Source organism: Bacillus horti, from assembly GCF_030813115.1.
Taxonomy (GTDB): Bacteria; Bacillota; Bacilli; order Caldalkalibacillales; family JCM-10596; genus Bacillus_CH; species Bacillus_CH horti.
The window spans coordinates 1-57671 of record NZ_JAUSTY010000012.1 but is presented as its reverse complement, the minus strand read 5'-3'; the positions used below and the strand labels follow the sequence as shown (position 1 = coordinate 57671).

Below are 57671 nucleotides of genomic sequence, written 5' to 3'. Positions count from 1 at the left end.
AGTGTTTTTGTTTGTGTTTTTACAATATAATCCGAAGCTTCATTAAAAACGGTTTCAAAGCGTTGGTCACTCATTTCTCCTACTAAAGGAATGACAGCAACATCATTGACTAAGGGAACAATTGGACAAGCCAATGCTTTTACTTCTGCAACTGACTTCTTATATTTTTCCTCTACTAGCTTCCGTTCTGTAACATCTCTTTGCACACCAATAAAATAATGGCGATCTTCTTCCTCCATATACAATGGATCTACTGATAAACTATTCCAAAACTCTGTTCCATCTTTTTTATAGTTTAGGATTTCAACAAACACGGATTCTTTCTTTTGAATACCTGTTCTTAATTTATCTACGTCAGAAGCTGCGGTTTCAAGCCCTTGCAAAAACCTACAATTTTCCCCTAAGATTTCGTCTAAGGTATATCCGGTCATATCCACAAAGCCTTTATTGGCGTAGACAATTGGGTTATCTTCTAAATTTGGGTCAGTAATTAATACACCCGCTCTTGTATAGTTAAGAGCTTCTATCAGGACTTTATAGTTAGATAAAATTTGATTCATAGTAGCCTCCTGAAGTTCTAGATTAATCTCTCCTATACAGCCGTCCTCATTATTTTAACATATATATTGTGTAAGCTTACTTCCAGATTCCTACAAGCTAAACAAAATTCAATTCATCATTTGCCTCATATTTGAAGCTTGTCTAAATACCCACACATATACACACTCGCCCAGTTCTATGCATAGGCTAGAAAAAACAAGGGAAGGAACTTGTCCATGTCCTACAATTTATTTTATAGGGTTGACCCTATTCTAGACGATGTCGCTAAGGCAATCAACGGTGAGTACAGTGCTATTTCCTGTTATGAACAGCTTGCTAAGCTGGCCCCAAATGCGGAAGAAAGGGAGCAGATCCTCGAAATTAGAAACGATGAAATAAAGCATTTTCACACTTTTTCTCACATCTATACGTCTTTAAGTGGGAGACAGCCTACTCCTCACATTTCTGAACCATGTCCTTCCGAGTACGTAGCTGGACTTAACTTTGCGATAAAAGATGAACAAAATACAGTCGATTTCTACTTAGAAATCTCAGATAAAGCGACTGATCCTTTTGTAAAAGAGGCATTTAAACGAGCTGCAGCTGATGAGCAGAATCATGCGGTATGGTTTTTATATTTTTTAACAAGAGAGAAGAGATAGTAATAAATTTTTGTTTAGCTAAACCTTAAAAGTTGACTAATAAATCTGTGACCCATAGTCTTCGTTCTGCAAAAAGAAAGAAGGCTACAACCATTAAGGATATTTCGGGACGTAATAAGCGAGAAAGAGAGCTACAGAATCAGCCTATTGACTCTTAATTATTGATTTATCTGGCTTACATAGCATTCATTCTCTTGAGGAATTTGAAAGTATATCTATGGTTGCCGATCAGTTAGATGAACAAGCCCGAATACTCGGGGACAAGGATAGCTAATCCTATGGGAATGACTACAAATAGAAATTTATTATTAGAGGACCTTGACTCTGCTAAATTTGCTCGAGTTTAGGTTCTTTCTACTATTTCAAAACATTCTAGCATTATGACGTACCCCTCTATTTACATGCTCTCCAAATAACCCTGCCGATATTTTAGAAAGCCACACAGCTTTATATCAATTCACCCAAATGCGTTGTAATAAAGGGCGCTGTTCAGAGCTCTTCTCTTCAAATAAAAGCTCAAATACGTCTGGATTCGTCATCCTCTCCCACTCCTTAAATCCCATTTGAGGATCAAAATAATGAAGGAGGAGGGATATCAGGTTACCATGAGAAACGATTACAGCATTAGTATGGTTACTTTGGAGAATGTCATTAAGTACATGTAAAATGCGTTGTGTAGCTTCATGGCTAGACTCTCCACCCTCATAATGTAAATCTAAGTCGTCGAACGTCCTGCGCAGCATATCATACCAATCTGGATGATCCTTAGCTGTAAGAATTCTCTCAGTTAATCTATCATCTAGCTGAATTTCTAACTGTCGGTGTTGAGCTAGGGGCTTGATCGTTGCATGTGCTCTCTCATATGGACTTGAAACGATATAATCAATATTCCTATCTGTAAAAAAATCAGCTAATTCAATAGCTTGCTTTTCTCCCTGCTCCGTCAATTCAGCTGACGGTGCTTGCTCTTCTGCTTTACAGTGCCTCACAACGAATATACGTTTCATAGTCTGAAACTCCTCTCGCTTTATTGCTTCCTTCTATTTTTAAACGAGCTTATTTAGAATCTCAGCGTATTGCTCCTGCCAATGCTTCCACTCTATTTTTCGTTCAACCTCTTTGCCGTCATCCTGTATCGCTTCAATGAACTGCAAGCATACATGCCAGCCAGCAAGATCCTTGGAGCTGTGATCCGTAATGGATGTAATTGTTTCTTTTAAGATTAAGAGACAGCCTCCTGGCTCTTCGATTAATTCAAAGTGTACAATGTCTTCTCCCCAGGTGTACTTTAAAATGGACAAAGGCTCTCTCCTAAAGTTCATGTCACTATATTACTAAAAAGGAATATAACTCTCAAGTGATATTTAAGTAAATCTGTTTTCAAAATTTATAGTTTCCTCAACTCGTCTGCCCTTACTATACTCTCTTTTAACCAAGGTGGAGCGCTAAGATGTTCCAATACTTCGTCTGTCGTCAGCCAATGTACAGCATCTACCTCATCTGGACTTTTGTTATAAGCTGTACCTTTATCGTATTCACATAAAAGCACTACATTGATAACCTGTCTTCCATCATCTAATCCGAACAGTGAACTGTATATGTATGTTATCGTATCCTTCAGTTCAACACCTACCTCTTCATATACCTCTCTTCTAACTGTCTTCTCTAAAATATCCAACGTGTTTTCCTTTTCAGGATCGACCTTTCCCCCAACAAAGGATAGCGTTCCTCCGGCATGCTCTTCTTTCACACTCCTAGTAATTAATAGCCATTTATCACCTTTGTATACGGCACCTTCAACATTGACGATGAACATGGATCTTATTCTCCCTATAGATTATATTTTTGAAGCGCAACTATTTAGTATTATTCTTATCAATTGTAAATGAAATCGTTGTCCCTTGTTCCTTTGTGCTTTCAATCTGAAGACCCTTACCATACTTCCTAATTAACCGTAGGTTTGTGTTGTACAAACCAACCCCAAAACCTTCACTTGGACTTTTGTCCATAACTTGCTTTTGGACAGTCTCCTCTATTCCTACCCCATTATCCACAACAGAAAATCGTATATATTTGTTTTCCTCTACCACCCTTATCCAAATCTCTCCACCACGAGAACGCTTCATAATTCCATGTCTAACTGCGTTTTCTACTAAAGGCTGAATGGTAAGTAGCGGAATTTTGAAATAGCTATAATGATCGATTTCCCAATGCACTTGTAGCCTATCCTGAAACCTCTCTTGCTCAATAGTCAAATAGGAACGGACTATGCTAAGCTCTTCCTCTATAAAAATCATATCATCTATATTCCTGAAGTTAATCTTATGTCTAAGGAAGCTACTGAACGCATCAAGCATTTTTCGCATGCGCTTAGTATCTATTTCGCTTAATGCTGTAATTGCGTTTAACGTGTTGAATAGAAAATGAGGCTGGATCTGTGCCTGTAGCCACGAAGCTTCTAGCTTAATTCGATCACGTACCGATTTCCTAACCTCTGTTAAGGCCATTACCCGAGCTTTAATCTCCAGGGGCTCAACTGGTTTTGTAACATAATCATTAGCCCCAGATAGAAATCCAAGCTCAATATCTAGTGGTTGACTTCTTGCTGTTAAAAGCAAGATAGGAAGCTCTGTTAGCGTAAAACGCTCTCTAATTCTCCTGGTCAGTTCATACCCAGACATGTGTGGCATCATCACATCTGTAATAACAAGATCCCAATCCCCTTCTTCGAGGGCCACTAGTGCTTTTTTTCCACTAGTGACAGTCATCATATCGTAGTTTTCTGCTGATAGAATCGTTTCTAGGACATTTAGGTTAACGGGGTCATCATCTATCAGCAGCACTCGTGGGCGATCCTCCTTGAACGTAATCCTTTCAGTCGACACATCGTGATTAGTTGCCAATGTTTCATCTAGCCAAACGGAAGGATTAGCTCCTTCCTTCGGCATCTCCTGTATCTGTGAGCTCTCCGCTAAAGGCAGGCTAAAGATAAATGTTGTTCCTTTATCAGGCACAGACCTAGCCTGTAATTCTCCTCCCTGTAGCTCAACTAGCTTTTTACTAATGCTTAGCCCCAGCCCAAAGCCTCCCTCTATCATCGTCGTTTCTACAGATGCCTGCTCATAGGGCAGAAATACTCGATTTAAGGTTTCTGCGTCCATTCCTATTCCCGTATCAGAGATCGTAATAAAAGCCCGACCCTTTTTGACATATCCCTGTATAGTCACCTCTCCTTCATTTGTATACTTTAAGGCATTGTGAAGGAGATTAAACAGAATCTGAATAGTACGATTCTCATCCGCAAAAATGTATGGAAAATTTTCAGGAATCTTATTGATAAGCCTTACGGGCTTTCCTTTGGTCATGAAATAGAGCATATCAAAAACACCCATCACAATCGTTTGGAGTGAAAAACACTTGTACTGTAAGCGTGGCTTCTTTTCCTGGAGCCTTACTGAATCAAGCAAATCATCCAACATCACTGACATTCTGCGTCCCACAGAAATGACTGTTCCAATATCCCTCCTACTCCTTTCATTTAATGAGTGCCGTTCTCTCTCTAGCACCGCTTGCGACATATTCAGAATACCATGCAAAGGATTTCTTAATTCGTGAGATGTATTAGCCAAAAATTCATCCTTCACCTTGTCTGCTTCCATAAGCTTAGCCGCTAGCTTCTGTGTTTCATGATTAACCTGGAAGTATTTCTTAAACCAGATGGAGGCAAAGCACGCAGCAGCAATAATAAGGTCAAAAGGATAGTAAATGACCTTAATACCTGTGAAAAGAAAGTAAGTCCACCATGCAAAGCTACTTCCAAGAGCAGTTAGAGATAGAAAAAGGAGAAGATTATTTCTTAGATTTTTCATAGAGTCACGCAATAATGCTATTAAGGCCAGTACAATTGATGTAGTAATGAGAAGAATATACAATAACTGAAAGGAAACACCGTAACGTACTGGTAGCAGTATAGCTAAGATTACACTACAGACACATAGAATAGAGAAAATCGGATGAAAGATACGCCAAAAGCGAGAGTCTCTATGCGGTATGCATTGAAGAAGCGTATAGGCGACCCCTATCATGGAAAGAGCAACAAGCTTAAATCCCCACTCATAGCTTATCGGAAGCCAAAGATTAAGTATTTTTTCCTCGCTACCAAGAATGTTCATAAACATCGCACTAAGGGTTAATAAGGAAAAGTACAGGAGCCTTCGTTCCTTCGCACCTACAAAAAATAAAATAAACGCGTAAATAGCATGTATTAAAAATACAACAGCAACCATTTGCTGCATGAATATGGAGAGCTGTGTTTCGCTAGCAACGGCTCTCTCTGTTCCAAATTTTATAGAACGAATAATCCCACTATTGCGTGGATCCTTGAAGTTTGCTGCCTGTATAACAACCTCAATAATAGCTTCATCATTTGATGTAAATGTAGCAGAGTAAGGAACATTATTCGCCTTGTACTCCTCTAAGCTCTCTCCCAATTCTCCAGACTGTGCAAGAAGCCTTCCGTTCACATACAAGGCAGATGCGCTTCGAACGCTGGGTATTCGAAGGCTATAGTTTAGGTCCGTATCTGGATTAACTAGAATTTGTAACCGATAAGACCCGTATCCATAAGGTGTCCCTTGCCCTGAATCCATCTGAGCACTCCATGAACCAGGGACATCAATAAGCTGTCTATTTCCCACTTGTTCATCTAAATCTCCATGACTGGTTAGCCATGTATGACTATAAATTTCCCATTCTCCGTCCAAAGTGATAGGTCGGCTTTCAGCAGCCTCCCAATCGCGTAAATCTAGCACTCCATCGACAGCATACGGTTGGTTTACACTTTGAAAAGACATATTCCATAGAATACGTGCAGTAATAAGGATCGTTACAAATATGAAAAATATGATAATTATATTTCTTCTTACACGCAGGTTTTGCTGAATAGGCAATTCGTTTAACTCCTTAGACATACTAGGTAGTGGAAAATAATTGTAGTATGTGTTAATCTTTCAAACTATCAAGAGTATACCCTATAAAAATTACTAAGTTCAATGAAATATTCTATCTCTTTACTTATATCTCGGAATAAAGAAATACATATTTAATAGTTAAAAAGAAAGTACCCTTCAAAACAATAAGGATACTTTTTTGTATAAAATTATTTTCTCTTGTAAATACCTAAATATTCTCTCCAAGGCCCCACGTCCATCCGATACCTCTCAGCCATGACCCGAACCACTTGAGCGATGTGTGTTAAATCATGGACGACCCACGTTGAAAGTAACTCCCTTACCTTGACAGTACCAAATTCAGGATGCAAGCCTGTTTTTTCAAAATGCTCCTCAAGATCAGGGATTGCTGTTAGCTTTGCCATATTTGAAGCTCTGATCTCCTTAAACTCTAGTAGGCTCAGCTCGATCTTTCTTTCCGATTCTTTGTTTATGTGAGAGTAACGATCGAAAGGAGGAAAAGGTTTACTTTCTCCGGCGGTTAAAATATGCTCTAATCTTGGCAGCCAGTTGTATTTTTCCGCTTCAATAAGGTGTTCAATCACTTCACTGACGGTCCATGTCCCTTCCCCTTCGGAGATCTGTAACCAGCTAGGGGATAGCCCCGAAAGAAAAAGATCTAAGGATAGGGGTGTTCGCTCCAGAATTTCAATTGCTTCCTTCTTATTATAATTCATACACATTCTCCTCTCTTTTTTTGAATTTTTACTTCTGCTGATAAATATCTTTATTATACAATCTTACAATTTTTAGTGCTTGAGGAGCAACTGTGGAGTTGCTTATACTTGACATGCAATCTAGAGGTTGCCTATACTCAATATATGAATAGAGAGATAGACGTTATATTCAAAGCACTTGGCGACTCGACTAGACGACTTATATTAGACGAATTATCCGAACGCAACGAGCAAACTTTATATGAACTGACGGTGCGTCTTATTACGAAGCATAATCTTTCCATTACACGACAGGCGATAGCTAAACATCTTTCTGTATTGGAGGAGGCGGGGCTCGCAAAATCAGAGAAAAAAGGAAAGTATCGAGTGGTTATATTCAACAACGAACCACTTAAAAACTTGTTGAAAAAGTGGGTGAAGGAAGAGTAATTACCGTTTCTGCTGATTGTATGGCTTTTATGAATTAGGACAAGATTGTTTGTAAATCAGCACCACTATACCGTTTAATATCAAAGGAGGCAAATAATATGTTGAAAATCATTGTTACCAGTTTATTCGTCCAAGATCAAGATAAGGCATTGGAGTTTTATACAGAAAAGCTAGGCTTTGTAAAAAAGCATGACATACCCGTCGGAAAATTTAGGTGGATAGCCGTTGTACCTCCAGATGAGCAAGAAGGTACCGAGCTCTTACTCGAACCGAACGATCATCCTGCCGCCAGAGAGTATCAGAAGAAAATATTTGCCGATGGTATCCCAGCAACTATGTTTGGCGTTGCTGATATTCATTCGGAATATAAACGCTTACTGGAAAATGGCGTGAAGTTTACTATGGAGCCAACCAAAATGGGTGAGATCACTATAGCTGTCTTCGACGATACAGTAGGCAATCTTATTCAAATTGCGCAGAGGTAACTTCTTGACGAAGGATTGTATGCGTTTTATATTCAATATCATTAACGAAGCCTAATAAAATGCAGCGAACAGTTCAACATTTCCGGCTGTTCGCACAATCATTCCCTCACGCTCGAGTTCAGCAAAACTTTTCATACACTCAATCGCAGGAACAAAGTCATCCTTTTCCGCTAGGATAGCTAGAATAGGTGCTGCGATATTTTGTAAGGCTGGTAATGGGTCATAGGAAAGCTCTGCATCCCAAATATGCTTGGCAGCCAGCTCTATGACTTCAGGGGACAATCCCTTAAAGCGCGCTAAAGCTGTATCCTCAAACCAAGTGAAATTATTTAGTTGCTGTAAAAGGGACGCGAGTAAGTTTGCATCTCCATTTCTTAGTAACCCAAAAACAGCGAGCATGGAGCTCTTTGCTTCTTCTACGGTAGTAGGGTCATAGCCTCTTATCTGTAAAGTCCGTTCTGTTTCATATTGTAAGGCTCTCCAAAGCGGCACTCCCCCACCAACGACAGGAATAACGAAAGCAATAGTAGGATAAAGTCTTGCTGCTTCAATTACTACCCAAGCTCCATGACTAATCCCTAGAGCTCCCACACGATTGGATTCAATATCTTACTCCCCATTTACATGTGGTTTTCCTATTTTTTTCAGCCTCATTATTCTCTAAACTGGACACTTTACACCTCTATTCTCTTTGTTATCATTTTATGTAATTGAATCAATTTCATAATGCATCTTCTTAAAAATGCTCGCAAGAGCAGAATTTCCAAAAATTCTTTTTAAAAAGGTTATGCGACTGCTTGTACTTCCTGTAGCCTTAGGTTGATTCGATCAGAAGCTAATTTTGAAGCATTGTAAACAAGGGTAACTAGATCAACGTGAAACTTTGCTTTCTTTCCTGTTCTATGACGGATGTTATTTAACTGAAAGTAGGATTTTAAGTAAGCAATAACCCGTTCTACAGCGGATCGTTCCTTATATACATCCTTCCATTTCTGTGATCCTCGTGCTGGAGCTGTATAACGTCGTAAATCCGTTTTAATTCTTATCTTGTAAACACTTTGACACAGAGAATCATGGGCTAGCGGACAATCCTTGCACTCCTTTGGACGTGTATATTTCAAACTCATGTATTTGGGGTCAAAGCTATCATACTTATACGAGTGCTCGCGTACACAAGTAGGAGCAAAGTACTTGTCGAACCCGACGGGTTCCGATTCGTTCTTTTTGTTATACGCAATAACGGACTGTGCACCAATACGATAAACCTGTTTGTAAATCGCAGCATAGTCATACCCGGAGTCCATGATCGCATGCTTGACTAAAAGATCTAACAACCGTTCTTTAAGCCCTTTTAACAGAGGAATGGCGGCTTTGCCATCATTTAGACTCCCCGATGAAAGCATGGATTGCAGGATATATTGGCTCTTGGTACCTACAGCCAAATGACTTTTGTAGCCAAACCAGAATACATTTTTACCTGCACTATTTTTCTTTACTCCCCATTCGGGAGTAAGTGGAGTAGACGTTCTAAGTTCCTCAAGCGTTACGTCTAATTGGGATTCAATTGTTTTCTCATAGATGGTGGCATTCGCTTCTTGTTCGGCTTTCTCTAAAAGCCATTGTTCATGCTCCGCTTTTGTTTTACGACCACGTTTTTTGGGCTGGGGTTCTTCCTTTTCCTCCTTTGGAGGAGATTGATCTCTGGCTTCAACGTGTGTGGAGTCTATGGATACGTTATGGTCATCAATGAATCCTTCGGTTAGGGCTTGAATGAGAAGCTTTTCTTGAACTTTTTCTAAGATATGACTTTCACTTAATTTGTTGATCATTCTGGAATAAGAAGCTTCCGATGGAACGCCATCAGATAATAAAAATCCACAATCTAAGCGAAAGATAAAATCGTTTTTCAGACGCTTGATTAAGTCCTTTATCCTAGGAATTCTCTCCGTTATTCGGGCTACTAAAGAATAAATCATGGCAGGGTAGTTCAATTCAACAGGAGCACCATAGACTGATTTCTTAGAGACCACAGCTAAGATAGGATAGATGTCAATAGCAGAGAAAACCCCTTCAAATCGATGGGTAGGTTCTAAGTCAAATAATTCTTCTAGGCTAAACAGGCTTCCTTGTCTTATAATGGACATAGGGAGTTTCCCTCCAATCTCTATTTTTTGTGTGGTAACAATAAATTCGAGATTATGGGGAGGTACTCCTTTTTTTGCGCTTAAAAAGCCTTGAGCCCGTTGGGCTCAGATTTATGAAATTGATTCAATTGTATCTATTAATCAAGAAGTTTTTCATTAGCAAAATTAAAAGGCATAAGCCCGGAATAACCCCGAACTTATGCCCACATAGCAGCTTAATGAAATAACGGAGATAATTATGACTTTAGTTTCATAATCATGGTTCTTTAACTGTACCTGTTTGGCGCTCCGAAAAAACGGAATATTCCCCACCTGATGCTTCCTCAGACGCGAATACATTAGCAGACAAGCTCATAACTACCGCAACGACAAAAAGCAATGACAGCAGCTTTCTTCCCATTGTTAGACCTCCTTTCTTTCATTTGAGATTACTTCCACTTTCAAACATATTATCGTATATGGGATAAAAAATAAAGATAATTATTAGAATATTTTGATTAATATTATGTTTCTACCTTAATATAAGCTGTGTAGCCTCTTCGAGAGTCACACTATGTTCTGTAATATTTTTCATATCTTTCAAGCGCACTTTACCGCCCCTAGCTTCATCATTACCTATTAGAATGACAAAAGGTATTTCATTAGCAGAAGCAGCTGAAAGGGATTTTTTTAGTTTTCGTTTACTCAAATCTATTCTTGTACGAATCCCATTCCCGCGAAGCGTAGCTGTTAATTTAAGCGCTTCTGATATAGCTTCCTCACCAATAGGAATGACCACGACCTTAGGCTGAGGAAGGCTTAACGAGTTGATTTTACTCGATTTCATTATCTCCATGATGGATTCCATTCCAAATGATAGGCCTACGACTGGATAAGGAATATCCTCCCTAGTTATTAGCTTTCCAATAATTGAATCGTATCTCCCCCCTCCTCCTAAGCTTGAGGTGAAGCTACCTGTAGCATCTAAAATCTCATAAACTGTTCCAGTATAAAAGGAAAGACCTCTAGATAAAAAAGGATTAAATTTAGAGATACGTTCCATACCTAGACTATCAATAAGCTCTTGTAGAGCACATACCTCCAAAGTACCCTTCCTATTTTCAAGACCATATGCTTGCACTAAATCATTAATGGGCATATTTTCAGCATTCATAAACTTAGCTAGCTTTGCTGTTACCGACGGATGTATTCCCTTACTATCTAGCTCTTTCATCACTCCGTCACATCCTACTTTTTTGACTTTATCTAAGGTGAGCATCACAGATATCTTTTCTTTTGGTGGCACTCCAAGGCTTTCCAGAATATCCCCCATGAATTCTCTATTGTTCCATTCCACTATAATGGGTATATCTAACCTCTTAAAGACTTCAACCGCCGCTTGCAAAAGCTCTGCCTCAGCTTCTGCTCCTGCTATTCCAGCTATATCTACATCACATTGAAGAAACTCACGCAAACGCCCCTTCTTTACTGGACCATCTCGATACACCTTACCAATTTCATATCTTTTAAACGGTAGGGAAATTCCGGGATTCAAAGCAAGTACCTTAGCAAATGGAATAGTAAGATCATACCTAAGCCCAAGCCTTCTGCTCCCCTGATCCGTTAGTTGATACATTTCCTTCAAAATTTCATCACCGCCCGCATATTTGGATGTTAGGAGCTCAAGCTCATTTAAAACAGTTGATTCCATTCCATTAAAATCATAGAGCTCGAAAACCTCCTCTAACACATTTTGTATCCTTTTCCTAAGCGCTTGTTCTTTACCGAAAAAATCATACGTACCTTTTACATTTTGCATAAATTTCTTCCTTTCATTTGTTTTAGTTATCAGTTATAAGGAAAAATAAAAAACGCGCAAGACCTCTTGGTCCTACGCGCTTCGTATGCCGTAGGGAGGCTAACGCGAATAGCGCTAGCCCACCCTAGATACATTTAAGATGTGCTACCGCTGTTTAATATGATGAAGTTGATTTAAAACTGGATAATTCATAGCTTTAAACCCTCCAAAGTGTAAATTAAAATGATTATATCAGGAAAGGGAGAAGGTTGCAATCCAATATCTTTTCACTTCATTACCATCTTTCTCAAAGAAGCTGGTATCGGGTATTCCACCATTCTTAATAATAACGTTTCCATTTGATCCTCCTATCCCGACTCACGAATAACAAGCTCTGGATCAAGAATAATACGCTGCGGCTCACTGACAAGTCCGTTCAGTCTTTGATGCAGCAGATCAGCAGCTAATTTGCCCACCTTTCTTGGGAAGGAGGAAACGGTGGTAAGGCTTGGGTAGAAGCTTTCTGCATCGGGAATGTTATCAAAGCCGACAATATCAATATCCATTCCAGGCACTAAATTCCTGCGACGCAGGTAGAGCATCACCCCTAAAGCGACCACATCATTGTAGCAAAATACAGCAGTAGGAGGCTCTGTGACACCTAATAGCTGCTCGATCCCCTTGATTCCTTCTTCACGTGTAGCAGAAATGTTTAGTACTAAGTGTTCATCAATCTGAAGACCAGCCTGTTCTAAGGCAAGCTCGTAGCCTTTTTTTCTGTCCTGTGAAGCTGATGACGCTAGTGGCCCCCCTAGATAAGCAATTCTTTTGTGTCCCTTTTTGATTAAATGCTCTACAGCCAACTGACCTCCAAGAATATTATTTATTCCTATGTAATCACAATCAAAGCCGGGAAACTCTCTAGCGATTTGAATAATTGGAACATCCCATTCCCTGTACTGTTTAAATACTGCTTCAGAGATATCAGAAACTGGACTTAAGATAATTCCCCCAGCACGATTCTCTAGCATAGCTGAAAGAATACGATCCTGCCTAAGCCCATTCTCAAAGGTTGTTCCAAGTACAACAGAATAACCACCCTTGTCTAGCGATTCATGAACACCAGCTAATAGCTCTGAGAAAAAGGGGTTAGAAATTTCCGTAATAATCATACCTACCGTATTTGAGGACTTCGACCTTAGATTAGCGGCTACTCGATCATAGACATAGCCAAGCTCCTTCATAGATTGTATGACCTTCTTAGCTGTCTTCTCAGGGATAAGAGGGCTGTTTCGAGCCACTAAAGAGGCCGTCGCCCTAGAGACACCAGCATGCTTAGCGACATTTTCCAAAGTAACACGTGTTCTATTATTTTGTGCCATCTTCTATCACCTGCTTCGTATTAATATTTATACTATCAAGGATACCCAAAATAAGGGGTAATAGCTATGTTTTATGTAACATTTTTCCCAAGTGTATGACCTAATCTATTCCTTTTAGGATAGCAAATAAGCACCAATGAGCACATTAACTACAATAAAACAAAGAACATAAATCAGATTATACTTAAGAAAATACAAGGGACTTGCTTGTATCTGAAAGGCTAGTACAGAAGGTGTTACATTAAAAGGGCTGACCAATATCATCCCGATTGCTGCACTTAATACAGCTAGAGCCAAGCCAGGAGGAAAGGAGGTCATAAACGTTCCTAAAAACGGAAGCAAGACAGAAATGCTCACCAAGGAGTGCAGCCCAAAGATAGCAAGCACCGCTATTAGCAAGGCTAGGAGTAAATAAAATAAAAATAGAGGATAACCTATGTACACACTCTCCAGCAAAGCTGAAATTCTATCAAATAACTCAGTAAACCCAAGCATCTCAATAAAAAATCCAGCCGATAGAAAAAGAGAAAAAAGTCCTCTTAGGTTAGGAAGATTCTTCACATTCATAGACCAAGAGAGCTTTAAAAATCTTTTTACACGTTTCAGAGACCAAGCCCATACTAAGGAAAAAGGGAAAAGGACTAGCGTAATAGCTAGTAATAAGCCTACGTCTAATACAGTACTTACGGTAACAATACTAACGACTAATAGAGCAATTGCACTCAGAAAGCCAAAGTAAGACTTTTTCCTAGATGATAGTTTGCTAGGCTCTTCTCCTAGCTCACTGCCCTTATATCTAGTACGCTGTATCCACATATCACCGATTAGAAAAATAAAGCTCACTCCTAATAATACAGGCAAAAGGAGCAGATAGCTTTGGGAGGTGTAATCAATTACTACAGCCACCGTAACCTCTAGAGGGCTCCAGAATAAGACCATCGTATAGGGTCTTAGGACGACCTTGGAATAATATTTTCTTCTCCACTTCTCACTGAATGATTGAAGAAGACTTTTGGTAGATTGGACGACGATAGAAACAGAAGCGACATTTAGGAAAAAAGTGAATATGTACGTCATTAGAGATGTTTTTACGTACAGTGTACCTGCATTTTTCGTTTTAGAGCTCACAAATTGACGTAAATCAAGATCAAATTTCCCCACTCGAATGACCGCATGGATAAAGGTAAGCACAATAAATAAGGATAGAATGTTAAGCAATGAACCAAAATGGGTCAAGATATCGACCTTATTAGGGTGATACAGCCACCAGCAAATCAGTCCAATACCCATAAAAAACCAAGATAGATAGAAATAAAGCCCTCGCTTAGTTAGATTAGAAAGGAGGATAAAAATACACAATACGCCTATTAACCATTGAATAGAAGCATGTGATGTAAATTGACTAATGACGTATAGGAGTATAAGGGATATATACGTGTAAATAATGGCAGAATCCCCTCACTTAAGAAGAAAGTTTATCAAGTTTATTCATGTTCACTAGCTTATTTTTGCCTTGGCAATCAGCTGTCTTAAATCTTCAATAGGAACCTGACCTGGTGCTGAGCTTTGACTACCAATAGCGAAAGTAAAAACGGACCCAAATTGCCAGCCAACAACTCTAGAAACAACACCGATGTCCCCCATTGACATCGAGATAATAGGAACATCTAACTGCTGATTCGCCTCCTCTGTACATTGCAGTAAAGTAACTACATCAGAAAAGGATTGAGGCATGGCAGCTAGCTTCGCAAGATTAGCTCCGGCTTTTTGCATGTCAGCAAAGGTTTTAGTGATAAACTCCTTAGGCGGCGTTTGTTGAAAGTTATGATAGGAAACAATGAGCTGAGTACCTGATTGATCAGTGACTTCCTTAAGCTTCTGTAAGTTACTAGCTTTGTTGGAAAGCTCAAAGTCTACAAAATCTACCTTAGCGTCCCTACTAACCGAAATTAATAGTCTGACAACACCATCCTCATCCAAGCTAATTTCCTGTCCACCCTCTCGAACAGAGCGGATAGTAAAAATAATAGGAATCTCTTGTGCTATTAACTTAAGCTCACCAATGATATGTTTGACCTTTTCCACATCAGCTAAATCCGTGAAGAAGTCTGCTCTCCATTCAATGAGGTCTGGCTTTTTACTGACAATCTGCTCACATTCCTTGAGAATGGCTTCCTCCTGACTGCTGATAATCGGAACGACAATTTGCGGGCGTTCATTGATGATGTTTTTTCCATTGATCATAATAGATTTCTGTTGAAGGCTCATGCTTATCTCTCCATTTCCATTCATTTCTCTATGCTGTTTTCTTTTTCCTTCTAAATTTAGCTGTCAGGTTTCCAATTAGCTTCTTAAACAGTGGTGTGTTAGATACAAGCATAAAGATAATAAGTAATGCTAGAACAAGGCTGATCGGTTGTGTAAAGATCGTCTTGATCAGTTGAACAATATCACCTCGTTCAGAAATAACGGCTCTCCTAAAGGAGATATCAATAACCGGTCCAAGAATAATTCCTAGAACCATCGGGCCGACAGGGAATTTATAGACCTTCATAAGTAACCCAAGGATACCGAAGGCAAACATCCAATACACATCGATAATGTTGTGGTTGATCGCATAGGAACCAATCACTGTAATAACCACAATAATAGGAAGTAAAAGCTGCTTTGGTATTGTGACAATCTTAACAAAAATCGAAACGAGAGCCAAGCCAAAGATTAAAATGAAGATGTTGGCTAGAAAGGAGGAACCGACCATCACCCAAAACAGATCCGGCGTTTCCGTCATAAGCATAGGGCCCGGTCTAAGTCCATGAATAAATAAGGCACCAATAATAATCGCTGTAACCGCATCACCAGGAATACCTAAAGTAAGCATAGGAATCATCGCTCCACCAATAGCTGCACTATTTCCCGCCTCTGGGGCAACGGCTCCTTCATAGGCTCCTTTTCCAAAGGGACGCGATGGATTTTTTGTGCTTCGTTTGGCATGATCGTAGGATAATAAAGCGGCAATCTCTCCGCCAACACCCGGTAATGCACCCGTTAATACACCAATAACAGAAACACGTAAGGAAAGAGGGAGTAAATTAAAGAGTAGACGAAACGGCGGAATGATTTTAGAGATGACATTAATCATCTTTCCTTCATCCTTCAGCTTCTTTATCTGATAAAGAACCTCAGAAAGCCCAAATAAGCCTAGCAAAGCAATAATGAAGTTAATTCCACCCATGAGCTGAAGCTGCCCAAACGTAAAGCGGCCACTCCCAGTAACAGGGTCCATTCCCACTAAACCAATAATAACACCGATACCAGCGGCAAAAATCCCTTTAGACATAGAGCCTTTACTTAAGCTTCCAACCAGTAGCAAGCCGAGTGTGGCTAATAAAAAGTAATCCCTAGGAGCAAATTGAATGGCAAAGCTAGCAACAAAAGGGGCAGCTGTAGCAAGAACGATCACCCCTACTATTCCTCCAATAACAGATGCTATAGTAGTTAGCCCAATCGCTAAACCTGCCTCTCCACGCTGTGCCATTGGATATCCGTCAAAGGACGTAGCTAGTGAGGACGGACCTCCAGGAATGTTAACAAGAATCGCTGCTCTTGAGCCCCCGTAAACTCCTCCAAAATAAACACCTAGCATAAGGACAATAGCTGGTAACAGATCCCATGAATACGTAAGTGATAGAAGCAAGGCGGTAGCAAGCGTTACGGATAAGCCCGGAATCGCTCCTATAAAAATACCTGCAACTGTTCCGACAGCAACAAGTAGAAGTAAATCTAAATTGACAAACGGAATGAGCAAATATTCCCAATTCTCCATATATAAAATCTCCTAACTTGAATAAAAATTAATGAACATTTAGTTTGTAACCTTACATGTAGTAGTAATCCTACATTGTCCTTAAGGAAATACAATATGGAAAAGACGAACAAATAAGAAATACATGACCGTCAAACTGACAGCCGATGTAATAATAATGGTCAGCCATTTGACACCCTTAAGCAGCATCATTGTAGCTACAAGATAAAAAAAGGATGCTATGAAAAAAGGAACGAATTGAATTGAAATAATATATAGTAGCATAACTCCTGCAAAAAGAAGAAGCAGGTAGATATCCGATTTACTGAAGTATTCAACAGCTTCGTCATCATCCATTAGATCAGTTTGGCCGCTCTTTACAGGATCTACACTCTGATGGGCTCCCACCTCATGATAGGGTTGTCCTTCATGTTGTTGGTGTCCTTCATATTGTCCGTGTCCTTCATTTTGCGGCTGCTCTTCATGGTGGCTAGCCTGTTCACTGGATTGGCTTTGCGTAGCTTCATTAAGCTGCGAACGGTGCTTACGATAATCTCCAAGCATTGTACCAAAACCACAAATAAGCATAACAAAAGCAGTTAAGGCTGGAATAAAGCTTCCTTCACCAGGATTGGTGACGGAGTGACCTCTCATCGTAAAGGAAAGATAGAGAATAATCACGCTGACGATGATCATGATCAAACCTGTGACGGTGTTCGTTATGTTTTTCTTGAAATATCCTGTCATTGTGATCAGCTCCTAATCAGGTAATATCATCATCTTCCACACTGTGCATAGAGCACAGCCGACTACGCACAGTGGGAAAGGTGTTATAAGTAAAAGTCTACTTTTGGCTAACGATAGAGCTTTACTTATTCCCCAACACGAGGAATATTCAGCTCTTCAGGAGAAACGGTAGCTTCACCAGAATCTTGTAAAATCCAGGCGGTTACCGATTGCCATTGCTTCCAAAACTCTACAGCTTCATCTCCATGAATACCCATCGGGATTGCTCCTAATGAAGCTAATAGATCTTGATATTCTTGATCTTGGTGCGCTTTATCAAAGGCATCAACTAGGTGTTCTTTTACAGCATCAGGTGTATCCTGCTTCACCCAAACACCAAAGAATGGCCCCCAAGGCAAATACTGATTAAATTCTGGATAAATATCACCTAGTGCTGGAACATTTGGAATTTCTTCTAATGGCTCATTATTCACGGCAGCTAGAATCCTAACATCACCTGATCTTTCATATTCAGAAACAGCAGATAATACGGCTACACTAAAATCGATATGTCCACCTAAAAGGGCTGTTAAAGCTGGACCGTCTCCATCAAATGGAACCATGTTAAAGATTAAATCCTTTTCAGCAGAAATCATCGAGCTAATAACGTGTGGAACCCCACCTGGACCAGTAGAACCCATACTTAAATTACCAGGGTTTTCTTCAGCAAATTGAAAGAGATCTTCAACCGTTTCAAACACAGAGTTTGTTGGAACAACGATAACAGGAACCGCTCTTCCCATGATATTAATCGGGTAAAAATCCTCAAAGGATCTTTCAGATATATCTAGAACACCATAGATCGTTGGATTCTCAGCTGCAAATAAAAGAGTTTGCCCATCTGAAGGCTGGTTGTATACATGCTCTGTTGCAATTGCCCCTGTTGCTCCAGTCATATTCGTCACAACAATGGATGCTCCTTCTAAGTGATCTTCAGCTAGGTTGGCAATTCCTCTAGAAAGCGTATCCGTACTGCCTCCACTCCCCCATTGAATGACACCGTTAATGGTTCCTGAAGGCATCTTCGGCTCTCCACTCGCTTGTTCAGAATCTCCTCCATTCCCACAAGCCGCAATGATAGCGGTTACAACAAGTAATAACATGAATAAAGTCAGCTTCTTCTTCAACATCTTTCATTCCCCTTTACAATTTAATGGAAGTCTCTTAAATCACTTCTTGTTTAAAATCAATGACAATCTTCCCAAAATCACCAGTTAAGGCTCTTTCAAAGGCTTTTGTATACTCCTTAAAGGGAATGATGTCAGAAATAACAGGTCTTACATCAAATTCTGGATCTCGCAGATACTCAATGGCTGCTTGGAAATCCTCAGGTACGTCATAGATGATACTCCCATAGATTGTAATCTCACTGCGAACGACGTGGGCTACTGGCAAATTAGCCTCTTCTGTAATCCCGACTAATACTAAAGTTCCACCAGAATCTACGAGCTGGATGCCCTGCTCTACAGATTTTTTCGTACCTGCTGCCTCAATGACAATATCAAACGTTTCTCCCTCGATATCTTCATGCTGGACAGAGCGTACTGCACCAAGCTCTTCTACTAAGTCTAGTTTTTTCGTATTGATATCAATCGCTGTTACATTAGCTCCTAGATGCTTAGCTAAAATTGTAGCAAGCATTCCCTCTGTGCCACAGCCTACAACGGCTACAGACGATCCTTTTGTAACGTTAATCTTTCTAAAGGCATGAATAATCACAGAAAAAGGCTCGATAAGAATAGCTTCCTCATCACTAATGTCATCTGGTACGGGCATAACATATTTGGCTGGGATAATCATCTCCTCTGAAAATCCCCCATTGATGTTAATGCCAAAGGATTTTTTATGCTGACAGATATTTCTTTTTCCACCCAAGCAATACTTGCATTCTCGACAATACGTATTTGGGACGACAATGACCTTTGTCCCTACATCAAGTCCAGATTTTGATCCCGCTTCCGTAATTTTACCGAGAAGCTCATGCCCTGGTCTTATTGGATATATAGCATGCTTAATCTTTCCTTTTAATACACTTAAATCTGAACCACATATTCCACCATACATAATCTCTAGCTTGACTTCATCATCCATCAATGAAGGTACTGTCTCGACACTGCGCATAATCATACTATTTGGTTTTTCAATATGCAACTCTAGCACTATATCCCCACCCATTTATAAGCCTATAAACAGACGTTTCACTTATTATACACGACTGTCATGAAAGCTTGTTTAATAATTTTCTTCTTGTATTTCCCAGACATTCAATTATTCCAATTGTTGTATAATTTTTGCATATGGCTTAGCTCTATGCAAAGTAATTCTTTGCCGATTGTAGGCATCTCCTAGCAAATTCCTCGTAGCCTAGCTCTTTAGCTCTCTTCGAATTTGGAATTTCAAGTGATAACGGAATGTTTGGGAGCCTCTCTACTATCCTTTTTAGATCAATCCCCCCTTCACCAACATACAGTCTTTCCTCCCGTAGAATCCGTATCATCTCTTCCTTAGATTGCGGTGTACCACTTGGTGCGTCACATAGATGAAAATAACGGAACCATTCCTGAGGAACACTGTCTAAGTCCTCAACACTGTCTCCTGATCGATAGAAATGATGGGCATCAACCATTAAACCAGCGTTTTCTTTGTCTACGGCAACAAGAACCTTAAGGGTATCTGCAAGGGTTGTAATACTAGCAATAGGAACAAACTCTAGCTCTACCGTTAAACCGTAAGGCTTGGCTAAATCACAAATCTCTGCAAAACATTCTGTATAGAAGGATTCATCATCCGTCCATATACTGCTTAGCACATGTCGCCCTCCTAGCTCTGCAGCCACTTCAAAGGCAGGAACATATGTTTTCGGATCTAACCCATCATAGATTCTAGCTAATTCAATATCTAATAGTTTTAATTCTGTTTCGGCTAGGGCTGCTTTTGTTTGCTTAAGCAGCTCTTTGTTTTCATGTAAAGTATAGTTAGGTTCACCTGGAAGCCCCATACAAATTGTCCGTAAGCTCACAAAATCATAGCCAGCTTTTGAAGCCAAGTAGATCAGCTCAGGCGGTGAGCATTCTAGGACTGTTAGATGGGCCAGTGAAAATTGTTTGGTCATCTTTTTGCTTTCCTCCTAGGAGTTAATTTTCAAGCTCCGGCTCATAGAAGTCTCCAAAAAGCTCTTGATCGGAGGGCTTATCCTCTTTTATCGGGTGAGATACCCATGTTGTGTTCATGTAGTGCTTGAGATTAATATTTTCAGACACGATATTTCCGCCCCATGTTCCACAGCCAAGGCTTGATGTCATCGGCATTCCATTGTTAAACGCTCCAGCGTTGGCCTTTGATTGCGGCTGACGAACCATAATTCTGCTCACAGGAGCCGCTAACGCAAGACGATGAATATTCTCATCATTACGGGAGTTAATGCCACAGGAATGACCCCTCCCACCTACCTCATAAATGGCTCTCATCATATCTAATGCATTTTCAAATTCTCCTTCATACTTGTACAAGGCCATTAAGGTTGTTAGCTTTTCCCCTGAAAACGGGTATTCCTTGCCAATCTGGTCACCCTGCACCATGATAAACTTGCAATCAGCAGGGATACTGAACCCAGCAGCCTCGGCTAGCTTTTGCGGTGCTAACGCTACCGTTGTAGGTAATCTCTTACCTTCCTCGTCCCACATCACATGGCGAAGCTTTTCCTTTTCCTCTTCTGTTGCTAGGTATCCGCCCTCTTGGATCAATGCCCCTAGCAGCTTGTCATAGATTTTCTCACTAATAATCAGGTTTCCGTCTGCAGAACAGCCTGAGCCAAAGTCTGAGGTTTTGCTCAGCATTGAATTGCGTGCTGCTTCAGCTACATCTGCTGTATCATCAATGATCATGGTCGAGTTTCCTGCTCCTACTCCGTAGGCTGGTGTTCCAGAGCTATACGCACTTTTCACCATGTCCTTCCCACCTGTTGCTAAAACAAGATCTGCCCTTACCATTAGCTCCTTAGTCATCGGTATGTTGACATTGGTTAGGCACTGTAAAATATCGGCTGGTGCTCCCTCACGCTCAAGGGCGTCTCTCATCAGCTGAACCGTTTCAAACGATGTTTTTTTAGACCGTGGATGAGGAGAAAAGATGGCTACATTTCTTGCTTTAATCGCATAGATCGCTGTACCTGCTGGTGTTAAATCTGGATTAGTCGTTGGTACTATTGACCCTATTATTCCGACTGGCTTAGCGTATTTGACGATCCCTTTTTCAGGAAGCTCCTCAATAATTCCTACACTTTTCTGTCTTAAGGCGTCTCTTAAAATTCCTCTTATCTTGAAGCGTTTATTCATCCTGCTTTCTGGATCACCTAAACCGCTTTCTTCAATCCCCATGTCTGTAAGGCGCTTAAAGGTTTGCTTGTTCGCTACCGCCCATGCCACAGCCTGACATAATCGATCGACCTTCTCTTGGTCATACGTTTCAATAATGGCTAATGCCTTCTGAGCACGTTCAAACGCCGTGTCCAGCTCCTGCTTTTGCTCTAGTGTAATTTCCTTTGGTTTGACTGAGTTCTGTGACATATCGTTGCCTCCTTTTGTTGGTACCATTTATAGCTTCTCACTCTCCAACCTTTTCTTGCTTTTCTAGCTTTGGAGCTAACTGAGAAAGTGGACCTGCTCGCAAAATATAGCTGCCACCGTTAAAGCCTACAATCTGCTTAACCTCCTTAGCTACTTCAAGGAGCTTATCAAGGTCGATTCCCGTTTCAATTCCCATTTCATGTACACCATGAACTAGATCCTCTGTCCCGATGTTTCCGCTTGCTCCAGGTATATATGGGCAGCCACCTAACGCTGCTACGGAGCTGTCAAAATGGGTAATGCCCTGCTGCATAGCGGCTACTGCATTAGCAAACGCCAAGCCTCTTGTGTTATGAAAGTGCATAGAGAATGTTACTGTTGGAAAAATCTCGCTGAGTTCTCCAAGCATGTCATACACTAGCTTCGGGTTGGCAGCCCCTGACGAATCAGCCAGTGAAATTTCTTCTACTCCCATACTCACGTATCGCTGTACGATTTGACTGATACGGGAGGTAGGAACCTTTCCTTCAAAGGGACAGCCGAACGCTACCGAAATAGATCCCTTAATCGCTACTCCATGCTTCGTTGCTAGCTCTACGATGGAGAAAAAACCTTTTTGCGCATCCTCCGTTTTAGAGTTCGCGTTGGAGATGCTATGAGAATCTGTGGCAGATAGCATTAGCTTTATCTTCTTAAGTCCTGCATCTATTGCTCTTTGTGCCCCAATTAAGTTAGGAACCAGGGCTTGAAAGTGCATGTTCTCAAGCCCTTGACAAGCCTCAACCACCTCAGCAGCATCTCGAAGCTGCGGGATCGCTTTTGGATGGACGAATGACGTAATCTCCACATAGCGGATACCTGTTGTAGCTAGCTTTTTAACGATGGCGACCTTTTGCTCCGTAGGCAGCCATTGATCCAACGCTTGGAAGCCATCTCTTGGAGCCACCTCACAGATATGAATCGCTTTAGGTAGCTCTAGTTTTTTCAATGTATCTATAAACACATGCCAGGCCCCCTTTTAATTTGTAGCTGCATGGTGAACTTTTTTGTCTGGAGAATAAATGTCCATGATGTTCCAGTGGCCATCTGTCGGTACAGGGTTGTTCAACATAGCCACATCAATGACTACGGGCTTATTAGCCTGAATCGCTTTTTCTAATGCTGGCTTGAATTCAGCAGCACTCGTAATTTTGATCCCCTCTACACCAAAGCCCTTAGCGATGCTTGAAAATTCTGGAGAGTAAGGCTGACCATCCCTTTCAAAAAGCGTTCCTAAAGTAGTCCCATAATGTGCCTTCTGTAGCCCCGCAATCGTTCCATAGGCGTAATTGTTCATGATTACCCAAACCACAGGGATGTTTTCCTCAGCTGCTGTAGCAAGTACAGCTGGATTCTGCCCAAAGCCTCCATCTCCCACAAGAGATACGGCAACTCTATCTGGATAAGCTAGCTTTGCCCCCAGTGCCGCCGCAGGTCCGAAGCCCATAGTAGCTAGGCCCCCTGGTGTTAAAATAGAACCTGGTTCATAGATCGGGAATTGCTGTCCCACACCGTTTTTATTCCAGCCTACATCTGTGGTAATAAAGGCATCCCTCGGTAAAACTTGGCGAACCTCCTCTAGGATTCGCTGAGGCTGCATAGGGAAGGAGTTATCCTCAATATAGGTTTTGTTGTTTTCTTTAAACTGGCTGTGGAAGTCGGCAATCTCTGCTTTAGCTTTTTCATTCTGAATACCGTTAGGCAGTAGCTCCTTAGCCACTCTATTGAGGACAGTTAGCGCTTGCTTCAGATCAGCTACTATTCCAAGCTCAACGGGGTAATTGCGACCTATTTCCGTTGGGTCTATATCAATTTGAATGAGCTTCGTTTCAGGAGCAGTGAACGTAAATTCCTCCTCCCACGAGCTGTTGTCTGCCTCGGCAAATCGTGTTCCTAGAGCTAGAATGTAATCGGCTTCCTTCACCTTCTGATTAATAAACTTTCTGCCCCAGAATCCTGTCATACCTAGTACAAACGGGTTGTCGTCTGGCACAACGCCTTTACCCATTAAGGAGTGAGCTACAGGGATGCTTAGATGATTCACTAGTTCTTCTAGTTCCTTAGCTGCATCTGCTAAAATCACTCCACCACCCACATAGAACACCGGTCTTTCTGCCTCTGTTAGAGTCTGAATGATCTTTCTAGCTGTCTCATCGTCTATGGATGGCTTGTGGAGCTTCTTCGTATGATGCTTCTGTTTTTCAAAATAAGCTGGATCAACCTCTTTAGAAAAGATATCCATTGGCACGGATACTAAGACGGGGCCAGGGTTTCCACTTTCAGCTAGCTGAAAAGCCTTCTCCATAATTTCAGGAAGGAGGTGCGGGCTTTCTACTCGCCATGCTCGTTTCACAAATGGTCTATACACCTCAAATTGTGCACCATCAGCATGCAGATTAATTTCTTGGTGTGGGTGCTTGCCATAGTAATGACTAGGAATATCTCCAGCAATGACGACCATTGGAATGGAGTCTAATGCGGCATTAGCTACACCTGTCGCTGCGTTCGTTAAGCCTGGACCTAGGTGACTTAGTACGACTGCCGTTTCCTTTTTGGCTCTTGCATAGCCATCAGCCATATGAGCTGCGATCTGTTCATGTCTCGTGTTGATGAACTTAATTGAACTGCTTTCTAAAGCAGTGAGTACGGCAATGTTCGTATGGCCACATAAGCCGAAGATGTGCTTTACTCCTCTTTCCTCTAAGTACCTCACTAATTGATGGGAAACCAAGTTTTTCACTGTAAAAATCCTCCTTTACTGTTTCTGGTGATCATGGTAGTCGTAGTGGTGCAGAATGATGTGGTGTCACTTGTTGTATTATGGCGGTATGGTTAGATCGTTCTAATAGGTTTCAAATTTATTAGACACCTTTTCTAATTGCTGTGCCTAGCCTTTTTATTATTTACCTGCTTTTTATTAGATCGTTCCAATAAACTTAACCCCCTATTAAAACCTTTTAACAAGATGTGAAAGTTTAGTTAAGTTAGATCGTTCTAATAAACAATAAAGAATTTTATTAGATCGCTCTAATTAGTAAGGAATTTTGGTTCATTATACTCACAGGATGAAAGCGCTGTCAACAGATTTTTTAGAAAATGTTCAACATTTAAAACAGTTGAATTATAGGATTTGTAAGCTACTTCCCTACTACAAGACCTGACATAAAAGGATTCCCGAGCAACTAAATTAGAACTCAGTACCAGCATACTTTTCCCAAATAAAATATTTAAAATTACAACAAAAAGGATGCTTTTTATTCAGCACCCTTCTCTTTCTCATATTATTTCAATCAGACTAATTACTCTATTCGATCAGAATCGTAAAGCTCCCAGCTATACTTCAAGCTCTCCACAATATAGTCGGCAATGCTTTCTGGTGAGCTATTTTTGACATCAATGTTTGAGTTGCAGATATTATAAATTGGAAGTCGCTCATTGTACAGCTCTTTAATCTCGTCCAAGCTTTTGTTCATAAGAATAGGACGAGTCTTTTTCAGCTTTTCAAAACGCTCTAGCCAGCTCTCCCAATCTAGGTCAATACTCAGAACAATGCAATGCTCAAGGCAAAGCTCTCTAATTTCTTTTTGCAGAAAAGAACCACCGCCTAAGGAGATGACCTTAAGGCTTTGATTGAGGATAATATCACTGATCGTTTGTTTCTCAAGATCTCTAAAATATTTTTCTCCGTGGGTTTCAAATATCTTAGAAATACTCATGCCTTCCTTAGCCTCAATATGCTGGTCAATATCTATAAAATCTCGCATCAATTTCTTCGCTACAAGCTTGCCTACGGTTGTTTTTCCAACACCCATAAAGCCTATAAAAACAATATTTTTCAATCTAAATAAATCATTTTGAACGCTTCTCATTTTACTCACCCGTACTGTTCCATACTTTATTGTGAATTATACCACATTGTGAGTAAGAAAAGGATGTTTATGCTCCGAATACATCACTAGGAATTCCACCATCTGAGTAGTATCGAATAGGCTTCCCTTTTTCTTCTGCATACTTGATCTCTTTTCTTGTACTTTCACCTATGTAGCCATCTACATCAATGACGAAGATTTCATCAGAAAGATCTATTTTTCTGAAATGAATCTCTCCCAATAATTCAGCCTGTTCCTGTGTTATTTCAAATCCTTCACTCTGCTCGAAAAAGGCTACACTCATCACAACATTACCTTGCAGGGTTAGGAAAGCGTTTGTTCTCTCAAACGGCTCCTTAAACTTAGTTGAGCCGCATAATGTGATTACTTTCAATGTCATTCTCCTCCTTTGCCAAGCTATTTATTACCACGCAATCGGCTGCCGGTCTCGAAAGTAGCCACCATTTGGACCATTCTCACTTAGAGTGGCTAGCCACACAGCCGTATCTGCCCCTTCTTCCACCGTGCTTGGCGCGTCTGAGCCTCCCATATCTGTTTGCACACTCCCAGGACAAACTGCATTCACCTTTATATTTGTGCCAGCTACTTCGTGAGCAACTAGTGAAGTCAAAGCATTAAGCATCGTTTTGGAGATTCGATAGGCAGATGATGATCCTTTAATTTGACTTACCAGAGGGTGGTCTTTATAAGGCCCTTGACCACTCATCATTTCAAAGGCTCCCAAGCCTGACGAAAGATTAACAATTCTTCCATACCCCATGTGTTTCATTAACGGAACAACAGTATGAATCATGCGTAACACACCAAAAAAATTGGTTTCAAAAGTCTCCTTAATGATCGTTTCCTCTACATCTAATATGGACACTCCCCTATCAAGAATAATTCCAGCATTATTCACAAGCACATCCAAACGACCATGCTCCTTCTTTACTCGTTGAATCATCTGATCAATGCTTTCCACTTGATTTACATCAACCACTTGTAGATCTATATTTAGTCCATCATTGCTAAGCTCTTCAACAGTCTTCCTCCCTTTTTCCGCATCTCGACATCCAATCAATACATGATACCCTTTAAGAGCTAACTGACGTGAAATTTCTCTTCCAATACCACGATTTCCCCCTGTTACTAAAGCAACCCTTTTATTATCTAAGCTTTCAATTGATTTCATACAATCTCACTCTCCTTTTAGTAAATGACTCACAAATCTAATGATAAACCATCACATTATGTAAAGGTCAAGGTGAGATTAGCAATCTAAAAGAAACTGAAAAATAGTTAGTATGCTATAATATCCTTGCTTCCATATGGAAGCGTAATCCTATCGTAGGGGAACATTACAAAAGGAGGTACTAAAAAGATGGAGAACTATACAGCTGAGCACTTTATACATGAATTAAGCCAGCACAAAAATGAAGCTGATATAGAAAAAATGAAAAAGTTTTTCAAAGGATCGGATAAAAATACTAGGGCTTTAGGATTAAATATGCGAACTGTATTCCAAGTCGCCAAGGAATTCACGGATATGCCATTAGATGAAGTTGAAAAGCTCCTAGAGAGCGATTATTATGAAGTGAGAATGGGTGCCGTAAGTATTATGGATTTCCAGGCCAAGAAAAAAAAGATTACAGATGAGCATAGGAAAGCATTATTTGACTTATACATTCAAAGACATGACCGCATAAACAACTGGGATTTCGTAGATCGCTCTGCCCCTTCAGTCGTTGGAGCCTATCTGCTTGATAAGCCCAAAGATATCTTATATAGGCTGGCACATTCGGAAGATATTTGGGAACGCAGGACCGCTATGGTAAGTACCTACGGTTTTATTAAAAAAGGATTCACGCAAGCCACGTTTGAGATCGCAGAAATACTGGTCAACGATAAGGAAGATCTGATCAACAAAGCAGTGGGTAGTTTTATACGTGAGGCTGGTAAAACAGACGAAGAGGCTCTGAAGCAATTCTTAAATAAACATGCTGCCACTATGCCTAGGATTACATTACGATATGCTATAGAAAAATTTGATAAAAGCACCAAGGACTATTACTTATCCCTTGGTAAAAAATAATGGAAGAAAACTCAGCTAATAACATAAAGATCAAGCATGGTTCAGCAAATGGACCATGCTTCTTTATAGTTTTATAGTGCTGAGCTTACCCCTCCCAAGCGTAATAAACAAACGATACAGTTTCTCCATGCCTATCATACTGTTCTTCTCTTGTTTCTACATACTTAAAACCGCTTTTCTCTAAAACTTTTTGGGAGCCTATATTATTCGTTGTTGTCTTTGCTTCGATCTTTTTAAGTCCTAGCTCACTTGCGTTCTCTACTAATAGCTTTAAAGCATTCTTAGCCAGTCCTTTTCCCGTAAATACTTTTCCGACTCTGTAGCCAACATGTGCTGTACCTTGCGATGTATCAATATCTACTAGGTTCATCCTCCCTAGAATCTGACCTTCGTTATTCTTAATTAAATAAAAGTAGCATAGCCCTTGTTTTTGTTCATCCAGTAACTCCATATTCCTTTGCTTAAAGGTCTGAAAATGATAATAATCATCCCCGCGGCTTGGCACCATTTCCTCAAAATAATCTCTGTTTTCAAGCTCAAAATCATATAATTGTTCCATATCTGCTTCATGTAGCTTCTCTAGTAGAATTTCCATCCTATTTACCACCATTTCAAGATAATTGTTTTCATTAAATAACGAACAAAACTCTTGCATCGACTATTCTGGATTGTAAAGCGGAACGGTCAATAGATCAATGAAAATTAAGAAGATGTGATACTCTGTTTTGGATCTATCTTAGATTGATATGTAAGATCATTTCCCTTTGATACTGCCCTACCCCTGGAATAGCTGGTGTATAAAATTCAATCCAGAGATAATCACTCATATATTCCTTTGACACGATAAATATAGGTCTTCTTATTGTGGGTACAGTTGGACTAAACTCTTTCTTTATATCTCTTTTATCTAATACGTGAGAAGGACTGTTTAATTGTCCATCAACATATTCCTGAAAGGTATTATCCTCGTAGGAAGTAAACACATTGTAAGGAAGATAACCAAAATCACCATATTTTGTTCGATCCACGGAAACAGTGGATGATTCCAAGATAAACAAGAAGCTATTTCTGTAGTCTTTAATAGAATAGTTAGCTTTGTCAGCAGCATTCCATCGCCAGTTTTCCAAATCGACATTATACCTTTGAATAGCTTTATTATCTTCTAAATCCACTACGATAAGCTTATGCATTTCACCCGAGTAGAGTCCGTCTTTCGTTTCTAGTTTATGGGGTCCAGGAGATAGCCCACGTCTTGGATTCTCCACATCGAGATAATCACCCATAACGGTATACATATTCGTGTGATGCCAGGCAAACTCTGCATTCTCCTGAGTTAATTGATCCGCGGGTGTGAGTTGTTGTCCGTTTTTTATCGCAAGAATTCTCTCAATGACAGAAATCGCTTGTGCTCGTGTAGTTAAACCTTCAGGAGCTACACGCCCATTCCCCATTCCATTAACAAGCCCATTTTTTGTAGCCAAATACATGTAGCCAGCATCATTAAATTCCGTTCTTTTGTACAATTTGATACCTGCTGCTTTAACAGCAAGTCTTGCCATCTGCTCTCTTGGAATAGCTTTGCTATACTGTGCTTCTGTAAACTGATTCTCGTATATCCCTGCATCCGTTGCTGCTTTTATGAAGCCATCATACCAAACCTTATTTTGCTCAGGCGCCTCAATTCCTAACGCTCTAACAGCCATTGTTATAAATTCAGCTCTGCTTACACTTCGGTCAGGTTTAAAAGTACTGTCCGCATATCCTTCTACATATCCTTTCTTTACGGCGCTTTGTATCACTGAATAAGCCCAATGAGAACTACTTACATCTATAAAATTTGTATCTTTCCCTACTATTAAGGTACCATCATTGGAACTAGTCTCCTCTATCTCCACCTTCTCCATTGCCAAAGCGGACGGTGATAGCATACTTAAGGTAATTAACGCAGTACTTATTGCAGTTATTATTTTATTCAATTCTCTTCTCTCCCTTGGTCATAACAACGCGATTAGCAGTAAATATTAATATTTTATATTTATTCGACAAAAGGAGACACTTCCCTCTATTATTAAAACTCAACAAACCTAAAACTATATTAACCTTATAGTTAATATTCAATTGGTAGTCAGTTTTATCTGGTTACGTTCCCAAAGGAAATTTTCATATTGGCAGCATAAGTTACTGAAGAATCAATATGAAACTCCTTTTATAGCAAAAGCTCATTCTCGTACTGAATCTCCGCCTCTGTCTGTGTAGCTCCACGTTCAATAAGGATTGTTAGTAAATGCAGCTCTATCCTCGTTAGGTGATTCAGCATAATTACTATCACGAAATAAGTTAAATAATTATCCTTTAAGCCTAACTGACTTAGATACATAGGTATCTTCATGCCTATATTACCATCTTTACCGATACGGGCTGCATCTTTTTCATAGAGTTTTTGAAGAAGTCCTAGCTGAACAATGCTAGATTGATCATATCCGTGCAAGTAAAAACCTGAAGAACTTGAAATCCAATGGGGCTCAAAAGTAATGACTTTACCACCATCCTCAACACAATAGAGCATCTTTTTCAGAATGGCCTTTGGATCGGATACATGTAGTAAAAAGGAATGGCAGATGGCTATATCGTACTTTCTCTCCAAGGACATTTCCTGAATATCTCCTTGTACAAATTCTGTTTCGTAAGGAAGTGCAGCAAATAAATCCTTCGCTTCCTGCAGCAATTTATCTCCTAAGTCGATCCCTGTATACTTTGACCCCTTTGGCAAGAGTGGAAGGAGCTTCAGCCCTAAATATCCATATCCACAGCCAAAGTCAATCACATGTACGGGAGTTTCGATTTTCCATACCATCTTGACTAAAAACTCGATGTAATCATCGTTGTAGTACAATGCTCTTGAATGGCGAAGATATTCAACCTGTGTATCCCAAAAATATTTTGCCATAACATTCACCCTTGGATTGGATTGTCCGAGCCGGTTAGCGAATTAACAAGTCAACCTTTGAAATTACTTCGATCAAAGTCTCCTGCGGTACTTTGCAAATGAATTTAGTTTGTCGGGATTGCCAATCGAGATTCTTAATTTGGTCCGAAAGAATGACTCCTTCAATAGGCAAATTTTGTGGGAGGATTACCTCGAAAGGATATCCTTTGACTCTAGAGGTTACGGGGCAGAATAGGCTTAAGCCCACCTTTCCATTATAAGTGGCAGGTGAGATTACAAGGGCTGGACGCTTACCCGCCTGTTCATACCCCGATTGAGGGTCGAATTGGAGCCATACCAAATCACCGCGATCAGGAACGTATCGATCTACCATGTTTCTCGTCCTTGTGGCTCACCAGTATGAACCTCAGAATGTAGATTGTCAGGTGTTATTTTCGAAAGTAGTTCATCTAGCTTTTTTGTCTTAGGTTTGATAACTAGATGACCATCTTCTACATCAAGGTCAATTTCGGAGCCCTCTTCAAGGCCTACCTTCATAGCTAATGCTTTTGGGATACGAATTCCTAAGCTATTACCCCATTTTTGAATATGCATCATACTATCACCTCACTAAAATTGTTTATACAAAGTATAAACAATTGAGTAAAGGAAGTCAAATATAGATTCATATTCCTTGCTTGGGCATTTTTTTAATAATATTAATCATAGCCTTGAAGGCAGCACTGTGCCCAAATCCGCTCGCTTGATTAATTGTACCTGTAAAGTAAACGTCTCTTTCAGGATTATGGAAAGCGAATGCACCAGACTGTCCCCAAAAGCCTAATACTTCTTTAATTGGATTAAATGGAGAGACAATTCTAGGTGTCCAGAGCTTCTCTAGACCTATACCATAATAGAATTGACCCGGAAAATAGATGAGATTCCACTGCTTCAGTTCTTCCACCTCCTCCTTAGGGAAAAATTGTCCATTAAAGAAGGCTTTCAAAAAAATCATCGTTTCTCTAGCTGTAGATACGATTCCTCCTTCTGGAGCAATGGAAGACATATAATTTGGAAGGTTAATTTTGTTTGACTTATAGTATAAAGATACTGGTCTGGTGTCATTTATGTCTTCATAGACATACGTTTTTGTGAGATGTAATTCATTAAATATATAAGTTTGAAACACCTCTGATACGCTCATACCCGTGATGTTCTCGATAATTTTTCCAAGAAGCTGATAATTTGTATCGGAGTAATTCACCTTACCTTTTTGACCTGGTATAAAGTTCGGCTTTAATTCCCTAATTAAAGCAAGTGTTTCTTCTAGTGTCCAACTCCGATCTATTCCTTTAAAGAGCTCTGTAGCAACTGTTGACCCACCAGGTTGTTTATAAGCAAAATAATCAGGTAGTCCTGATGTATTAGAGATCAAATGTTTAATGGTAAGCTCCTTAGAGTAATCCACCCCATTCAGCATATGAATACCACGTAAAATTTCCTCAGATAGATAGGAGGATATATGATCCTCTAAGTTCAACTTCTTTTCCACCCGTAATTTTAAGACAACTGCTGTAACGTATAGCTTTGTAACACTAGCGATAAAGTATTGGTCCTCATCCTTTATATTGCCAGCTGACCCAATCCAAGAATAATCATCACCATGTTCAACACAAAGCACGGCTCCAAAGTTGTTTCTTTTGTTAATCATTTGGCTTACAGTTTTTTTGAGAAAGCTTTCATCCAATTGTTGACCATTTAATACTTGATTACTCATTATCTAACCCCCTAAAGTTACGAGTAAAGAATACATTCCTGCTATTACTTTATTTCTTACGCAATCGAGTTGCCGTCAAAACATCCTCAGCCATACTATCTAAGATTTCTATCCCTTTTTCTCTATTAAATTCTTTTGGAAGTAATTGATTAGCCACCATAATGGTGAGCCCCATTTGAAAAGCTCTCATCTTAAATAAAATCATGTGGATCTCCTCATCAGTAAATCCTTCAAGGTCCGGATCAGTTTTCATATGAGCGACTAGTTCTGTCCCCATATCTTGATCGTAATCTCCAAGGTACTCATTTGGTTTCATGACAAAATCCCGGAAGAGGTTAGGGTATTCTTCAGCAAATTGTAGACTAGCCATCCCTATGTCTTTAAAGGCATTCCCAGAGTTTTGTTCTTGTAGCATTTGCTGACTTAGCTGCACAATCTTTTTCATCACAGCTTTAATAAGATCTTCCACGTCCGTAAAATTCACGTAAATTGGCGCAATTGAGCTTCCTAATTGTTCAGCTACTTTTCTTATCGTAATGCTTTCCATCCCTTCTGTTTTCGCAATTTCAAACGCTGCTTCTATAATTTGCTCTTCAGAGAACTTTTTCTTGGGTGGCATATATCTATTCACTCCTTGTTATTTCAAATTTGTATGAACTAATTTTCATCTGTAAACAACAATATTTAATATATAACAATTAATATATATCATTTGATATATAACATATATTATACATAAAACTTAACTTTGTAAAGAGGGGTGAAAAGAAAAATGATGGCTTACAAGTAAGTAGCCACCATTTGATGATCCAATATTAATCTATACATTTTGACATTCAATCACTCAAGCTGACTCACCTTTATGATTGAAAAAGCTTATGATCTAACAATAGCTTCGATCTGTCTGCAAGAATGAAATAAGTTGAAGCTGCTAGTAAGTAAGATCTAGCTCATAGCCTGCTGATTGACCATCACCTAGAAAGCCAGCTGGAATTTTAACAATAAAGATAGCTCCTAGCATAATAATTGCAAACAAGGCAGAAACAATGCGTGTTCCAAGTCCAAGAACTAAGGCAAGTCCCCCTATTAATTCAATGACCGCCACCACATAAGCCATAAACCTGGGGATTCCCATGAAGTCAAAGAAGCCTACTGTATTTGAAATTCCATCTAAGAACTTGGATAATCCATGAGTGAACTACCCACCACTTAATGCTAACGCATTTGAAGTGGGGGCTTCCTGTTATAAAAACCAGGAATTTCTTTCAAAGAAGATTGGTCTTACGTTTCCACCTTGTCCTAGTGGACTAGGCAACCCTTATTCTTTGTGGATGGCTCACACATCCATTATCCCTACTTGCCCATGGATGGGCTGGCATCAGCGTTCGCCCAGGACGGGCGGTTCTTAGCTGATGTTCCTCTTTCTTTATCAGTTTGGGAGTACCTTTTTCTTTCAGATACAGTCGCATGATGTTCAACGAACCATTAATGTCGGCATTCATAAGGGTTCCCGTATTCGAGCGGAACAATCCTCGCTTTAGTCGGCGTTTCGGGTTGTATGTGTGTCGATTGATCGGTTCCAAATCTAAGGCACTGACACCGCTTGTGAAACGCTCTTGTTGATAGACCGTTTTTATACCGCGCATGTTAGCCTTATACTTGATCATCTTGGCTAAGCGTTGTATGGGAACTTGAACAAACGTCTTCGCTTGATTCGTTTGTTTGACTCCCTTCATATCCCCAATAACGATGGTCCCTACATCGTATTGTTCAGCTAGCTTGACGATGTACTGGCTCGCTTGATGTAAGGTGTTGGTGATGTAATGATCGCGCTTTATCCGTAGGTGTTGGATTTGTTTGGTGGGTTTGAATGCTTGATGGGCCACTTGCTTCATCCGAATGCTTTGACATCTAGCGATTTCTTTGTTGACATACCCGTTCACCGCCTTTAAGGATTTGCCACAGATCACGTAGTTATCGGTGTGGTGAGAGAAGGTAATAGCCGCTAGGTTGTCTAAGCCTAGATCAATGGCCATCACATGGAGAGAGGTTTTCGGTTTCGCTTCATCCACTTTATAGATGATGAGGAAGACCCAGTGCTTTTTTCTTAGACAAAACTGAATCCTTATCTGCTGAATGGTGGCATGGTGAGGGAGGGGAAATGCTTTCGGGATTTCCACTTCTAGACTGTTAACCTCAAACTGCTTTTGCATCATCTTGGATAAGGAGAGGTGGAGCTGTTTTTCTCTCTGGCGAATCGCCAGATTCGTGAAGATGATTTCGTTTTTTCGCTTCTGTATATGTTTATATTTTGGTGGGGCAGGCTTCCCCTTGTACTTGCTTGGATACGTGATGTAATCCTGCTGGGCTTTGAAGTAGCTCTTCCAGTTTTGTTCTACCATTTTTAGACATTGTTGATACGTATGAGAATGAAGGTAGGCGTTATGCCAATTTGATTTTAGTTCCTTTTCCAACGTGACATAGTTTTTGTATTCTTTCTCTCTACATTAGTAGTTGGCGATGTTGTACAACTTGGTGGTGTGAAAAGATAGTTCTTCGATGATGGACCTTTGTTGATCATCTAGTTTCGGATAGTATTTGGCAACTAGTCTCATTTACTTTCACCTCCTTTTCATAGGAATGTTTGTTCTTATTTATAGTACCACATATTTATAGGATCTTATAGCAAAAAAAGCGATTCATCTCCCACCTAAAGTTTACTTTTGAGGAGGCAGTATTCTCGCTTGGTATGATAAAAAAGGTAAGACCTAATCTGCTCTTAATACTAGTATTCCAATTTCGTTTTTGTTCATCTGATTCTCTCCTTTTCGATTTAATTTACTTCTGTAACACTATGTATTATAACATACTTTTTTATAGTAACTATATTTTATTTTGTTAAAAATTTGTGTATATAAAAATAACCACCTCATCTATTAATGAGTATGGCCACTTTTACAGCATATTTTACTCTATTACTGTCACCAAGGGTCTCAACTTTTCATTATTTATATATAGTAGTATAATAAGGATATTATAAGACTACTATATTACTACAGAAAGTGGTGAATAGCCGGATGATTATAAAACCATCTGCAGTAATTCGTAAAAATTACAATGAAATTTCAGAAATTTGTAAGGAATCAGGTGAGCCCGTTTATCTTACCAAAAACGGTGAGGGTGACCTTGTTGTTATGGATATTGAAGCCTTTACGAAAAGGGAGAGTATGCTCCGCCTAAGAGAAAATCTAATTGTTGCAGAGGAAGGAAGAATGAACGGAAAGCCCGGTTATTCCATTGACGATGTGTCATCCTTGATGAAGGCAGCTGTCCAGGAGGTACTGGATGGGAAAAGAAAGTAAGCAGTATGAAGTAATCATATCCGATGAGGCTACTCAGATGTTAGTGTCTCATGCTCGCTTTCTTGCCCAAGTCAGTGATGCTGCTGCCATGGACTTAATTCAAGCTTTTCAAGAAAAAGCTCTGTCCTTATCACGCTTCCCCGAAAGAAATTCTTGGCTGACTGATCCACAAATTCCAGTGGGGAAGTACCGAAAACTTCTTCTAAAAAAGCGTTATTTGCTTATTTATCAAATCAAAGGAACGATTGTATATGTTGATGCAGTCGTAGATACACGTCAGGATTATGGCTGGTTGCTTTAGTTTTGTTCTATTAAATACAGTCATGAAAACCAGAGTCATAAATGTAATTTAATCCTGTTTTTTCATCACGCGCTTGTCATATCTTGAACATTTGATATAGAACTCGGTCAAACATCCGATCGGATAAAATTTTTCGCATGAATAATACAGGTCTGGCATTACCAGCCACATATCTTGTTTTTGGTTTTTTCGTGTGAATTGCCTTTGAAACCAGTTGGGCAATCCGATCAGGAGAATAAAGAGTACTCGACTTTTCCATCTGCTTAAGTGTTTCTACAAAAGCTGTGGCCAACTTACCGTATGCCGTATTCCCAGATGTTTTCTGCACATGCTCCAGTACAACCCCTGACCACTCACTTTCAGTAGCCCCTGGCTCAATAATAATAACGTCAATACCGAATGGCTTGACCTCCACGCGGAGACAATCGGAGTACCCTTCAAGCGCATGTTTTGCAGCATGATACCAGGCACCAAGCAGTGTATAAACTTTGCCCCCTGCAGATGAAGTATTGATGATCTTTCCTGATTTTTGTTTTCTCATATAAGGTAGAACCAGCTGTGTCAAACGACTTAATCCAAAAAGATTTACTTCAAATTGGCGCCTTGCTTCCTCCAGCGGTACATCTTCAACTGCACCATAGGAACCGTACCCCGCGTTATTGAATAACACGTCAATTCTTCCCTGCTCCTTTATGATTTGGTCTACACCATTTTTCATAGATAATTCATCAGTTACATCCATACTGATGATACGAGCACCCTTGGATTCAATATCCTTCATATGTTCAACTCGTCTTGCAGCTCCATACACAATAAACCCTTCATTTAAGAGTAAGTTTACCGTAGCTTTACCAATACCTGCTGATGCGCCAGTGATTAGAACAACCTTTTGTTTATTTAAACTCATTGTATATTCCTCCTCCTCTTAAGTAACGTGACGTCACGTTACTTAAATCATATTATAGATGCATACTTATGTTTTCGCAAGACTAATGTGCTATAATTTTTTACGAAAGGAGATATGCAAGATGGAATTTGACCGTGTAAGAAATGCTGAGCAACGAAAGATTCGAGTAGAGCAAATTAAAAATGCGGCGATAAAGCTTTTTGATACAGAGCAGTTTCATGAAATAGACTTAGCTAAAATCGCTAAAGAAACAACCTTTACTCGCGGAAATTTATATAAATATATCTCTTCAAAGGAAGAAATTTATCTTCTGGTGGCTCTGGATGAATTTGACGGTATGCTTTATGATATTAAGCAAACCTTTGTTACTGAAATGACTCACGACATCCCAGCTTTTGCACGTCAATGGGCAGAAGCTTTAGATCGACACCCACGTTTCTTAAAGCTTATTTCCATGCTCTTCACCATGATTGAGAGAAATGTTACTCTCGAAAGACTGGTAGATTTTAAAAAACAATATCTTGGGGTAATGAACGAGTTAAGTGGTGTAATGAAAATGGTTTTCCCTGCATGGGACGATAAAACGATTAATAAATTCCTTCAACTACAATCCCATTATGTAATTGGGTTATTCCCTTATACATCCCCTGCACCCATTCAAAAAGAAGCCATGGAGCAATCTGGAATCCATTATGAACCTATTCAGTTTGTTGACCAAGTTGCTGAATTTGTTGCTTATACGGTTAGCTACTTAGATCCTACACTGAAAGCAAACAAATAAATTTACTGCCTCTATAAAATATTTCAAGGCTGCCATTGGCAGCCTTTTTATGTGTCATATGAAAATAAAACCTTTCCGCACCAAGAAACTATCGGTTGTTTCCCATAGATGAAACCAACTAAGTAGCATACCACAGCATCTTATCACTAAATATGCTTTTGAAGCTTAACATTACATTCTGATGTTGTAGCAGTGACGTACTCCGTATAGTTTACAGAACCTTTAAAGTTCAAGTAAGCTTCATAACGCAATCCGATTGCTGGTAAAGTAATCAAGTTCAGAACATCTCCTTTTGAAACCCATCTGCATTCACTCGATTCTTCAGTCGATGTAGCTAGCTCTCCACCCACAGCTCTGCACACAAAATCAAACATTACTTTCGTAGGCACATCCGTCACACCGTCATACCACTTATGGATCGCAGTATTGGAAATAACACTAATTAAATGGCTAACTTCCGCATCTATCCCACTTTCCTCTTTGATTTCACGAATCACCCCATCAATAAGGTTTTCTCCAACTTCTATAATTCCACCAGGATACACCCATCCATCGTCATGGGCTTTTACTAATAGGATATTTCCATCTCCATCTTCTACAATTCCTCCTGCAGATACGATATGTGTCGGGAATGCCATTACAAAACCTCCATTTCATCAGATTATCTTCTTTTTCTATGTTTTCCCTGTAATTTCCTTCCTTAAAAATGATTCTAGCGATTTTTTGTACATATATCATATTCATGACCTAGAGCCTAGACCATTTTTTATGGGGCTTTTTGTGTGACTGCCCATTACCAAAAAAACAGCAGAACCATCATGACCCTTCCACTCAAAAAAGCTCAGCAGTAACAACTCCTGAGCTTTCAAAAGTTAATAAAATTTGGCCAAAATTAACTACTTACTAATAAGCAACACACAACACTCCACACTCCACACTTGTTGAGAAGACAGTGGCAACAAAAAGGAACCGACAGTGGCAGGTTCCTAAATATAGCCCTAAAATCACTTCACTTTACTTAAAAGCAGTAATCACACTTACGGATAGTTCTTCAGTAAACACGCCAGTAGAGTCAATGTCGAATAAAGCGGATTTTAACTCCGTTTCAAATCGCTCTAGGTTTTCGCCAAAAAGACGTTTTGAAGCAAATGATGTGGAGTAGAGGTTTCCGATTATAGATTCTACTGTCCATGTGTAGGAATAACTCGGTAAAAGATGTCTTTCTACATTTATAAATCTTGATTTCGCTACGGTGTCCTCGAACCTTTCCTTTGGAGGCGTATACATGGTGTCACCTGCTTTTCTTTCGTTCCCGAGCCAACGTTTTACTATTTCATTTACCTTAAGTTGCCAAAGTAAGGGTTCTTGTTTCACATTATAATTATCAATAATAGCAATACCGCTATTATCGTCAGAACTTTTATATAGAATTTCAAGGATTGACTCCCTATCCATCCAATGAAATGCCTTTGCAATTAAAATTAGCCGAAATGAACCCCAATCGCTTGACTTTTCTTCCGCCTTGCCTTCCAACCATCTAACGTTTTTCACCCTATTATCGTTGGACAATCGGATTGCTTCATCTATCATCTCGGGTTCAGTATCTACGCCTATCATTTCTTCAAACCAATCACTGAATCTTAAAGCTAGCTGACCCGTTCCACATCCCAAATCAAGCAATCTGCCTTCGCCGTTAAGTGAAAACTTGTTAACCAAAAACCGAACAAGAGACGAAGGATAGAGTGGTCTGTAACGAGAGTAATACAAAGAGGTACCTTTAAATAAATTTGCACCGTAGTCAATCAAGATTTTCAACCTCTTCTCTATAAAATACTCGGCGTACACATAGTTTATAATGGAACACCTCATTTTAACAATAAGGAAATAATTGGTCAATACCCGCTTTTATTGTATTTTAAAGCAAAAAAGCACCCCTAACATAAAGTTCACAGTGCCGTTAAAGTTCAAGTAAGCTTCATAACACAATCGGATTGCTGGCAAAGTAATTAAATAGAGAACGTCTGCTTTTTAATCAAGACGCAAATATTTCCTCAACGTCAATTCTCAATCCATCGAACGTATAAGAAGTCAGTGTGTCCCCTTCGGTATAAACCGTATATTCTTCAATCGAGCAATCTTGAAATCCGTACACCAGAACAGATCGTTTGACTGGATCGACAATCCAGAACTCTTTCACCCCGGACAACATATATGTGTTCAATTTGTCGACCATGTCTTTGGAGCGGGTACTCTTTGACAATATCTCAATGCAGAGATCGGGCGTACCCATGTAACGATCCTTCTCATTTACCGCTTTTTCCGTGTCGCAAGCGATGAGCAGATCAGGCTGCATGACATCCGGCGTGTCGAAGTCTTTCTTATAAAAATGGACATCAAACGGAGCGTAGAACACTTTGCAGCGCTTCCCCTTTAAGTAGGGCCTCAGTTGCACATACAAATTCCCAGAAATATCTTGATGAAACGTGTTGGGAGAGCCAAGTAGCACAATCTCGCCATTAATGAACTCCATTCTCAGGTCGCTTTTTTCATAAATCTCCATAAATTCCGCATAAGAGACCTTCTTGCCCCCATACTGATAATCCGGCGATCTCTCCTTCACCGTAAAATATCGTTCGATATCTGTCAAATATGGCGTCAATCGTACGGATTTTGCACCATTTTTGGTAATCACCACTTCATTATCTTCCGCTACATAATCAAGATATTTACCCAAATTTGTTTTAAGTTCCGTTGCTGTAATTACCTTTGTCGTTTTCATCGCTCATACCTCCTCATACGAATATGATAACACATCGTACGATAAATCACCACCACCTCCTAATATTCGTACGATTATTAGTTTGCAAGATTATACTCAATTCGTTGCATTCCGCCCATTACACTAAAACAAAGGAGCGTAGCCTATTTAGGCTCGCCCCTCCTTTCCATCAATATTACAGACTCCACATGACTAGTATGCGGAAACATATCATACGGAGTTACTTCCTTCAGCTCAAAGCCAGCAGCAAGTAGCTGCTTACAGTCCTTAGCTAAGGTAGAAGGATTACAGGATACATAAACCAAACGCTTTGGCTTTACTTGAATAATCGCCTTCAATAGCTGATCGTCACAGCCCGTTCGTGGTGGATCAACCACAATAACATCTGGAGCATAGCCTTCTTTTACCCACCTAGGCAACCAGGTTTCTGCTTTCCCAACCTCATAAAGAGCATTCTCTACTCCACTCTTCAGAGCATTTTCTCGCGCATCTTCAATCGCTTCAGGAATAACGTCCATCCCACGGATTTCCTTTGCCCCGTCAGCAAGCCAGAGTCCAATCGTACCTACTCCACAATAAGCATCTACAACAATTTCGCTACCTGAAAGCTGAGCATACTCCTTCACTTTGTTATACAGCTTTTTGGTTTGAATAGGATTCAACTGAAAGAAAGCACGTGGCGACAAGGAAAAAGCTAAATCTCCTAGCTGTTCCTCAATCCTCTCTTCTCCCCACAGCATGATTGTTTCATCACCAAAGATCGTTGAGGTTTTCGAGGAGTTAATGTTTTGAACAATGCTTTTCACCTCGGGTAGAGCAAACCTCAAATCTAATAACAACTCTTGCAAGTTAGGTATTTCTTTCGTTCTAGTCACTAAAACCAATTGAAGCTGACCTGTTTCAAATCCGATTCTAGTGACAATTGTACGGATCACTCCCGTACGCTTCCGTTCATTATAGACAGGGATATTTAGCTTCTGTAAAATCTCCTTCGTTTTCTGGATCACTTCATTTGTTTTGGGATGCTGTACAGCACACTCAGATAGATCAATGAGCTCGTGACTGCCCTGCTTGTACAACCCTGCAATCACTTGATCCCCTACCTTTCCAACCTGTAGCTGTCCCTTATTCCTATAACCCCAAGGATCTTCCATCCCTACAGTGTCTTTAATAGGTAGAGTTTCTCCTGTGTAGGACGTGTAGCGCTCGAACGCTTGAATCACTTGATCCTTTTTCTCCTTAAGCTGTCCTTCGTAGGACAAATGCTGTAGCTGACAGCCCCCGCAGCTTGAATAAATAGGGCATGGAGGTAGAACTCTGTCAGAAGAAGCTGTTCTAATCTTCTTTAGCTTGGCTGTAGCAAACTTCGGAGCAATGTCTGTAATCGTACAGATGACAACTTCTTCTGGAAGTGCACCATCGACGAAGACAACCTGCTTTTTAAAATAGCCTACTCCCTCTCCATTAATCCCTAGCCTTCTTATCGTGAGAGTAATCTCTTGACCAATCCTCACCTGAGAATGAGCTGGTTTGGAGTTTTCTCCCTGCTTAGAGGATGGTCCGCCACTTGTGTTATAAGTGTTTTTGTATTTATTGTTAGTGCGTTTAGTTTGGGCATTTTTATTCTGTGGACCTTTATCTTTCGTGGAGCTCTGTTGATCTCCAAAGCTCTTATTACCTTTGCTTTGCTTCGTTTTGTCCGATCTATGCTTATTATTCTTTTTAAAATTAATGTTGCTTCTATCCTTTTGCATATTGTTGTCCTTTTCTATTAAAGTTTCAGTATTACTCGTTATATGCCTCTATTCATTGAAGAAATGCTAATGCTTCCTTAATATCCTTACATCTCTTCCGCCTTCAGCCTGTTATTCCCCAAGGATTCCCATAAATAAATGGAAAGATAACTACCCCACCGTTCATAGGGCTTGGCCCACAATCGGCATTCCTCAATCGTTTGACGTTCTGCTAGTCCTTCTAATCGTTGAACCGCATTTCGGATACCTAGATCTCCTGCCGGAAACAAATCTGGTCGTGCTAAACTATATAATAAAATACACTCCGCCGTCCATACTCCAATTCCTCTTTCTTTACTTAACTGTTGAATAAACGCTTCATTGGATAAAGAGCTCAGCTCGTCAAAGTTTAGTTCTCCTGAGGAGACTTTCTGAGCTATACCTGTAATATATTCTGCCTTCCGCTGACTAAATTTCTTTGTCCTTAGTATTTCTACTGGTACTGTAGCTAACTGAGAAGGTGTAGGAATAAAATAATAGTCTCTTCCGTCCACCTCAAGCTTTTCACCAAACTCATGAGCCAACGAAACGACAAGCTGTTGGGCGAATTTCAGATTGAGCTGTTGATGAATAATTGTCTTAATTAAGCCCTCGTAGATCCCTTCATCTAAAACAAGGGGCAAGCCACGATGCTCCTGAAGGACGTTATATAGCTTTGAATTACCCTGCATATCCTCATAAAATCGCTCTAGCACATCCGATTCCCACTGAAATTGAAACGTTAAATGCTGTGCAAGCCAATTCAATCCAGGTTTGCTTAATGGCTCACCTTTTATCTCAACAAAGAGCTTAGGTTTGTCTACAGTTCCTAGACTCGTTATGGATACAACGGTTTTCTTCCAGTTCTTCTCTTCTGCCCTTTCTTTTACACGCATCGGAAATGTTAGCTTCTTTTTCTCCCAATCTAGTACAAAGTGTGGGTCTGCTCCGTTTTTGAGCATGACTTTTTCCATATCATAAGGTGCTCTTGGAAACACCTCAAATCCTTTATTTTCGAGAGTAGATTTGTTCATCTTCTTCACCTTCTCCATTCGTTACCAGCAGAATTTCCTTAACTTACAAGAATCATCTGTCTCTATCATCTGATAAAATAGCCGTATGATCAAGTTTAACAATATATATAAATAAAGGGGAATTGGGGATGTCAATTAAAACGGATATTGCCTCGTTAGAGATTTTAGCGCAAGTATATCAGACTACGGATATGAAAGAAACCTTACAGTGCTTGGTGCGCACGTTACATGAGCAGGTGTCCTATTTCGACTGGGTAGGGTTGTACTTAAACAAAGGGGAGCAGATGGTGCTTGAAGCGGCCTCCTGCACAAAGGATACACTCGCTTGGGAGTCTAATGCTGAATTACGTATTCCTATACATAAACAGGAGCAAGAAGACATGGAGCTAGGGAAATTGGTTGTTCGTAGCAAGCAGCCTATTTGCTTTGATGTGACCGATCTTTCTACTTTGAAAAAGCTTACTTCGGAGCTGGGGAGCAAGCTATTTACTCATTGAAGCTATTAATATTTGGAATGGAAGATACGATGCTTTTTATTAAAAGAAAACAAAGATAGCCAGTGCTTTCAAAGGTTATCTTTGTTTTTTTATGGGGTAGAAATTTTAGAAGCGAACAATAGTTTCCACCTTTAGTTTTCTTAGTTGTGCGTAAGGCTAACCAATCAAATAAAGTGGTGTGAATAAATGCGGATCATTGAGATCAACTAAAACCATGAAAGCTGCTCTCCCCATGTCATAGTTAACATATACATCTCCATTTGTTCGATCAACGAAAACACGATATACATCCATATCATACATATAATATTTTGAAACTTCACTTACAAAAGCCATATTGTGTATATCATCTTCTATTATTTCTAAGGACGAATCCATTCTCGTTGGGTCTTCCCCCGATTCCTCAAGATTCTCTCTTAAACTAGCTGTAAAATTTTCTAGAGCTTCTGTAGCTAATTCTTTCGCTAATTGAAGTCCAGCTTCTTCGGTTTCGATCATTTCTTCTTTGAGCGCCTGATCCAAATAAATGGCATGATTGTGACGCACCAATGATTGATGGTCTTCATCCATATCTTTGTGATAATAGGAAACAACCCAATCTAATCGGGAGGTGAGCGCTTCTAAATCGATGTATGTTGAATCATTGGTATTCTCAATTATAATGCTTTCACTGTCCTCATTTACTTCTACCATCCCTTTATTCTCAACAAACTTAATCGCGTGCTGATCATTTTCGATAGACCAGCTACCATTATCATTTATAAGCTCTGTGCCTAATAATTCAGATGCTATTCCAATCTGTACTAAAAAGTGTCCATTATGTAGGATACCAGCATATTTAACTAATTCACCGTTCACAAAAACAGGTATGTAATTTTCATCAACTGATTGTTCTTCCCCATCATGATAAATAACGTAGTTGTCGTCGCTTACAGACGTAATTACAAACTCCCCTAGCCCACTAATAGTATCAGTCCCATCATTTTGATCTCCTCCACTTTCTTCTGCTTGACATGCAGCAAGAAGTAGCAGCACTATGAGAAGTGAAATGATCACCGCTTTTATCTTCATAGTTATCACTTCGCTTTCGTTTTAATAATCATAAACCTGTTCTATACTAATTGTCACCTGGCCATCCCTACGTAATTTGCCAACCATCTTTCTACCGAATAGAGAAAGTTCTATAGACGTTTAACCTAACTAAAAAGTTACTAACTTGAAAACTTGGCTGTAGCGAGAAGGATGATTGTAGTCTAGTCGTTAAGGGTAATAGTCAAACTTTTCATCTTCATGTTGACGCTAATATGATTAATAGAGGTTACTTTTGGATAGGTGAGGGGTGTTCGTCTGTTTTATCTCCTAATTAATTCTTTAAAAATAGATTCCATTTTAACTGTAGCTTCTTCATGTGTTTTACATAAAATTCCACCAGCATTTTCTCTTCCATAACCCCCATACTCTTTTGCCATTTCTCCTAAGTGAAAGGGATTATTTTCTTTTTTCCAAGGATTATAGCTGATTACAACGGAAAAATCATGATACTTTTTATAAAGGGAAATGGTATAGTCAACACTTGGGTAGTAATAATAAGGTAAAAAACGTTGAAGGGGTAGTGCTGTATCACTTTGATCATAAATACAAATATTATCAATAATATCTGACCATCTAATTAGTTCTTTAAATGGTTCAAAATTAAAAACAGTAGAAAATTTGTATTTTAAAATTGATGGTGTTGATTTAAAACTTGTATCCAAAATAATGGTGTCCGTTTCAACATAATTCACCTTATGTATATGATCTATGAAACTAGTAGCATGATGATCAAAAAAATAGGATACCTCTGGATGATAGAAAAAATCAAGTACTGCTGCAGGTCTCCTTAACGAATGGCTTAACCACTCGTCTCTTACATCAAAATCTATTGGAAAATAATCATAACTTAAGTAAGTCCCTGATTTTTCGAGTATCTTACTTAATAATGCTGCTGAAGCAAGCCCATCAAAATCTTTATGAAAGTAGATACTTAGAGTCTCCATTATCTCTCCGCCCCATAATTTTATAGAAATTATTAGATTTACTTTGTAAGTCCTGAAGCCACATTCGCTTGAATTCATCCACGTATATTATTAATTACCCATATCCTTGTACATAATTCAACAGCTTTAAAAGTAAAAATATGCTCCTTTATCTTACCTTTTTCTATTAATTCTTCCCTGAATATTCTATAAAGTAAGCCACATTTATTGGGTGGAGTCTATCTTTTTCCACCTATTTCTAAAACTATGTTACCATATCCCAGCTAACAAAGGAGAGTTTCTTTTAAATGATAAGAGATATGTATATTTATGTCGTATATAGTCGAAATTGTTCAGAATTTGCTCAGAGCTAGAAACTAAAATAGAAGACAATAAAAGAACATCATTCGTATCATAAAAGTACATATGTGGAGATAGAAAGCAAGGAAGACGAAGGCACGCGAATTGTGATTTCGTTTCCTGCTAAGTTTTTTTGAAAGAAGGTTGGACACATGCTACGAATTATGATTGTAGACGATGAAGAGTTGGCCGTAAAGCGATTGAAGCGTATTCTAGCTGATTATCACGAGATTAGCGTAATCGCTACCTTCACTAATCCGCAAGAGGCGTACGAGTATGCGAAAGGGCATACTGTAGACATTGCTTTTCTGGATATTTCCATGCCGGATATAAACGGGATGAACTTGTCAGGCTTGTTACTGAACATTCATCCTGCGATCAATATTGTCTTTGTGACTGGCTTTGACCAATATGCAGTGAAAGCATTCGAAATGAACGCTTTGGATTATGTCATGAAGCCAGTCACATCAGAACGGCTGGTTTCAACGATGGCGAGGATCAGAATGTTGCACCAGACTGTTGAAGTAGAGCCGTCCCTGGAGATTGCTCTCTTCAGCGGGCTGGCAATTACCCTGCCTGCCGAGGGAAGAAAGAGAATGATCAAGCTGCGCAGCCCTAAAACGGAAGAATTATTTGCCTTTTTGGTTTGCAAGCGAACGGCGAGCAGAGAAGAAATCATTGAGACTTTATGGAGCGAGCTTGAGCCTGACAAAGCGTGGAAAAACCTGAATTCCACACTGTACTATATTCGTAAGGCAATCGATGTTAACAAGTACCATCGCCGTATCGTGACAGAAGGCAATACTATTCGGTTAAATGATGATGGGATAAATTGCGATCTGTATGAATTTGAACGCATGCTTAAGGTGATTAGGCGGAGCCCTGAGCACAATGCTCACTTGCTTGAGCGGACAGAGGCGTTATATACTGGAACGCTACTCAAAGGCAAAGACTATGAATGGGCTATTGAATATACTCGCCATCTTGAAATGCAGTATATCGAGCTGCTCGACTTAATGGCCCATTATTACCGACAGCGAAATCAATTGCCTCGCTCCTTGCATTACTATAACGAAATTCTGAAGCTTGACGCAATCAGAGAGGATATTAACGTCGAAGCGATTCGCCTTCTTCTGGAGCTTGGCAGAAGAAACGAAGCGATTCGGCATTATCGAGATTTAGAGGAAACGATGCAGCGTGAGCTGAAGACGCAACCTGATCCGAAAATTAGGGAGCTGTTGCGTTGAGTTGATACGTTACTATGTTACCGCTATTAGTCGGCTGCTACATATTGTTTTTACGGTTCGCCTTCCTATTGATTTCGCAAGAGAGCTTTAGCTAGACGGTGTCCACCCAACGTTTTCATTGTTAGTGGAATTAAAGGATGTTCTAAAAAATGAACCCTGCTGAGCATGCAGCGCAAAAGAGACCTGGAATCAATGGATTCCAGGTCTCTTTTTTGAGACTTACTATTAGATCAGATCTGATTTTTGAAGCAAGCGTTGGATAACCGCCGCAACCTCTGCCCTTGTAATGAACGCTTTCGGAGCAAGCTGCGTGTCGCTTCTTCCCATGATGATGCCTGCTTGAATGTTGTCCGCAATACTGCTCCTCGCCCAATTGGACGAAGCGGATGCATCTGCAAACTGACTTAGCAGCGATTCAGCCGATTGTACTGAAAGCTTCTCACTTAGTCCGGTAATCTTCATCGCATTGGTGACGATGACCATTGCCTGTTCCCGTGTGATCTTGTCGTTCGGGCGGAACGTACCGTCCTCGAAACCGTCAATTAATCCATATGCGGATGCCGTACTGATTGCGCTATTATACCAATCTGTTACCTTGACATCCGAGAAAGGAGCAACACCTTTGTTTGGTTTTAACCCCAGCCCGCGAACCATAATCGCAACAAATTCGGCACGAGTAATATCACGATTGGGATTGAACTTGCCATTACCGACTCCTTCAACAACCATACGGGACCCCATGTCGTTCACCGCATCTTTCGACCAATGATTCTCTACATCACTAAATTGGAGAGGGTGCCACACGACCGAGTACGTGCTGTTGGACAAACTGTTGATGACGGCGTAATACCTGCCATCGATCACTGAGACCTTGGTCGGCACATGGCGTGAGGTACCATCCGGATCGACGACGACACCAGTTGTAATCCTGTTCGGATCAACACCGTCCGGAATTGCAATAGCACGTTCAATGTATACGCTGAAAGTTGTAATATCTACCGTCTTGTCTCCATAGATGCCCTTAACCATAAAATCCATTGCTGGCATTACCGGCGTAAAGTTTCCTTTCGTTGCCGTTTGCTCGACAACCTTCGCCATATCGACCGTCGTTGTTCCAAATTGAAGCTCTATGTTGATATCCTGAGGCGAAACGTTCGTACCAAATTGCTTCGATAGCTCATTCATATTGATCCGAACTGAAGGCACAGTGTATATTGCGCTATCCGCGTGTAAAACAAGAGTAGCCTGCAGTTCCTCCATTTCCTGGATTGATCGACCGCTAAGCTGAGCTACAACCAGATCAGAAATCGTGCTCACAGGTACCGTTACGACTGCACCAAATCCTTCAGCCGCAAGCTTTTCCTCAAGCCTTTTTTGGTCAACGATGATCATCATCGCCGATTGACCGTTAATTGTTGTCTCTCTTGCTGTACCCGCATTTTCAGGTTTGCCATTAACCAAAACAATGACGCCTGTTTCAGATCCGCTTGAACCCTCGGATATTGAAGATCCTCCTGTTGATGGCAACGGAGTAGGAGTAGGATCTGGGCTTGAACTAGAGCCACCACTCCTAATGGTTACAACTATTGTTTTGATATCTGTCTCTCCGCTCACATCGATCCAAGCCGTACCATTCCATGTTTGCTTCTGGAATGTCACCGTGACCGTATAACTTCCAACAGCCGATGGCTGATAGGTAGCCTTGTAGGTACCATTGTTGTCCTTTGTGAAATTACCCTTCTTGCCAGTCTCTGTGGAGCTCCAGCTTACTGGGACATAACGCTCATCTCCGACAAATTCGCCGTCCGCTGATTGGCGGTCGCCCTCAGCCTTAAGTATGATCGTTTCGCCAGACGTTACACTGCTCGGGCTTGCGCTGACAGTGTTGTTGTCTGCGTTCGGTTCCGCAGGATCCGTCGGGTTTGTAGGATCTGTTGGGTCCGGGGGATCTGTGATTGTCACCAGTTTTGTCTTCATATCCGTCTCATTAACAACATCGATCCACTCTGAACCATTCCAGATTTGCTTCTGGAATAACGCCGTGACTGTATAGTTTCCAGCGGCGGAAGGTATATAATCAGCCATGTAGTTGTCGTTATTGTCTTTCGTGAACGCGCCCATCTTGCCGCTCTCCGTCGAGCCCCAGCTTACTGGCACATAACGCTCGTCTCCGACAAATTCACCGTCAGCCGATTGCCTATCTCCAGTAGCTGTTAGTGTAATCGTTTCGCCCGAAGTTACGCTCCCCGGACTTGCACTGAAGCTGTTGTTGTCAGCGTTCGCTTCCGTTCGTTCAGTTGGATCCGGTGGTTCTGTTGGGTCCGGTGGTTCTGTTGCGGCTGTTACTGTGACCAGTGTAGTCTTCGTATCCGTCTCATCCACAACATCGATCCACTCTGTACCAATCCAGATTTGCTTCTGGAGCGTCACCGTTACTGTATGGCTTCCTTCATCCGAAGGTGTGTACGATGACGTATAATTGTCGTTGTTGTCTTTCGTAAACGTTCCTGTCTCGCCATTCTCTGTTGTGCTCCAGCTTACCGGCACGTAACGCTCGTCACCCTCTAATTCACCGTCCGCTGATTGGCGGTCGCCTTCAGCCGTAAGTGTGACCGTTTCTCCAGACGTTACACTGCTCGGGCTTGCACTGACGCTGTTGTTGTCAGCGTTCGCTTCGGTTCGCTCAGTTGGGTCCGGTGGTTCTGTTGGGTCCGGTGGTTCTGTTGCGGCTGTTACTGTCAGCATTGTTGTCTTCGTATCCGTTTCATTGGGAACCGCCACCCACTCGTTTCCATTCCAAGCTTGCTTCTGGAATAACGCTGTGACTGTATAACTTCCAGCGGCCGAAGGTATATAATCAGCCATGTAGTTGTCACTATTGTCTTTCGTGAATGTGCCCATTTTGCCACTCTCCGTCGAGCTCCAGGTTACCGGAACATAACGCTCGTCACCCTCTAATTCACCGTCCGCTGCTGATTGTCGGTCGCCTTCAGCCGTAAGTGTGACCGTTTCTCCAGACGTTACACTGCTCGGGTTTGCACTGACGCTGTTTTTGCCAGCGTTCGCTTCCGTTGGGTCAGTTGGATCCGGCGGCTCAGTTGGGTCCGGTGGTTCAGTTGGATCCGGCGGGTTAGTTGCGGCTGTTACTGTCACCATTGTTGTCTTCGTATCCGTCTCATCCGTAACATCGATCCACTCTGTTCCATTCCAGGTTTGCTTCTGGAATGTCGCTGTGACCGTATAGCTTCCAGCGGCCGAAGGTATATAATCATCTGTGTAATTGTCATTATTGTCTAATATAAACGTTCCCGTCTTGCCGCTCTCTGTCGAGCTCCAGCTTACCGGCACGTAACGCTCATCATCGACTAACACACCATCTGCCGATTGCCGATCTCCAGCAGCCATCAGCGTAACAATCTCTCCTGACTCTACACCGCTAGGGTTAGCGATGATTGTATTGCTTGAAGAGTCTGCAATAATTGCCTTGGCCGTCAAATCTATGGATTTCGTATCCGTTTCGCCAGTGTCTTCCCATTGATTGTCGGTAGCATTCCATTCCTGCTTTTTATAGGTTGCCGTTACTGTTTGGGTTCCCGCCGCTAAAGGCGTATATTGGGATGTATAGCTTTCGTCGTTTAAGATAAACAAATCCGACGTCCCATCCGTTAATGCCCAGCTTACCGGAATAAATCTTTCATTGCCATCAAAAGATCCAATTTCGGATTGCCGGTCCCCGATAGCAGTCAACGTGAAACTGTCCCCAGAAGTGACTTCTGAGCTTGGAGTTGCGCTTAACATATTGTTTTCCGGTTTCGCCACCGGCATTACCGTTAAGTCATAACTCCTGAACACCTCTCCGGAAACATCTAACCAGATTTCAGCTTTATAATCAAACGTTCGCTTCCTAAAAAATACCCTTAACTGATATTCGCCTTCCGTTAATGAGGAGATTACGGAAGAATAAATATCTTGAACGCTGTTATGATTAATATTTCCGAGATCCTGTTCTATTCCGTCGGCTGTAAACAACATCCATCTTGCTGGATAATATTTTTCATCTAAATGCCATACGCCATCCTCTGACTGCCGATCGCCTTCTGCGGTTACTGTGACCGTGCTACCTTCCTTGATGATGCTTGCGCTTAACTCAGCATTGTTGTTATTAATGTCCGCAAGCGTTGGGCGTTCTGACACGAAAACAGTAGTGGCAGTCTTGATATCATTATCATTCATATCAGTCCAGAAACCATTGTCATACTGTTCCTTCTTGTAGGTAACTTCAACCGTATATTTGCCTACTGCTTGAGGAAAATATGAAGCAGTAGCTACGGATGGAATCTGATAATGAAACCAATTTTCTCCCTCACCAGTTTCTATTATTCTCCACTGAATAGGCGTATACCTCGTATCACCGGGTATCAGATCCGGCGCTCCTAGCCTGTCTCCTCTGACGGTAATTGAGAATCCCGATTCACCTACATAAATAACATTTACAGTGCTTACACTTACAGAATTATTGTCAGGATCCACCTCTATCGGCGCTCGGCTCACCTGTACCCTTTCCGTTAATGTAGTTTGTATGCTGGTCTCTTGCCAAGTGCCGCTTGCGCTATCCCATTTCTCTAAAGCAAAAATAGCCTCAATAAAAACATCTCCGACTTCTGTCAGTGAAAAAGGGGCAGTATAGTTACCCGATTCATCATTGCTAAATGTTCCACTCGTCGTCCTCCACCGCCAGCTTTTCGGGATAAAGCGCTCAGCTCCATTAGCCTCTCCGACCGTTATATTTTGCCGATCTCCTGTAGCGGTTAATGTTATGGAAGTACCTTCAACCGCCCTGGTCTCACTGAGACTGAAGCTGTTTTCACTCTCATCGGCGGGGTTCGGTGAAGCGTTCACAGTAAAAGTGTCGAAGCTAAAATCAAATTGCCACTGATTCACCCATTGTTGGGTTGAAGCATTAAATTCCTGCAACATGAATCCAATTTCTACGTTCCAATCCCCTGCAACCGTTGGAATGAAATCGACAGTATTGCTTCCATTAAACTCTCTGTTAATAGCATGAACACCTGGAATACTCGCTCCAAACATGAACGGAATGTATCGCTGGTCACCATTCGAGGGATCGGATATTGATTGCCCAGAGCCAGCTGCAGTTACCGTTACTGTCTCGCCTCTAGTCACGCTGCCGCTGCTCATGCTGAAACTGTACGTATTTTCACTGAGATCCGCTGACGCTGCCATTGCCGTTTGTCCACCAACTGCAAAATTAGGCAAAAGCATGGTTAAAACGAGAAATCCCACAAAAAACACTTTTAATATGCTTATCCTCTTTCGGGTCATCCTTCTACTCTCCTTCGTCATTTATTGTGAATTCTAACTAATGTCTCCTCGACACCCTATCGGCGGGATTCGACCTTAATTGATAAGTAATGGCATCATAGTACAACACGTGAATAAACATAGAATAAACAAATGTATCCTTAGTCCTATATGGAATACGTCTAATGCCCTCTTGAATGTGATACCTTGGCAAAATGAAAGAGCCTCTGGTGGTTTGAGGCTCTTCTCCATGGTTTTCTTAGAAATTCACTTTTACAAACAAAGAGCTGAGGAAGTTGGTCGTGCGGAGTAGGCAGCCGTTCGGCTTTGATATGACGGATCTCTGTACATTTAAAAAGCTTACTTCGGAGGGGAGCAAACTTTTTACTTATCAAAACTCTTCATACTATCCATTCACATATTAACCGACAGTTTTCAATTCTTCGAATCTATTGATTGCTAATGATTGATCATTAAAATTAGCTTCATTGGAATTTAGTCCTGCCCCAGTTATAATTCCATACATGCTCCAATAGCAGTGGAGAGCGGTTCAAAGAGCCGTTCTCCACTGCTATTAAGTGTTCCAAAAGATATTAATATACAGGATATATTAATTAAGTAATCTATTACATATCCATTTTAGGGATCATCCCCTTTTTCAAAACCTCTTCCGTCTGACGAATGATCATTGCTTCACTGATTTGTTATCTTGATTAATGATAACACGCTAGATTATCGCAATTTCAGAGTATTGCCATCAAGAATATACGATTGATTTTCTTCTTTCCCGTCCTTAATCAAGGATACGTTAATGTGAGATTCTCCTGCGGTGACTTGATATTTTGTTGTAATCCACTCCACGGGTATATTGTGGCTATCCACAAAAGAACGGAAGGATTTGTTAATATCGGCTACAACAAGCTCATCGTTTTGAAAACGATAAAGGAAAGCAGTAGCAGGGTTTAATCCTTTTCCCGGAAACTGCGTGTATATACCGGAGCTTTCACTTGCAACAACTTCACCTGGAACGAACATAACCAGCCACTCTTGATTCGTTTGGTTAAAAACTAAGAGCTGTGATACATACTCCACTCCTATAGAAGCGACCACCTGTAATTGATTATTGTCTGAACCAATCTCTAAATTCAAATTTTGATTTTCGATTTCATTAATGGTTCCCCAATTCAAATCGTACAAAAAGTATTGCTGATTTTTGTAAGTAAACACCCCGTTAATACTCGGGATGGAATGTAAGTCATGTTCATATAAATCCAAAACAATATCTGATCGATCCACTTGACCTAATTCGATAGAACCTTTCTTCTCCCAATCAGAAGGTATAGTTTTTATTTGGTCAACCTTCTCTAGTATAGCTGTTTCAAAATTCACAGCGAGCTCTTCAGGAAAAGAAATAGTACTACCCGATGTATCAACGATTACCCGACGATTTTGTTGATCCCACTGCACATTAGCCCCCGTCGCTTCGGAAATAGCACGAATTGGAACCATCGTTCTTCCGTTAATGACTTGTGGAGGAATCTCTGAGGCAATTGGATTGCCGTTGATAATGATTCTTTCATTGCTTGAATTGTACTTATTGGTCACTTCATTTTGGTTATTCAAATATACAGTCTGGGTATCTCTATCCCAGCTAACCGTGTAACCTAACGCCTCCGAAATTTCTCTTACCGGAACCAACGCACGTCCTTGCTGGATAACAGGCGGAACGAGCATATGTAATGATTCCCCGTTGACTAACACATCCACATTGCCTGTGGGAGTTGCAAAGGATGTGCCCGTTAATGAAGCACACACAGCTGTTGTAACCAGTAACGAAGTTATTTTTTTCTTCATAATGGAATCCTCACTTTCTCACTTGCTTGTTATAGTATTGGACGCTGCAAAGCCCAGGATGTTTCAAAGGTGATGAAAAATGGAGCTATAATTACTAATGTTGACACCTGCGACAAATTGTCGTATATTCTAAATACGACAATTTGTCGCATTAATAATTTGAGGTGCGCACCCAATGAAAAATTTAGGAAAATTATCTGAAACTGAAATGGAAGTCATGGAGGTGATTTGGAAGGAAGGGACACCAGTTACGGTTTCTAAACTCCTTGATATTTTTGAAGATAAAGATTGGAAAACATCAACCATGTCAACCCTTTTAAAGCGATTGATTGAAAAAGGATTTTTAACAAAAACATTGGATGGTAAAGTAAACTATTACCACACTTCGGTGACAATGGAACAGTATCGCAAGATTGAAACCCAAACCTTTCTCAACCGCCTATACAATGGGAAAGTGAAAAATTTTATTACAGCGCTGGTCAATGATGATGAATTTAGTAAGAAAGACATCGCTGAGCTAAGAGAGTGGTTCAAACAAAAAAAAGGTGAAGAATGATGGAATTGTTACTGACTCTATTTATTGCTTCATTCGTCGGATCGGTCATTTGGATTTTTCAACGCTGTATATGTCCAATTACACAAAAGTATTTTTCGCAATCTTGGCATTACTATACAGCTTTAATTCCCGTTTTTTTCCTTCTTGGCGGCACGGAAATTGTAAACAGAGTGATTTCGTTTATTCGTTCGATCTTAATGAGTAAAAGTGTAACAGTTCCTTTTGAATCAACTATACAAATTGCACAGGTATCTCTAATTGAACATACTGCAGCTAGCAGTTCATCTTTTATGAAAACAATGATTGATTCTTTGCTACAACTTGGAGATATCAAAGATATAACTTTAATCTCATTAGCTATTTGGATAGCGGGCATCATTGTTTTCCTTGCCGTAAATGTAAAAAATTATTGGGTTTTTAAACGGTCGATCTTTCAGAATGCCCACGTGACAAACGTAGACATAAAATCCGTTAAGGTATTTGTAAGCCCGAATGCAATGACACCTATGGTTATTGGTTTTCTGAATCCCGTTATTGTGATGCCTGATACACAGCTTGGAAAAAAAGAACTGTCGATGATCCTTTCTCATGAACTTATTCACCTGAAGCGTCGTGATTTATTAGTGAAGTTCATCGTTTTGCTGGCTAATTCGATTCACTGGTTTAATCCGGTTATCTACTCACTTTGTAGACAGATAAATATTTACTGTGAACTGTCTTGCGATGAAAAAGTAGTACAAGAAATGGATATGGAAAGTCGCAGATTATACGGAGAAACACTTTTATCCAAATGACGACAGGCGAAATCGTGGAGCGAGTTAGAATGCACATCGAGAAAGGACTCTCTGTGCCAGAGGGGTACGTTACCGACTTAAAGCGCAAGGGTGAAACAGATGAACTGGCCACTTTATTCGAAGGTTTAACACAAATTGATCTTTACAATCAAGATGGGGTTGCCACTTTTAATGTTGCCGATTTACTTAAACCATAAATAATACGGAGCTGATACCGTTTTGAAAACGATAAGAATAAAAACCGTCGCTGTATTGATGTTGTTTGCTTTAGTGATCGGCACTTCTGTTCATGCGGCTGAAGGATTTTTCTGGTCAGAGATAGAGCCTAGACCTTCATGTACGAGTAATACCAGAGACGGATCTTCCGTGAACCTGGGTCTATTCATTGATGGTAATGAAGTTGCCCTAGATCTTCCCTCATGCGATGAAGCCATGAAAAACCGTGTTTTAGTCCTTGTGGAAGAGAACTATTTGCACACTGTTACTGGAATTGGGGTCGAACCCTTTATCGAAAATGGCCGGACAATGATCCCTTTACGGGCTTTGGCAGATGCATTTGGTTTTGATGTGGAATGGGAGCAAAGCGAAGCCAAAATAACTTTAACCAAAGACAGTAGAATCATTATTATGCATATCGGAAGTCAAGACATGCTGGTTGACGGGGATAGCGTAAGTCTTGAAGGAGTATCTCCTATGATTCGGAACAATGTGACATTCTTGCCCGTTAGACAGCTTGCTGAAACCCTCGGTATTAAAGTCGGGTGGGACAGCGAAAGCCGCACCGCTACATTTACTCAAGAGTAGCAATCGAGTAGGAGGGGGTGACTAACCCCCGACCTCTCACACCACCGTACAAACCGTTCGGTATACGGCGGTTCATTAAGTACTCCGTAAGGAGTCGTATCTTGCCCCTAAACTTCGTAGACCCATAGATGACCAATAACGGTTGTTTAAAGCTCTATGAAGTATTGGACTACTAGCAATTCTCCAATATCCCTTACGGGAATTTCCCCACTCATAAGCTTTAGCTCTTAAAGTTCCAAGGGCTTTAAGCCTTTTAACTTTCGTCCGTGGGTTCTTCCATTGTTTCCAAATACACATTCGCAATCTTCTTCGTATCCATTCATCT

At 40.4% G+C, this 57671-nt stretch carries 55 protein-coding genes and 2 pseudogenes (1 of these 57 running past the window's edge); 13 read left to right on the top strand and 44 right to left on the bottom strand.

The annotated features are described in order from the left end of the window. On the bottom strand, positions 1–560 hold the 5' portion of the coding sequence (gene ytvA, locus J2S11_RS14280; protein ID WP_307395673.1) for a YtvA family blue-light photoreceptor. 214 nt of this gene lie to the left of the window's left edge; only the first 560 of its 774 coding nucleotides appear in the window; its start codon is at positions 558–560; the stop codon falls past the left edge of the window. Between the two features lie 216 nt (positions 561–776). Here ytvA and J2S11_RS14275 point away from each other — a divergent pair, with 216 nt between their 5' ends. Continuing rightward, positions 777–1202, top strand: a complete 426-nt coding sequence (locus J2S11_RS14275; RefSeq protein WP_307395672.1) for a ferritin-like domain-containing protein — start codon at positions 777–779, stop codon at positions 1200–1202. Positions 1203–1654: 452 nt separating this feature from the next. Here the strand turns inward: J2S11_RS14275 and J2S11_RS14270 are convergent, their stop codons facing one another. From J2S11_RS14270 to J2S11_RS14250, 5 genes are all read right to left on the bottom strand, one after another. Next, entirely contained in the window at positions 1655–2209 is a 555-nt protein-coding gene (locus J2S11_RS14270) for a histidine phosphatase family protein (protein WP_307395671.1), read from the bottom strand. Between the two features lie 39 nt (positions 2210–2248). Continuing rightward, positions 2249–2503, bottom strand: coding sequence for an SRPBCC family protein (locus J2S11_RS14265; RefSeq protein WP_307395669.1), 255 nt, complete (start codon positions 2501–2503; stop codon positions 2249–2251). A gap of 86 nt (positions 2504–2589) precedes the next feature. Continuing rightward, the gene (locus J2S11_RS14260; protein WP_307395667.1) at positions 2590–3018 is read right to left on the bottom strand and encodes an NUDIX hydrolase; all 429 of its coding nucleotides are present in this window, start codon (positions 3016–3018) and stop codon (positions 2590–2592) included. Between the two features lie 40 nt (positions 3019–3058). Continuing rightward, positions 3059–6151 (bottom strand): hybrid sensor histidine kinase/response regulator, encoded by a 3093-nt coding sequence (locus J2S11_RS14255; protein ID WP_307395665.1) that lies wholly within the window; start codon positions 6149–6151, stop codon positions 3059–3061. Positions 6152–6360: 209 nt separating this feature from the next. After that, positions 6361–6888: a DinB family protein gene (locus tag J2S11_RS14250; protein WP_307395663.1), complete on the bottom strand. Its 528-nt coding sequence runs from the start codon at positions 6886–6888 to the stop codon at positions 6361–6363. 144 nt (positions 6889–7032) lie between these two features. Between J2S11_RS14250 and J2S11_RS14245 the strand changes: the two genes are divergently transcribed. Together J2S11_RS14245 and J2S11_RS14240 are read left to right on the top strand one after the other, a co-directional pair. After that, the gene (locus tag J2S11_RS14245; protein ID WP_307395802.1) at positions 7033–7317 is read left to right on the top strand and encodes an ArsR/SmtB family transcription factor; all 285 of its coding nucleotides are present in this window, start codon (positions 7033–7035) and stop codon (positions 7315–7317) included. A gap of 101 nt (positions 7318–7418) precedes the next feature. Then, positions 7419–7802: a VOC family protein gene (locus J2S11_RS14240; protein WP_307395800.1), complete on the top strand. Its 384-nt coding sequence runs from the start codon at positions 7419–7421 to the stop codon at positions 7800–7802. A 51-nt stretch (positions 7803–7853) separates the two neighbouring features. Here J2S11_RS14240 and J2S11_RS14235 read toward each other — a convergent pair whose 3' ends face one another. The 18 genes from J2S11_RS14235 to J2S11_RS14150 form a co-directional block, all read right to left on the bottom strand. Next, positions 7854–8393: a hypothetical protein gene (locus tag J2S11_RS14235; protein ID WP_307395661.1), complete on the bottom strand. Its 540-nt coding sequence runs from the start codon at positions 8391–8393 to the stop codon at positions 7854–7856. Positions 8394–8587: 194 nt separating this feature from the next. Continuing rightward, positions 8588–9946 (bottom strand): transposase, encoded by a 1359-nt coding sequence (locus tag J2S11_RS14230; protein WP_307395660.1) that lies wholly within the window; start codon positions 9944–9946, stop codon positions 8588–8590. A gap of 256 nt (positions 9947–10202) precedes the next feature. Continuing rightward, complete coding sequence (locus J2S11_RS14225) at positions 10203–10346, bottom strand: hypothetical protein (RefSeq protein ID WP_307395658.1); 144 nt, start codon at positions 10344–10346, stop codon at positions 10203–10205. Between the two features lie 111 nt (positions 10347–10457). Next, complete coding sequence (locus tag J2S11_RS14220; protein WP_307395656.1) at positions 10458–11744, bottom strand: histidine--tRNA ligase; 1287 nt, start codon at positions 11742–11744, stop codon at positions 10458–10460. Between the two features lie 347 nt (positions 11745–12091). Next, entirely contained in the window at positions 12092–13105 is a 1014-nt protein-coding gene (locus J2S11_RS14215) for a LacI family DNA-binding transcriptional regulator (RefSeq protein WP_307395655.1), read from the bottom strand. Positions 13106–13219: 114 nt separating this feature from the next. Continuing rightward, a complete protein-coding gene (locus J2S11_RS14210; protein WP_307395653.1) occupies positions 13220–14464 on the bottom strand; it encodes a hypothetical protein in 1245 nt (414 codons plus the stop codon). Between the two features lie 138 nt (positions 14465–14602). Beyond that, a complete protein-coding gene (aroD, locus tag J2S11_RS14205) occupies positions 14603–15373 on the bottom strand; it encodes a type I 3-dehydroquinate dehydratase (protein WP_307395651.1) in 771 nt (256 codons plus the stop codon). A 28-nt stretch (positions 15374–15401) separates the two neighbouring features. Beyond that, the gene (locus J2S11_RS14200; RefSeq protein WP_307395649.1) at positions 15402–16928 is read right to left on the bottom strand and encodes a tripartite tricarboxylate transporter permease; all 1527 of its coding nucleotides are present in this window, start codon (positions 16926–16928) and stop codon (positions 15402–15404) included. An 81-nt stretch (positions 16929–17009) separates the two neighbouring features. Further along, positions 17010–17654: a tripartite tricarboxylate transporter TctB family protein gene (locus J2S11_RS14195; RefSeq protein ID WP_307395647.1), complete on the bottom strand. Its 645-nt coding sequence runs from the start codon at positions 17652–17654 to the stop codon at positions 17010–17012. A 125-nt stretch (positions 17655–17779) separates the two neighbouring features. Beyond that, on the bottom strand, positions 17780–18823 hold the full coding sequence (locus J2S11_RS14190; protein WP_307395645.1) for a Bug family tripartite tricarboxylate transporter substrate binding protein: 1044 nt from the start codon (positions 18821–18823) through the stop codon (positions 17780–17782). Positions 18824–18857: 34 nt separating this feature from the next. Next, positions 18858–19853 (bottom strand): zinc-dependent alcohol dehydrogenase, encoded by a 996-nt coding sequence (locus tag J2S11_RS14185; RefSeq protein ID WP_307395643.1) that lies wholly within the window; start codon positions 19851–19853, stop codon positions 18858–18860. A 148-nt stretch (positions 19854–20001) separates the two neighbouring features. Then, positions 20002–20805: a sugar phosphate isomerase/epimerase family protein gene (locus J2S11_RS14180; protein ID WP_307395641.1), complete on the bottom strand. Its 804-nt coding sequence runs from the start codon at positions 20803–20805 to the stop codon at positions 20002–20004. A gap of 22 nt (positions 20806–20827) precedes the next feature. Further along, entirely contained in the window at positions 20828–22258 is a 1431-nt protein-coding gene (locus J2S11_RS14175; RefSeq protein ID WP_307395639.1) for an aldehyde dehydrogenase family protein, read from the bottom strand. Positions 22259–22295: 37 nt separating this feature from the next. Continuing rightward, positions 22296–23261, bottom strand: a complete 966-nt coding sequence (locus J2S11_RS14170) for a hydroxymethylglutaryl-CoA lyase (protein ID WP_307395638.1) — start codon at positions 23259–23261, stop codon at positions 22296–22298. A gap of 15 nt (positions 23262–23276) precedes the next feature. Then, a complete protein-coding gene (locus J2S11_RS14165; RefSeq protein WP_307395636.1) occupies positions 23277–25037 on the bottom strand; it encodes a thiamine pyrophosphate-binding protein in 1761 nt (586 codons plus the stop codon). Positions 25038–25596: 559 nt separating this feature from the next. Beyond that, positions 25597–26166, bottom strand: a complete 570-nt coding sequence (locus J2S11_RS14160) for a shikimate kinase (RefSeq protein ID WP_307395634.1) — start codon at positions 26164–26166, stop codon at positions 25597–25599. A gap of 67 nt (positions 26167–26233) precedes the next feature. Continuing rightward, positions 26234–26560, bottom strand: coding sequence for a hypothetical protein (locus tag J2S11_RS14155; protein WP_307395632.1), 327 nt, complete (start codon positions 26558–26560; stop codon positions 26234–26236). A 30-nt stretch (positions 26561–26590) separates the two neighbouring features. Beyond that, positions 26591–27358 (bottom strand): SDR family oxidoreductase, encoded by a 768-nt coding sequence (locus J2S11_RS14150; RefSeq protein WP_307395630.1) that lies wholly within the window; start codon positions 27356–27358, stop codon positions 26591–26593. Positions 27359–27547: 189 nt separating this feature from the next. On the opposite strand from J2S11_RS14150, the gene J2S11_RS14145 reads away from it, so the two are divergent. After that, positions 27548–28258: a DNA alkylation repair protein gene (locus J2S11_RS14145; RefSeq protein WP_307395628.1), complete on the top strand. Its 711-nt coding sequence runs from the start codon at positions 27548–27550 to the stop codon at positions 28256–28258. A gap of 85 nt (positions 28259–28343) precedes the next feature. Here the strand turns inward: J2S11_RS14145 and J2S11_RS14140 are convergent, their stop codons facing one another. The 9 genes and pseudogenes from J2S11_RS14140 to J2S11_RS14100 all read right to left on the bottom strand — a co-directional run. Then, positions 28344–28853 (bottom strand): GNAT family N-acetyltransferase, encoded by a 510-nt coding sequence (locus J2S11_RS14140; protein ID WP_307395626.1) that lies wholly within the window; start codon positions 28851–28853, stop codon positions 28344–28346. 136 nt (positions 28854–28989) lie between these two features. Further along, a complete protein-coding gene (locus tag J2S11_RS14135; protein ID WP_307395625.1) occupies positions 28990–30234 on the bottom strand; it encodes an S-layer homology domain-containing protein in 1245 nt (414 codons plus the stop codon). 155 nt (positions 30235–30389) lie between these two features. Continuing rightward, positions 30390–31205 (bottom strand): annotated as a pseudogene (locus tag J2S11_RS14130) (methyltransferase domain-containing protein). A gap of 34 nt (positions 31206–31239) precedes the next feature. Then, a complete protein-coding gene (gene mazF, locus J2S11_RS14125; protein ID WP_307395623.1) occupies positions 31240–31578 on the bottom strand; it encodes an endoribonuclease MazF in 339 nt (112 codons plus the stop codon). Continuing rightward, complete coding sequence (locus J2S11_RS14120; protein ID WP_307395620.1) at positions 31572–31802, bottom strand: AbrB/MazE/SpoVT family DNA-binding domain-containing protein; 231 nt, start codon at positions 31800–31802, stop codon at positions 31572–31574. The genes mazF and J2S11_RS14120 overlap by 7 nt, the downstream gene beginning before the upstream one ends. A gap of 67 nt (positions 31803–31869) precedes the next feature. Continuing rightward, positions 31870–32961, bottom strand: a complete 1092-nt coding sequence (locus J2S11_RS14115) for a serine hydrolase domain-containing protein (protein ID WP_307395618.1) — start codon at positions 32959–32961, stop codon at positions 31870–31872. A gap of 49 nt (positions 32962–33010) precedes the next feature. Continuing rightward, positions 33011–33580 (bottom strand): TetR/AcrR family transcriptional regulator, encoded by a 570-nt coding sequence (locus J2S11_RS14110; RefSeq protein ID WP_307395616.1) that lies wholly within the window; start codon positions 33578–33580, stop codon positions 33011–33013. 312 nt (positions 33581–33892) lie between these two features. Continuing rightward, positions 33893–34126, bottom strand: a complete 234-nt coding sequence (locus J2S11_RS14105) for a DoxX family protein (RefSeq protein ID WP_343834674.1) — start codon at positions 34124–34126, stop codon at positions 33893–33895. A gap of 142 nt (positions 34127–34268) precedes the next feature. Next, positions 34269–35444 (bottom strand): annotated as a pseudogene (locus tag J2S11_RS14100) (RNA-guided endonuclease InsQ/TnpB family protein); the annotation flags it as partial. Between the two features lie 594 nt (positions 35445–36038). Here J2S11_RS14100 and J2S11_RS14095 point away from each other — a divergent pair. Continuing rightward, positions 36039–36323, top strand: coding sequence for a type II toxin-antitoxin system Phd/YefM family antitoxin (locus J2S11_RS14095; RefSeq protein WP_307395612.1), 285 nt, complete (start codon positions 36039–36041; stop codon positions 36321–36323). Then, positions 36307–36624 carry a type II toxin-antitoxin system RelE/ParE family toxin gene (locus J2S11_RS14090; protein ID WP_307395611.1) on the top strand — a complete coding sequence of 106 codons (318 nt, stop codon included), beginning with the start codon at positions 36307–36309 and terminating at the stop codon, positions 36622–36624. The genes J2S11_RS14095 and J2S11_RS14090 overlap by 17 nt, the downstream gene beginning before the upstream one ends. 76 nt (positions 36625–36700) lie before the next feature. On the opposite strand, the gene J2S11_RS14085 is transcribed toward J2S11_RS14090, so the two are convergent. After that, positions 36701–37531: an oxidoreductase gene (locus tag J2S11_RS14085; RefSeq protein WP_307395608.1), complete on the bottom strand. Its 831-nt coding sequence runs from the start codon at positions 37529–37531 to the stop codon at positions 36701–36703. Between the two features lie 121 nt (positions 37532–37652). On the opposite strand from J2S11_RS14085, the gene J2S11_RS14080 reads away from it, so the two are divergent. Continuing rightward, a complete protein-coding gene (locus tag J2S11_RS14080) occupies positions 37653–38312 on the top strand; it encodes a TetR/AcrR family transcriptional regulator (protein ID WP_307395606.1) in 660 nt (219 codons plus the stop codon). A gap of 146 nt (positions 38313–38458) precedes the next feature. Here the strand turns inward: J2S11_RS14080 and J2S11_RS14075 are convergent, their stop codons facing one another. The 5 genes from J2S11_RS14075 to J2S11_RS14055 form a co-directional block, all read right to left on the bottom strand. Continuing rightward, positions 38459–38950, bottom strand: a complete 492-nt coding sequence (locus J2S11_RS14075; protein WP_307395604.1) for an NUDIX hydrolase — start codon at positions 38948–38950, stop codon at positions 38459–38461. 376 nt (positions 38951–39326) lie between these two features. Then, positions 39327–40118: a class I SAM-dependent methyltransferase gene (locus tag J2S11_RS14070; protein ID WP_307395602.1), complete on the bottom strand. Its 792-nt coding sequence runs from the start codon at positions 40116–40118 to the stop codon at positions 39327–39329. A gap of 226 nt (positions 40119–40344) precedes the next feature. Beyond that, positions 40345–41091: a type II toxin-antitoxin system Phd/YefM family antitoxin gene (locus tag J2S11_RS14065; RefSeq protein ID WP_307395599.1), complete on the bottom strand. Its 747-nt coding sequence runs from the start codon at positions 41089–41091 to the stop codon at positions 40345–40347. A gap of 143 nt (positions 41092–41234) precedes the next feature. Continuing rightward, positions 41235–42845 carry a 23S rRNA (uracil(1939)-C(5))-methyltransferase RlmD gene (gene rlmD, locus J2S11_RS14060; RefSeq protein ID WP_307395597.1) on the bottom strand — a complete coding sequence of 537 codons (1611 nt, stop codon included), beginning with the start codon at positions 42843–42845 and terminating at the stop codon, positions 41235–41237. An 86-nt stretch (positions 42846–42931) separates the two neighbouring features. After that, on the bottom strand, positions 42932–43897 hold the full coding sequence (locus tag J2S11_RS14055) for a DNA-3-methyladenine glycosylase family protein (RefSeq protein WP_307395595.1): 966 nt from the start codon (positions 43895–43897) through the stop codon (positions 42932–42934). Between the two features lie 128 nt (positions 43898–44025). Between J2S11_RS14055 and J2S11_RS14050 the strand changes: the two genes are divergently transcribed. Then, positions 44026–44394: a GAF domain-containing protein gene (locus J2S11_RS14050; RefSeq protein WP_307395593.1), complete on the top strand. Its 369-nt coding sequence runs from the start codon at positions 44026–44028 to the stop codon at positions 44392–44394. A gap of 156 nt (positions 44395–44550) precedes the next feature. Here J2S11_RS14050 and J2S11_RS14045 read toward each other — a convergent pair whose 3' ends face one another. Next, positions 44551–45465 (bottom strand): hypothetical protein, encoded by a 915-nt coding sequence (locus J2S11_RS14045; protein WP_307395591.1) that lies wholly within the window; start codon positions 45463–45465, stop codon positions 44551–44553. A 281-nt stretch (positions 45466–45746) separates the two neighbouring features. Further along, the gene (locus J2S11_RS14040; RefSeq protein ID WP_307395589.1) at positions 45747–46430 is read right to left on the bottom strand and encodes a hypothetical protein; all 684 of its coding nucleotides are present in this window, start codon (positions 46428–46430) and stop codon (positions 45747–45749) included. A gap of 491 nt (positions 46431–46921) precedes the next feature. Between J2S11_RS14040 and J2S11_RS14035 the strand changes: the two genes are divergently transcribed. Continuing rightward, a complete protein-coding gene (locus tag J2S11_RS14035; RefSeq protein ID WP_307395588.1) occupies positions 46922–48016 on the top strand; it encodes a response regulator in 1095 nt (364 codons plus the stop codon). A 225-nt stretch (positions 48017–48241) separates the two neighbouring features. On the opposite strand, the gene J2S11_RS14030 is transcribed toward J2S11_RS14035, so the two are convergent. Both J2S11_RS14030 and J2S11_RS14025 read right to left on the bottom strand, forming a co-directional pair. Then, entirely contained in the window at positions 48242–53359 is a 5118-nt protein-coding gene (locus tag J2S11_RS14030) for an S-layer homology domain-containing protein (protein WP_307395586.1), read from the bottom strand. Positions 53360–54070: 711 nt separating this feature from the next. Beyond that, positions 54071–55192: a copper amine oxidase N-terminal domain-containing protein gene (locus J2S11_RS14025; RefSeq protein ID WP_307395584.1), complete on the bottom strand. Its 1122-nt coding sequence runs from the start codon at positions 55190–55192 to the stop codon at positions 54071–54073. A 175-nt stretch (positions 55193–55367) separates the two neighbouring features. On the opposite strand from J2S11_RS14025, the gene J2S11_RS14020 reads away from it, so the two are divergent. From J2S11_RS14020 to J2S11_RS14005, 4 genes are all read left to right on the top strand, one after another. After that, positions 55368–55748, top strand: a complete 381-nt coding sequence (locus J2S11_RS14020; RefSeq protein ID WP_307395582.1) for a BlaI/MecI/CopY family transcriptional regulator — start codon at positions 55368–55370, stop codon at positions 55746–55748. Next, positions 55748–56542, top strand: coding sequence for a M56 family metallopeptidase (locus tag J2S11_RS14015; RefSeq protein ID WP_307395580.1), 795 nt, complete (start codon positions 55748–55750; stop codon positions 56540–56542). The genes J2S11_RS14020 and J2S11_RS14015 overlap by 1 nt, the downstream gene beginning before the upstream one ends. Positions 56543–56571: 29 nt before the next feature. Next, complete coding sequence (locus tag J2S11_RS14010; protein ID WP_307395578.1) at positions 56572–56739, top strand: hypothetical protein; 168 nt, start codon at positions 56572–56574, stop codon at positions 56737–56739. Between the two features lie 169 nt (positions 56740–56908). After that, on the top strand, positions 56909–57346 hold the full coding sequence (locus J2S11_RS14005) for a copper amine oxidase N-terminal domain-containing protein (RefSeq protein WP_307395577.1): 438 nt from the start codon (positions 56909–56911) through the stop codon (positions 57344–57346). A 75-nt stretch (positions 57347–57421) separates the two neighbouring features. On the opposite strand, the gene J2S11_RS14000 is transcribed toward J2S11_RS14005, so the two are convergent. Then, positions 57422–57671, bottom strand: a 250-nt coding sequence (locus J2S11_RS14000) for a group II intron maturase-specific domain-containing protein (RefSeq protein ID WP_370875524.1), incomplete at its 5' end; no start/stop codon positions are given.

Bases quoted from the DNA above. Each gene is read 5' to 3' on its own strand.
- J2S11_RS14015 (WP_307395580.1), top strand. From the start codon at position 55,748: ATGGAATTGTTACTGACTCTATTTATTGCTTCATTCGTCGGATCGGTC.
- J2S11_RS14030 (WP_307395586.1), bottom strand. From the start codon at position 53,359: ATGACCCGAAAGAGGATAAGCATATTAAAAGTGTTTTTTGTGGGATTT.
- J2S11_RS14260 (WP_307395667.1), bottom strand. From the start codon at position 3,018: ATGTTCATCGTCAATGTTGAAGGTGCCGTATACAAAGGTGATAAATGG.
- J2S11_RS14200 (WP_307395649.1), bottom strand. From the start codon at position 16,928: ATGGAGAATTGGGAATATTTGCTCATTCCGTTTGTCAATTTAGATTTA.
- J2S11_RS14245 (WP_307395802.1), top strand. From the start codon at position 7,033: ATGAATAGAGAGATAGACGTTATATTCAAAGCACTTGGCGACTCGACT.
- J2S11_RS14050 (WP_307395593.1), top strand. From the start codon at position 44,026: ATGTCAATTAAAACGGATATTGCCTCGTTAGAGATTTTAGCGCAAGTA.
- mazF (WP_307395623.1), bottom strand. From the start codon at position 31,578: ATGGTAGATCGATACGTTCCTGATCGCGGTGATTTGGTATGGCTCCAA.
- J2S11_RS14215 (WP_307395655.1), bottom strand. From the start codon at position 13,105: ATGGCACAAAATAATAGAACACGTGTTACTTTGGAAAATGTCGCTAAG.
- J2S11_RS14180 (WP_307395641.1), bottom strand. From the start codon at position 20,805: ATGACCAAACAATTTTCACTGGCCCATCTAACAGTCCTAGAATGCTCA.
- J2S11_RS14175 (WP_307395639.1), bottom strand. From the start codon at position 22,258: ATGTCACAGAACTCAGTCAAACCAAAGGAAATTACACTAGAGCAAAAG.
- J2S11_RS14055 (WP_307395595.1), bottom strand. From the start codon at position 43,897: ATGAACAAATCTACTCTCGAAAATAAAGGATTTGAGGTGTTTCCAAGA.
- J2S11_RS14025 (WP_307395584.1), bottom strand. From the start codon at position 55,192: ATGAAGAAAAAAATAACTTCGTTACTGGTTACAACAGCTGTGTGTGCT.
- J2S11_RS14220 (WP_307395656.1), bottom strand. From the start codon at position 11,744: ATGCAAAATGTAAAAGGTACGTATGATTTTTTCGGTAAAGAACAAGCG.
- J2S11_RS14095 (WP_307395612.1), top strand. From the start codon at position 36,039: ATGATTATAAAACCATCTGCAGTAATTCGTAAAAATTACAATGAAATT.
- aroD (WP_307395651.1), bottom strand. From the start codon at position 15,373: ATGAGCCTTCAACAGAAATCTATTATGATCAATGGAAAAAACATCATC.
- J2S11_RS14150 (WP_307395630.1), bottom strand. From the start codon at position 27,358: ATGAAATCAATTGAAAGCTTAGATAATAAAAGGGTTGCTTTAGTAACA.
- J2S11_RS14035 (WP_307395588.1), top strand. From the start codon at position 46,922: ATGCTACGAATTATGATTGTAGACGATGAAGAGTTGGCCGTAAAGCGA.
- J2S11_RS14020 (WP_307395582.1), top strand. From the start codon at position 55,368: ATGAAAAATTTAGGAAAATTATCTGAAACTGAAATGGAAGTCATGGAG.
- J2S11_RS14250 (WP_307395663.1), bottom strand. From the start codon at position 6,888: ATGAATTATAATAAGAAGGAAGCAATTGAAATTCTGGAGCGAACACCC.
- J2S11_RS14160 (WP_307395634.1), bottom strand. From the start codon at position 26,166: ATGAGAAGCGTTCAAAATGATTTATTTAGATTGAAAAATATTGTTTTT.
- J2S11_RS14040 (WP_307395589.1), bottom strand. From the start codon at position 46,430: ATGGAGACTCTAAGTATCTACTTTCATAAAGATTTTGATGGGCTTGCT.
- J2S11_RS14190 (WP_307395645.1), bottom strand. From the start codon at position 18,823: ATGTTGAAGAAGAAGCTGACTTTATTCATGTTATTACTTGTTGTAACC.
- J2S11_RS14010 (WP_307395578.1), top strand. From the start codon at position 56,572: ATGCACATCGAGAAAGGACTCTCTGTGCCAGAGGGGTACGTTACCGAC.
- J2S11_RS14275 (WP_307395672.1), top strand. From the start codon at position 777: ATGTCCTACAATTTATTTTATAGGGTTGACCCTATTCTAGACGATGTC.
- J2S11_RS14270 (WP_307395671.1), bottom strand. From the start codon at position 2,209: ATGAAACGTATATTCGTTGTGAGGCACTGTAAAGCAGAAGAGCAAGCA.
- J2S11_RS14110 (WP_307395616.1), bottom strand. From the start codon at position 33,580: ATGCCACCCAAGAAAAAGTTCTCTGAAGAGCAAATTATAGAAGCAGCG.
- J2S11_RS14085 (WP_307395608.1), bottom strand. From the start codon at position 37,531: ATGAGTTTAAATAAACAAAAGGTTGTTCTAATCACTGGCGCATCAGCA.
- J2S11_RS14120 (WP_307395620.1), bottom strand. From the start codon at position 31,802: ATGATGCATATTCAAAAATGGGGTAATAGCTTAGGAATTCGTATCCCA.
- J2S11_RS14045 (WP_307395591.1), bottom strand. From the start codon at position 45,465: ATGAAGATAAAAGCGGTGATCATTTCACTTCTCATAGTGCTGCTACTT.
- J2S11_RS14230 (WP_307395660.1), bottom strand. From the start codon at position 9,946: ATGTCCATTATAAGACAAGGAAGCCTGTTTAGCCTAGAAGAATTATTT.
- J2S11_RS14075 (WP_307395604.1), bottom strand. From the start codon at position 38,950: ATGGCATTCCCGACACATATCGTATCTGCAGGAGGAATTGTAGAAGAT.
- J2S11_RS14195 (WP_307395647.1), bottom strand. From the start codon at position 17,654: ATGACAGGATATTTCAAGAAAAACATAACGAACACCGTCACAGGTTTG.
- rlmD (WP_307395597.1), bottom strand. From the start codon at position 42,845: ATGCAAAAGGATAGAAGCAACATTAATTTTAAAAAGAATAATAAGCAT.
- J2S11_RS14065 (WP_307395599.1), bottom strand. From the start codon at position 41,091: ATGAAAACGACAAAGGTAATTACAGCAACGGAACTTAAAACAAATTTG.
- J2S11_RS14080 (WP_307395606.1), top strand. From the start codon at position 37,653: ATGGAATTTGACCGTGTAAGAAATGCTGAGCAACGAAAGATTCGAGTA.
- J2S11_RS14140 (WP_307395626.1), bottom strand. From the start codon at position 28,853: ATGGAAATTCTACTAGAGAAGCTACATGAAGCAGATATGGAACAATTA.
- J2S11_RS14090 (WP_307395611.1), top strand. From the start codon at position 36,307: ATGGGAAAAGAAAGTAAGCAGTATGAAGTAATCATATCCGATGAGGCT.
- J2S11_RS14225 (WP_307395658.1), bottom strand. From the start codon at position 10,346: ATGGGAAGAAAGCTGCTGTCATTGCTTTTTGTCGTTGCGGTAGTTATG.
- J2S11_RS14145 (WP_307395628.1), top strand. From the start codon at position 27,548: ATGGAGAACTATACAGCTGAGCACTTTATACATGAATTAAGCCAGCAC.
- J2S11_RS14115 (WP_307395618.1), bottom strand. From the start codon at position 32,961: ATGAGTAATCAAGTATTAAATGGTCAACAATTGGATGAAAGCTTTCTC.